This is a genomic window from Streptomyces sp. 2A115 (assembly GCF_052245575.1).
Taxonomy (GTDB): Bacteria; Actinomycetota; Actinomycetes; order Streptomycetales; family Streptomycetaceae; genus Streptomyces.
This window is the reverse complement of the sequence record NZ_JBQQCG010000039.1, coordinates 53,700-106,228: the sequence shown is the minus strand read 5'-3', so window position 1 is coordinate 106,228 and position 52,529 is coordinate 53,700. Positions and strand designations below refer to the sequence as shown.

At 68.2% G+C, this 52,529-nt stretch carries 41 protein-coding genes (1 of these 41 only partly in view); 20 read left to right on the top strand and 21 right to left on the bottom strand.

The annotated features are described in order from the left end of the window. Window positions 1-322 precede the first annotated feature (322 nt). On the bottom strand, window positions 323-1,318 hold the full coding sequence (locus ACTWQR_RS30010; RefSeq protein ID WP_443230327.1) for an NAD-dependent epimerase/dehydratase family protein: 996 nt from the start codon (window positions 1,316-1,318) through the stop codon (window positions 323-325). A 128-nt stretch (window positions 1,319-1,446) separates the two neighbouring features. Then, a complete protein-coding gene (locus ACTWQR_RS30005) occupies window positions 1,447-1,785 on the bottom strand; it encodes a helix-turn-helix domain-containing protein (RefSeq protein ID WP_443230326.1) in 339 nt (112 codons plus the stop codon). Between the two features lie 695 nt (window positions 1,786-2,480). Between ACTWQR_RS30005 and ACTWQR_RS30000 the strand changes: the two genes are divergently transcribed. Further along, complete coding sequence (locus tag ACTWQR_RS30000) at window positions 2,481-2,855, top strand: hypothetical protein (protein ID WP_443230325.1); 375 nt, start codon at window positions 2,481-2,483, stop codon at window positions 2,853-2,855. Between the two features lie 171 nt (window positions 2,856-3,026). Here the strand turns inward: ACTWQR_RS30000 and ACTWQR_RS29995 are convergent, their stop codons facing one another. The 3 genes from ACTWQR_RS29995 to ACTWQR_RS29985 form a co-directional block, all read right to left on the bottom strand. Further along, entirely contained in the window at window positions 3,027-3,353 is a 327-nt protein-coding gene (locus ACTWQR_RS29995) for an SCO5918 family protein (RefSeq protein WP_443230324.1), read from the bottom strand. Between the two features lie 92 nt (window positions 3,354-3,445). Beyond that, a complete protein-coding gene (locus ACTWQR_RS29990) occupies window positions 3,446-4,966 on the bottom strand; it encodes a DEAD/DEAH box helicase (RefSeq protein ID WP_443230323.1) in 1,521 nt (506 codons plus the stop codon). 406 nt (window positions 4,967-5,372) lie between these two features. Continuing rightward, window positions 5,373-5,576, bottom strand: a complete 204-nt coding sequence (locus ACTWQR_RS29985; RefSeq protein ID WP_030872951.1) for a cold-shock protein — start codon at window positions 5,574-5,576, stop codon at window positions 5,373-5,375. A gap of 602 nt (window positions 5,577-6,178) precedes the next feature. On the opposite strand from ACTWQR_RS29985, the gene ACTWQR_RS29980 reads away from it, so the two are divergent. Then, entirely contained in the window at window positions 6,179-7,840 is a 1,662-nt protein-coding gene (locus ACTWQR_RS29980) for a lysyl oxidase family protein (RefSeq protein ID WP_443230322.1), read from the top strand. 104 nt (window positions 7,841-7,944) lie between these two features. Here ACTWQR_RS29980 and ACTWQR_RS29975 read toward each other — a convergent pair whose 3' ends face one another. Genes ACTWQR_RS29975 through rutA form a run of 3 tightly spaced genes read right to left on the bottom strand, consistent with a single transcriptional unit; the run spans window position 7,945 to window position 11,305 of the window. Next, window positions 7,945-8,583 (bottom strand): isochorismatase family protein, encoded by a 639-nt coding sequence (locus ACTWQR_RS29975; protein ID WP_443230321.1) that lies wholly within the window; start codon window positions 8,581-8,583, stop codon window positions 7,945-7,947. Then, entirely contained in the window at window positions 8,580-10,169 is a 1,590-nt protein-coding gene (locus ACTWQR_RS29970; RefSeq protein ID WP_443230320.1) for an MFS transporter, read from the bottom strand. Before ACTWQR_RS29970 ends, ACTWQR_RS29975 begins: the two co-directional genes overlap by 4 nt. A gap of 53 nt (window positions 10,170-10,222) precedes the next feature. Then, window positions 10,223-11,305, bottom strand: a complete 1,083-nt coding sequence (gene rutA / locus ACTWQR_RS29965; RefSeq protein WP_443230319.1) for a pyrimidine utilization protein A — start codon at window positions 11,303-11,305, stop codon at window positions 10,223-10,225. Between the two features lie 517 nt (window positions 11,306-11,822). Here rutA and ACTWQR_RS29960 point away from each other — a divergent pair. The 3 genes from ACTWQR_RS29960 to ACTWQR_RS29950 all read left to right on the top strand — a co-directional run bounded on the left by ACTWQR_RS29960 (window position 11,823) and on the right by ACTWQR_RS29950 (window position 15,483). Next, window positions 11,823-14,834 (top strand): SpoIIE family protein phosphatase, encoded by a 3,012-nt coding sequence (locus ACTWQR_RS29960; protein WP_443230318.1) that lies wholly within the window; start codon window positions 11,823-11,825, stop codon window positions 14,832-14,834. An 84-nt stretch (window positions 14,835-14,918) separates the two neighbouring features. Then, entirely contained in the window at window positions 14,919-15,188 is a 270-nt protein-coding gene (locus ACTWQR_RS29955) for a type II toxin-antitoxin system Phd/YefM family antitoxin (RefSeq protein WP_443230332.1), read from the top strand. 4 nt (window positions 15,189-15,192) lie between these two features. Next, window positions 15,193-15,483, top strand: coding sequence for a type II toxin-antitoxin system RelE family toxin (locus ACTWQR_RS29950; protein ID WP_443230317.1), 291 nt, complete (start codon window positions 15,193-15,195; stop codon window positions 15,481-15,483). Between the two features lie 198 nt (window positions 15,484-15,681). Here the strand turns inward: ACTWQR_RS29950 and ACTWQR_RS29945 are convergent, their stop codons facing one another. Beyond that, window positions 15,682-16,080, bottom strand: a complete 399-nt coding sequence (locus ACTWQR_RS29945) for a nuclear transport factor 2 family protein (RefSeq protein ID WP_443230316.1) — start codon at window positions 16,078-16,080, stop codon at window positions 15,682-15,684. Between the two features lie 102 nt (window positions 16,081-16,182). Here ACTWQR_RS29945 and ACTWQR_RS29940 point away from each other — a divergent pair, with 102 nt between their 5' ends. Then, complete coding sequence (locus ACTWQR_RS29940) at window positions 16,183-16,551, top strand: winged helix-turn-helix transcriptional regulator (protein WP_443230315.1); 369 nt, start codon at window positions 16,183-16,185, stop codon at window positions 16,549-16,551. 648 nt (window positions 16,552-17,199) lie between these two features. On the opposite strand, the gene ACTWQR_RS29935 is transcribed toward ACTWQR_RS29940, so the two are convergent. Together ACTWQR_RS29935 and ACTWQR_RS29930 are read right to left on the bottom strand one after the other, a co-directional pair. Beyond that, complete coding sequence (locus ACTWQR_RS29935) at window positions 17,200-17,466, bottom strand: hypothetical protein (RefSeq protein WP_443230314.1); 267 nt, start codon at window positions 17,464-17,466, stop codon at window positions 17,200-17,202. Further along, on the bottom strand, window positions 17,394-17,882 hold the full coding sequence (locus tag ACTWQR_RS29930; protein WP_443230313.1) for a hypothetical protein: 489 nt from the start codon (window positions 17,880-17,882) through the stop codon (window positions 17,394-17,396). Before ACTWQR_RS29930 ends, ACTWQR_RS29935 begins: the two co-directional genes overlap by 73 nt. A 259-nt stretch (window positions 17,883-18,141) precedes the next feature. Between ACTWQR_RS29930 and ACTWQR_RS29925 the strand changes: the two genes are divergently transcribed. Then, window positions 18,142-18,615 carry a carboxymuconolactone decarboxylase family protein gene (locus ACTWQR_RS29925; protein WP_443230312.1) on the top strand — a complete coding sequence of 158 codons (474 nt, stop codon included), beginning with the start codon at window positions 18,142-18,144 and terminating at the stop codon, window positions 18,613-18,615. A gap of 124 nt (window positions 18,616-18,739) precedes the next feature. Here the strand turns inward: ACTWQR_RS29925 and ACTWQR_RS29920 are convergent, their stop codons facing one another. Next, window positions 18,740-20,314 carry a carbohydrate-binding protein gene (locus ACTWQR_RS29920; protein ID WP_443230311.1) on the bottom strand — a complete coding sequence of 525 codons (1,575 nt, stop codon included), beginning with the start codon at window positions 20,312-20,314 and terminating at the stop codon, window positions 18,740-18,742. Between the two features lie 663 nt (window positions 20,315-20,977). On the opposite strand from ACTWQR_RS29920, the gene ACTWQR_RS29915 reads away from it, so the two are divergent. Further along, window positions 20,978-23,446, top strand: a complete 2,469-nt coding sequence (locus ACTWQR_RS29915) for a SpoIIE family protein phosphatase (protein WP_443230310.1) — start codon at window positions 20,978-20,980, stop codon at window positions 23,444-23,446. A 156-nt stretch (window positions 23,447-23,602) separates the two neighbouring features. Then, the gene (locus tag ACTWQR_RS29910; RefSeq protein WP_443230309.1) at window positions 23,603-25,273 is read left to right on the top strand and encodes a PH domain-containing protein; all 1,671 of its coding nucleotides are present in this window, start codon (window positions 23,603-23,605) and stop codon (window positions 25,271-25,273) included. Window positions 25,274-25,286: 13 nt separating this feature from the next. Here the strand turns inward: ACTWQR_RS29910 and ACTWQR_RS29905 are convergent, their stop codons facing one another. From ACTWQR_RS29905 to ACTWQR_RS29895, 3 genes are all read right to left on the bottom strand, one after another. Then, entirely contained in the window at window positions 25,287-25,973 is a 687-nt protein-coding gene (locus ACTWQR_RS29905) for a DUF2637 domain-containing protein (protein WP_443230308.1), read from the bottom strand. A 506-nt stretch (window positions 25,974-26,479) separates the two neighbouring features. Beyond that, window positions 26,480-27,052: an AMIN-like domain-containing (lipo)protein gene (locus ACTWQR_RS29900; protein WP_443230307.1), complete on the bottom strand. Its 573-nt coding sequence runs from the start codon at window positions 27,050-27,052 to the stop codon at window positions 26,480-26,482. Between the two features lie 198 nt (window positions 27,053-27,250). Then, window positions 27,251-28,819 (bottom strand): alpha/beta hydrolase, encoded by a 1,569-nt coding sequence (locus ACTWQR_RS29895; protein WP_443230331.1) that lies wholly within the window; start codon window positions 28,817-28,819, stop codon window positions 27,251-27,253. Window positions 28,820-29,337: 518 nt separating this feature from the next. Between ACTWQR_RS29895 and ACTWQR_RS29890 the strand changes: the two genes are divergently transcribed. From ACTWQR_RS29890 to ACTWQR_RS29875, 4 genes are all read left to right on the top strand, one after another. Next, a complete protein-coding gene (locus tag ACTWQR_RS29890; RefSeq protein WP_443230306.1) occupies window positions 29,338-30,144 on the top strand; it encodes an Fpg/Nei family DNA glycosylase in 807 nt (268 codons plus the stop codon). Window positions 30,145-30,736: 592 nt separating this feature from the next. Next, window positions 30,737-31,807, top strand: a complete 1,071-nt coding sequence (locus tag ACTWQR_RS29885; RefSeq protein ID WP_443230305.1) for an effector-associated domain 2-containing protein — start codon at window positions 30,737-30,739, stop codon at window positions 31,805-31,807. A 145-nt stretch (window positions 31,808-31,952) separates the two neighbouring features. Next, window positions 31,953-32,117, top strand: coding sequence for a hypothetical protein (locus ACTWQR_RS29880; protein WP_443230304.1), 165 nt, complete (start codon window positions 31,953-31,955; stop codon window positions 32,115-32,117). 38 nt (window positions 32,118-32,155) lie between these two features. Continuing rightward, on the top strand, window positions 32,156-34,024 hold the full coding sequence (locus tag ACTWQR_RS29875; RefSeq protein ID WP_443230303.1) for an HEXXH motif domain-containing protein: 1,869 nt from the start codon (window positions 32,156-32,158) through the stop codon (window positions 34,022-34,024). 110 nt (window positions 34,025-34,134) lie between these two features. On the opposite strand, the gene fxsT is transcribed toward ACTWQR_RS29875, so the two are convergent. The 3 genes from fxsT to ACTWQR_RS29860 all read right to left on the bottom strand — a co-directional run bounded on the left by fxsT (window position 34,135) and on the right by ACTWQR_RS29860 (window position 40,315). After that, entirely contained in the window at window positions 34,135-38,070 is a 3,936-nt protein-coding gene (gene fxsT, locus ACTWQR_RS29870) for an FxSxx-COOH system tetratricopeptide repeat protein (protein ID WP_443230302.1), read from the bottom strand. A 329-nt stretch (window positions 38,071-38,399) separates the two neighbouring features. Next, on the bottom strand, window positions 38,400-39,908 hold the full coding sequence (locus ACTWQR_RS29865) for a VMAP-C domain-containing protein (RefSeq protein ID WP_443230301.1): 1,509 nt from the start codon (window positions 39,906-39,908) through the stop codon (window positions 38,400-38,402). 98 nt (window positions 39,909-40,006) lie between these two features. After that, window positions 40,007-40,315, bottom strand: a complete 309-nt coding sequence (locus tag ACTWQR_RS29860; RefSeq protein ID WP_443230300.1) for a trypco2 family protein — start codon at window positions 40,313-40,315, stop codon at window positions 40,007-40,009. Window positions 40,316-40,926: 611 nt separating this feature from the next. Between ACTWQR_RS29860 and ACTWQR_RS29855 the strand changes: the two genes are divergently transcribed. Then, the gene (locus ACTWQR_RS29855; protein WP_443230299.1) at window positions 40,927-42,885 is read left to right on the top strand and encodes a glycoside hydrolase family 5 protein; all 1,959 of its coding nucleotides are present in this window, start codon (window positions 40,927-40,929) and stop codon (window positions 42,883-42,885) included. A 57-nt stretch (window positions 42,886-42,942) separates the two neighbouring features. Here ACTWQR_RS29855 and ACTWQR_RS29850 read toward each other — a convergent pair whose 3' ends face one another. Next, window positions 42,943-43,917: an iron-containing alcohol dehydrogenase gene (locus tag ACTWQR_RS29850; RefSeq protein ID WP_443230298.1), complete on the bottom strand. Its 975-nt coding sequence runs from the start codon at window positions 43,915-43,917 to the stop codon at window positions 42,943-42,945. 1,117 nt (window positions 43,918-45,034) lie between these two features. Between ACTWQR_RS29850 and ACTWQR_RS29845 the strand changes: the two genes are divergently transcribed. The 3 genes from ACTWQR_RS29845 (at window position 45,035) to ACTWQR_RS29835 (ending at window position 48,497) form a co-directional block, all read left to right on the top strand. Then, on the top strand, window positions 45,035-46,330 hold the full coding sequence (locus ACTWQR_RS29845) for a hypothetical protein (protein WP_443230297.1): 1,296 nt from the start codon (window positions 45,035-45,037) through the stop codon (window positions 46,328-46,330). 461 nt (window positions 46,331-46,791) lie between these two features. Beyond that, a complete protein-coding gene (locus ACTWQR_RS29840; protein WP_443230296.1) occupies window positions 46,792-47,388 on the top strand; it encodes a hypothetical protein in 597 nt (198 codons plus the stop codon). Window positions 47,389-47,393: 5 nt separating this feature from the next. Then, window positions 47,394-48,497, top strand: a complete 1,104-nt coding sequence (locus tag ACTWQR_RS29835) for an ImmA/IrrE family metallo-endopeptidase (RefSeq protein WP_443230295.1) — start codon at window positions 47,394-47,396, stop codon at window positions 48,495-48,497. 92 nt (window positions 48,498-48,589) lie between these two features. On the opposite strand, the gene ACTWQR_RS29830 is transcribed toward ACTWQR_RS29835, so the two are convergent. Further along, window positions 48,590-49,012 (bottom strand): hypothetical protein, encoded by a 423-nt coding sequence (locus ACTWQR_RS29830; RefSeq protein ID WP_443230294.1) that lies wholly within the window; start codon window positions 49,010-49,012, stop codon window positions 48,590-48,592. Between the two features lie 596 nt (window positions 49,013-49,608). On the opposite strand from ACTWQR_RS29830, the gene ACTWQR_RS29825 reads away from it, so the two are divergent. Next, window positions 49,609-50,250, top strand: coding sequence for a pYEATS domain-containing protein (locus ACTWQR_RS29825; protein ID WP_443230293.1), 642 nt, complete (start codon window positions 49,609-49,611; stop codon window positions 50,248-50,250). Between the two features lie 21 nt (window positions 50,251-50,271). Here ACTWQR_RS29825 and ACTWQR_RS29820 read toward each other — a convergent pair whose 3' ends face one another. Next, a complete protein-coding gene (locus ACTWQR_RS29820; RefSeq protein WP_443230292.1) occupies window positions 50,272-51,375 on the bottom strand; it encodes a DUF1152 domain-containing protein in 1,104 nt (367 codons plus the stop codon). An 80-nt stretch (window positions 51,376-51,455) separates the two neighbouring features. On the opposite strand from ACTWQR_RS29820, the gene ACTWQR_RS29815 reads away from it, so the two are divergent. Together ACTWQR_RS29815 and ACTWQR_RS29810 are read left to right on the top strand one after the other, a co-directional pair. Beyond that, window positions 51,456-52,196, top strand: a complete 741-nt coding sequence (locus tag ACTWQR_RS29815) for a GntR family transcriptional regulator (protein ID WP_443230291.1) — start codon at window positions 51,456-51,458, stop codon at window positions 52,194-52,196. 278 nt (window positions 52,197-52,474) lie between these two features. After that, a protein-coding gene (locus ACTWQR_RS29810) for an ATP-binding protein (RefSeq protein WP_443230290.1) crosses the window boundary here: on the top strand, window positions 52,475-52,529 show its 5' portion. 410 nt of this gene lie beyond the right edge of the window; 55 of the gene's 465 nt are visible here — the first part of the coding sequence; its start codon is at window positions 52,475-52,477; its stop codon lies beyond the right edge, outside the window.

Sequence of the window (52,529 nt, the reverse complement as noted above, 5' to 3'; positions counted from 1 at the left end):
GCGCCACTCTGAGGTAGTCGGGTCGGCCGGGAAGCGCGGCGCTCGGACATCCCGGCACGTCCACTCACGCCGAGGGCCGGGTGCGGACGGGTGGGGGCTGAGGCCCCTTCAGGGGCGCGGGGAACTGCGCGCTCAGCCCACGAGGTCCGGCAGTGTAGGAACTGACCTGAGCCACCCCGTCTTTTAAGGGGCGCGGGGAACTGCGCGACCAGCCACTGACGGCCCGCACTGTACGAACCGGCCTGAGGCGCTTTTAGGGGCGCGGGGAACTGCGCGACAAGCCCCCACCACCCCGCACCCGACAACCCACCCGCAAGTACCCCTACCCCTCCCGCAACCCCGCCGCCGCGAACTCCCGCATCCCCTCCGCGAAACCGACCTCGGCCTTCCAGCCCAGTTCGGCCCGCAGCCGGGACGAGTCCGCCGTGATGTGGCGGACATCCCCCAGGCGGTACTCCCCGGTCACGACGGGCTCGGGCCCGCCGTACGCGGCGGCCAGGACCCGTGCCATCTCCCCGACGGTGTGCGGCTCACCGCTGCCGGTGTTGTACGAAGTGAGCACCCCCGAACCCGAACCCGTCTCCAGCGCCACGACGTTGGCCGCCGCGACATCCCGTACGTGAACGAAGTCCCGTCGCTGTGCCCCGTCCTCGTAGACACGCGGGGCCTCGCCCCGGGCGAGCGCGGAGCGGAAGAAGGAGGCGACGCCCGCATAGGGGGTGTCGCGCGGCATGCCGGGGCCGTACACGTTGTGGTAGCGCAGCGACACCGCGCTGCCGCCCGTCGACCGTGCCCACGCCGCCGCCAGGTGCTCCTGGGCCAGCTTGGTCGTCGCGTACACGTTCCGGGGGTCGACCGGAGCGTCCTCGCCGACCAGCCCGGGGGTCAGCTCCTCACCGCACGAGGGGCACATGGGCTCGAACCGACCGGTGTCCAGATCGGCCACGGCCCGGGGACCCGGCCGCACCACTCCGTGCCACTCGCACGCGTACCGCCCCTCCCCGTACACCACCATCGACCCGGCGAGCACCAGCCGCCGCACGCCCGCGTCGGCCATCGCGGCGAGCAGAACCGCCGTACCGAGGTCGTTGCGCGACACGTACTCGACGGCGTCCGCGAAGCCCGTGCCCAGCCCGACCATCGCCGCCTGATGGGACACGGCGTCCACGCCGGGCAGCGCGGCCGCGACCGCCTCGGCATCGCGCACGTCCAGGCCGTCACGCAGGTCGAAGACGACCGCCTCGTGCCCCCGCGCGGTCAGCGCCTCGACGACATGGGATCCGATGAACCCGGCTCCGCCGGTGACCAGTACTCGCATGGGCCACACGCTAGGACCGCGGGCACACCACACAGCACAGCGGCGCCCGGCACGTCACAGGTCCGTAAGACCTCGTACCGGCTGCGCCACACGCGCGCGTGCGGGCCCACAGGCCCGCGCCCAGGCACTCAGCCGGAACCGTCGGACGCTTCGTCCCTGGCGCGGCGGTACTCGGCGTTGATGCGCTGTGCTTCCTCGAGCTGGTCCTCAAGGATGACGATGCGGCAGGCAGCCTCGACCGGGGTTCCGTTGTCGACGAGCTCGCGGGCGCGGGCGGCGATCCGCAGTTGGTAGCGGGAGTACCTCCGGTGCCCGCCCTCGGAGCGGAGCGGGGTGATCAGACGAGCCTCACCGATGGCGCGGAGGAAGCCAGGGGTGGTGCCGAGCATTTCGGCGGCCCGGCCCATCGTGTACGCGGGGTAGTCGTCGTCGTCCAGACGACCGCTGAGCGGAGTATCTGCTGTCATTTCACCTCGTTGTACGACGCGTCGAGGGGCCCTGGTGCCGTATGGCACCAGGGCCCCGAAGGAAATTGAACACCATCTGTCGGCACTACTGCTGTGCCGGCCTTCTGTTTCCGCTACCCGGCCCGGGAGAGGGTCGGGAGTGCGGGGATCGCGGATGCGTGACCGGGGACCACCTTCCATTCCGGGGTCTTGCGGTACCCGGCCGAATCTTTCTCGGGCCGGGCGATCCTGATGGCGTCTGCTCCTCCGTCCTTCCTCTGAATCAACCACTTGCCGTACCGGCGGCTGCGGTACTGCACCAGTGCAGCGCCGGTGATGTGAACTGCTGGTGTCGCTGTCGGCGGCCCCTCAGCCTGCGAGCCACCCAGTGCGACTGCCAGTCCCGTCACCGTCGTCCTGCGAACACTTTGGCTTCGGAACTCCACAGTCGCCCTGACCTGCGAACTTCATGTACTGCTACCCGCCAGTTCGTGTCTGCCGGGTCTTGTTGACCTTGTTTACGAGAAAAACCCTACCCACATCACCAGCCAATGTCTACTGCGGCCAGCATAGATTTCAGCCCTCTGGAGGCGTAAGTATTCTGTGACTCGCGGTCACCGGTGCCCCGGGCAGCCGGGCGTGCTGCCGTCGGGTGGCAGCGCGGGCACGGTGGACCGGGGGCTCCGGAGACGGACCGCTGGATAGAATCCGCTCTCATGTCGAAACCTGACGAGCTGCTCGTGGACATCTCCGCCATGGTGGAGTCCGCGCAGAGCAATCAGATGTCGCTGACCGTGGTTGTCGGCGGAGCTGTCATCACCGGCCGACTGGCTCCCGAAGCCGTGTGGCGGGAGCGCGTGTCGGAGGTCCTGAAGGACTCGGACCGCCTCGGCCCGTTCTCCGGTGTCTTCGCCGCCGACCGGGCAGAGGCCCGGCCCGAGGGCGGCGAGGCACCCACGTATCTGCATTTCCATCTCGCGCGGATCCTGCAGGGCAGCATCGGGATCCCCGAGACGGGCGGCATGTATCGCGTGGCGATCAGGGATGTGAGCGCCTGGACCGTGGGTGACGTCAGCTACTCCGACCACTGAGCCGCCGACCGGACGATGACACGCGATGAGGGCCCTGCCGACGCACGTCGGCAGGGCCCTCATCGTTGTTCTGGTCGTTCTGGCCGTTCTGGCTGTTCTGATCGTCCTTGTGTCGGCTTCCGCCCGCTCCTCATGCCTTTCGGAGGGCGGGCGTGCCGGTCCTCATGGTTTTCAGGGAGCGGGGCTGCCGAGCAGGTCCGACGCGGTCTGCAACGGCGTAAGCGCGGGCGCGGCGGGCGCGGCAGGTGCGGCGGGTGCGGCCTCGTCGCCGTTGCGGCAGGTAAAGCCGAGGCGGCTCATGGCGCGGGTGACCTCACCGCTTGTGAAGTCGCGGCGGTCCTGTCGGGTGATGATTTCGCCCACTTGCTTGACGGGGTACTGGCGACGGCCGATGACTACGGACTCACCCTTGAGGGGCTCGGGCGTGACGCCCTTCATGGAGTCCAGCACTCCGCTTTTGGTGAGATCGAACGGGAACCGGGCGATGACGCAGCGCATGATGCCTCACAGGGAAGGAAGGGGAGCGAGTACGGGGCTGATCGGGTGAGGTGGATCAGCGGGGAACGGTGAGCCCTTGGGCCACGAAGGGGCTAGGCCGCCGTGTTGGAGGCGGACGACCGCGGTCCCGAGCGGCGTGCCGCCTCGCCGGTGGACCGGCCCTGGGCGGTGCGGCCGCGGCGGCCCCGGGACGAGGGGGAGTTGCCGCGCCGGGGGCGCTCCACGACGGGCGCGGTGATGGTGACCGGGATGCCCGAGGGGGCCTGGGCGCCGGTGATGCGGCTCAACTCCGCTTCGCCCGAGGAGACTTGGGTGGTCTGTGGAGTGATGCCGGCGGCGGCCATCAGCCGGCTCATGTCGCGGCGCTGGTTGGGGGTCACCAGGGTGACGACGCTGCCGGACTCGCCGGCGCGTGCCGTGCGGCCGCCGCGGTGCAGATAGTCCTTGTGGTCGCTGGGCGGATCGACGTTCACGACCAGGTCGAGGTTGTCGACGTGGATGCCGCGCGCCGCGACGTTGGTCGCCACCAGTACCGTCACGTGCCCGGTCTTGAACTGGGCCAGGGTCCGGGTGCGCTGAGGCTGGGACTTGCCGCCGTGCAGGGCGCCGGCGCGGACGCCGCTGTTGAGCAGGTGCTCGGTCAGGCGGTCCACCGCGTGCTTGGTGTCCAGGAACATGATCACCCGGCCCTCGCGTGCCGCGATCTCGGTGGTCGTCCGATGCTTGTCCGCGCCGTGCACGTGGAGTACGTGGTGCTCCATCGTGGTGACCGCGCCCGCGGACGGGTCGACGGAGTGGACCACCGGGTCGTGGAGATAGCGACGAACCAGAAGGTCGACGTTGCGGTCCAGGGTGGCCGAGAAGAGCATCCGCTGCCCCTCGGGACGTACCTGGTCGAGCAGCGCGGTGACCTGCGGCATGAAGCCCATGTCGGTCATCTGGTCGGCCTCGTCGAGGACGGTGATGGCGACACGGTCGAGTCGGCAGTCGCCGCGGTCGATGAGGTCCTTGAGCCGGCCCGGCGTCGCGACGACGACCTCGGCGCCGGAGCGCAGCGCACCGGCCTGCTTGCTGATCGACATTCCGCCGACCACGGTGGTCAGCCGCAGCTTCACGGAGCGGGCGTACGGGGTGAGCGCGTCGGTGACCTGCTGGGCGAGCTCGCGGGTGGGCACCAGGACGAGGGCCAGCGGCTGCCGGGGCTCGGCGCGCTGATCGGTCGTACGGGCCAGCAGTGCGAGGCCGAAGGCGAGGGTCTTGCCCGAACCGGTGCGGCCGCGGCCGAGTACGTCACGACCCGCGAGGGAGTTCGGCAGGGTCGCCGCCTGGATCGGGAACGGTACGGTCACGCCTTCGCGGCCGAGCGCGGCCAGCAGCGGCGCCGGCATGGCGAGATCGGCGAACGCCTCGACGGCAGGGATGGCGGGGGTGATCGTCTTCGGCAGTGCGAACTCGCCCTGCGGCGCGGCCTGTCGGCGTCCGTGGCCTTCGGAGCGGCGCGGAGCACCGGAGTGGCCGGAGACCGAGGACCCGAAGCGGCCGCCGCCCCTCTGGGAGCCGGAACCTCCGGTGCGAGTGCGGGAGAAGCGATCGTTTGTGCGCGTGCGGTTCATGCAGAACCTTCCTTGATGTGGCACGTATCAAGGAATTCCCGCAGCAAACGAGCAGCGCAGAGAATCGCAAGAACGAGCCGAAGACAATGCGAGATCGAAAGGGATCCGCAGGGAGTTCTTTGAGTTCTTACCCGCGGGGATGTGTAATCGCGGGGATCCGTACCCGCGGGATGCGACCCGCGGAATTTGTACCCCAGGGAATGCGTACGGGATACGAAAGGGATACGTCGCTCAAGAGAATTGCGCGATCCCGGTGGTAGGGCTCGGGGGAGGCCAGGCATTCCATGGGGAGGCTCCGGCGGATTTTCGTCCGGAGCGGCCTGGTGGAGAGTCCGTGCCTGAAAAGCGATCAGCTGGGGCCCGCACCCCAAGGTGCGGGCCCCAGCTGCGAAGTTACGTGCCAGCGTCAGGCGGGAACGATGTTCTCGGCCGTCGGGCCCTTCTGGCCCTGCGCGATGTCGAAGGTCACCTTCTGGCCCTCCGACAGCTCACGGAAGCCCTGAGCGGCGATGTTGGAGTAGTGGGCGAAGACGTCGGCGCCGCCGCCGTCCTGCTCGATGAAGCCGAAGCCCTTTTCCGCGTTGAACCACTTCACGGTACCTGCAGCCATGTCAAATCTCCTTTGGGACGGTGCTCGGAGTTCACGCTGTGTGGACTCCGCGTCGCCGTGATGATCACCCCGCCGGAAAATGAACCGGAGATATAAAAGAGCTCCACCGTTATGCGAAACCGGTGAGGGCACTCCCAAAGTGTTCGGGAACCACAACTGCAACTTGAATCAACAGTAGCACGGTGCGATCGATCGTGTGCGGAGGATAACTCTGCTCTGCCGGTCGGGTAAGGAACCTTCATCGCGCGTGGCATCCATTTCTCACTTCGTGGCCATAGATATTGGCTCGCCCGGACCGCAGCGTTTCTGCCGACGAGCGGTCTCGGTCTCCCTGAGGTCAGGTCGGGTCAGCGCGTCGAGGGCGGCGAGGAGGCCCGTCCGGAGTCGGGGTCCTGCCGGTTGCCGAGGGCGGCGAAGCGCGGGCCCTGGCCGCACCATTAGTTGTTTTCTTCCTCAACAGGCAACCTGGGCACCACTTTCACCGGTCTCACAGGTTGCTCACAGACCGGCCCTCGGGCGCGGGGGTGCGTCCGAGTCAGCGGTCGGTCGTGGGCTGTCCAGTCCGATGCCACTTGACCATGGCACTCGCAGACGAGGAACCGATGACCAGTCAGTTACACCGCAGTCGCCTGAAGCGTTCGGCGTTCGCCGCAGGAGCCGCGCTCACCGTCGTCGTCGCAGGGGCCGGGGCCGCTCCCGGTGCCGGGGCGGCCCCGGCGGAGACGGCCGGGAAGCCGAAGCTCAAGCTGATAGCCGCGTCGAACTCCGTGACGCTCGACCGGTGGGAGGGGGAGTCCGGGGTCTATCTGGACCTGGGGACGTACGTCACGGTCGACAACGCGCCGCTGGAGTTCAAGGTGACGCGGAAGTCGTACAAGGACCCTGTCGTCGCCAAGCAGATCCTCCGCAACGGAACGAGCACGCAGACCAAGACACTGCCCGCCGGGCTGGTGAAGGACTTCTCCGGTCTGCCCGGGTTCCTCGATGTGTCGATCAAGAACGCGGCCGGGGAGGAGGTGTCGACGAGCAAGGGGACCTTCTGCCCCAACAACGCCTCCGGACGGCTCCGCCCGGACGCTCCGTCGACCTCGCACTATCCGGAGAGCTGCTCCACCAACCCGTTCACGCTGGGTTCGGTGTGGGGCGTCGAGAAGGGCTGGGCGTCCAACTCCAGCACCGTCGACTACGACCAGCCGGTGGACCTGCCGGCGGGCGAGTACACGGCCAAGGTGTCGGTGGCCAAGAAGTACCGCGACCTGTTCGGCATTCCCGACGACCAGCCGACCATCAAGGTGACGGTGCGGGACATGGACTGGGACGAAGAGGGAGCGGCCTCCTCGCGGTCCTCCGCCCAGCACGGCGGCGGGCACGACGCGCCCGCCGCCTCCCACTACGGTCCCCGTGGCGCCGACGAGCCCACGCCGCCCGCCCTGTCGCACGCGCTCGAAGACCGCGGCACGGCACACCACCTGGGTGACGGAAGCGGGCACACCGACGGCTCGCGCATCGCGCCCGCGCTGAAGCCGGCCGCCAAGCGGCCCACCGGCCGTGCCGGTGCCCCGGCGAACGTGCCCAAGCCCGACCTGCGTTCGCTGCCGGCCTGGGACATCGCCGTCACCGACGGCGAGGACGGGGACGTACCGGGCAAGGACTACCTCGCCTTCAGCGCGAACGTCTGGAACGCGGGCCCCGCGCCCCTCGTCGTGGACGGCTTCCGCAGCCCCGGCCAGGACCTGATGGACGCGTACCAGTACTTCTATGACGCGGACGGCAAGCAGGTCGGGTACGCGCCCACCGGCACCATGGAGTGGGACGCGCGCAGCGGCCACGAGCACTGGCACTTCACGGACTTCGCGAGCTACCGGCTGCTGAGCGAGGACCAGACCAAGGAGGTGCGCAGCGGCAAGGAGGCGTTCTGCCTGGCCAACACCGACGCCATCGACTACACGGTGAAGAACGCCAACTGGAAGCCGTACAACACCGATCTGTCGACCGCCTGCGGTGAGCAGAACTCGATCTCCGTCCGCGAGGTCCTCGATGTCGGCTCCGGCGACACGTACACCCAGTACCGTCCCGGCCAGTCCTTCGACATCACCGACCTGCCGAACGGCACGTACTACATCCAGGTGATCGCCAACCCGGAGAAGCGACTCCAGGAGACGAACACCGACAACAACGTCGCGCTGCGCAAGGTCGTCCTGAGCGGTGAGCCGGGCGCCCGCACCGTGAAGGTGCCGCCGCACGACCTGATCGACGCCCCGTAGGAGTCCGCGGTGCAGTGGCCCCTGGGACCCGCGCTCCGGCGCGGGCTCCAGGGGTTACGCGCACCCTCCCCGGACCAGTGCGAATGGCACGACCACCGCCGCTTTCAACGCCGTTCACCTGTCCGAGCGAGATATCCCTCGACGCGCCCGATCGGCCAGACCTCGCCGATCTTGTGCTTGATGTCGAAGAGGTTTGCCGCATGGATGGCCGGGTCCCGGTCGCCCACCGCTTCCTCGACGACGACGGGAATGAATCCGTGCTGCATGGCGTCCAGGGCGGTGGCGCGGACGCAGCCGCTCGTGGACAGGCCGCCGATGAGCAGGGTGTCGATTCTGTTCGTGGTGAGAAAGGCGGCCAGGGCGGTACCGAAGAAGGCGCTCGGATACTGCTTCGTCACCGTCAGTTCGTCAGCCGCCGGAGCCAGTCCGTCGATGAACTCACCGAAGGGGTTGCCCTCGGTGAACGCCCGCAGCGTGGGCACCTTGCGGAAGAAGACGCCGCCGTCGCTGCCGTCGGCCCGCAACCGCACCCGCGTGATGATCACCGGAATCCCGGCCCGGCGCGCGTCGGCCAGAAGGGATTTCATCGCCTCGACCGCCGACTCGACCCCGGCGTAGAGAGGGCAGTCCCGGTCGACGTAGGCGCGGGCGGGATCCACCAGGATCAGGGCCGGGGAGGTGCCGGGGGCGAGCTGCCCGCCGAATCCGGCACGTTCGTAATCTTCCTGCTGGGAACCGGTCATGGCAGGGCCCTTCGGCTTCGGCTGGCGGCGGGTTCATGGTCGTTGTGGTCGTGGTTGTGGGTGTCGCTGGGCGTGGACGGATCGGTGGCCGGAGCAGGGTCGGCGACCGCGTCCCGGGGCGGCGGTCGCAACGACGTGGGAAACGCCAGGCAGATCACCGTCCCCGCCACGGCGATGCCCGTGAGGACGAACCCCGTGACGCGGATGTTGGCGACGAACCGGTGCAGCTCGCCCGACGCGAGCACGTTGAGTGTGCCTTCGTACGCGGCCTGCTGGGCCGGAGCGCTCAGCCCGGCCGTCGTGACCGCCAGCGCGAGCGCCGTGCTGAGCAGATAGCCCACGTTCTGCAGGGTCGAGCGCAGGCCGTTGGCCATACCGCGCCGGCCTGCGGGCACGCCGAGCATCAGCGCGCTCGTACTGGGCGTCATGAACAGTCCGGTGCCGGCTCCGACGAGGAAGAGAAAGGGGGCTGTCGTCTGCGGCGGCGCGGGTGTCGCGGACAGCGTCAGGGAGAAGCCCAGCAGCCCACAGGCCGTCACCGCCATGCCGACGGAGGTCAGCGCACGCGGGGTGAAGCGACCGAACAGCGAACCGGCGGCCGCCGAGGTGATCAGCGTGCCGACCGCCACCGGCGTCACCAGCACCCCCGCCTCCAGGGGAGTGGCCCCGCCGACCGCCTGCTCGTGCAGCGACGCCAGCAGGACGACGGCGTAGCCGCTGACCGCGTTGGCCAGCACGGCCGCGAACACCAGGGAGATCGCGGGCGTACGCAGCAGCGCCACGTCGACCAGGGGGTGCGACCGCCGTGTCTGGACGAGGACGAACACCGCGAACAGCGCCGCGGCGGCGATGCCACAGACCCACGGCAGCCACCCGGCGGCCGTGGTCGTGGTCGTGCCCGTGGTTGTGGTCGTGGTTGTGGCGCCGGGTGTCATCGCGAGGACGAGGGCGGTCAGGATCGCGACCGACAGCGCTGCGCCCGGGAGGTCGAACGGTTCACGGACCCCGCCGGTCGGCCGGGTCGGCGGTACGACCAGCGCCGACGCGACGATCGCGATCAGCCCGATGGGCACGCAGACGACGAACAGGCCTTGCCGGCCCAGCAGTTCGGTCGCGGCGCCGCCGACCACCGGACCGGCGATCTGGGCCACCGCGGCCACCGTCACGTTCCAGCCGAGGGCTCGGCCGAGGGTCTTCGGGGGGAACGTGTCGGTCAACAGGGCGGTGTTGTTGGTGATCACGGCGGCGGCGCCGATCGCCTGCACGACCCGTGCCACGATCAGGAACTCCGCCGACGGGGACAGCGCCGCGAGGCCCGTCGCGGCGGTGAAGACGACGAGCCCGGCCAGATACAGCCTGCGGCGGCCGACGATGTCGGCGATCCGGCCGAAGACCAGGATCAGTGACGTGGTGACCAGCATGTAGCCGAGGAGGATCCAGTCGGCCTGCCCGGGGCTCGCCCCCAGTTCCCGGGTGATCGTGGGCAGCGCGACGGTGAGACCGCTCATGTTGAGGAACACGGCGACGACTCCCACCGCCGTGGCGGCGAACACCCGCCATGGGCCGCGGACGGAGAGCTCGCCCATCAGGGCCGCACGCCCACGGCCATCGACACCTGTGACACTGCTTGGCCCGGAACTCAGGCCGCGGCCGATCCGCCCGACCGGGACTTCATCAGCGGCTGGACGCGCGTACCGAAGTTCTCGATGCCTTCGAGAAAGTCGTCGAAGACCAGCATGATCCCTTTGGTGCCGGCCACCTCGGCCACCTCGTCGAGCATCTTCGCGACGGTCTCGTACGAGCCGACGAGCGTGCCCATATTGAAGTTCACGGCGCCCTCGGGCAGCGAGATGGTCCTGGCGGTCGAGGAGTCGTCGGAGGTCGTGTCCGTGGCCGTTTCCCCGGCCATGTACGCCAGCGCCGCGAGATCGGCGTTGTCGTGGTAGTCCTTCCACTTCGCCTGGGCGGCCTCGTCGGTCTCGTCCGCGATGACCATGAACAGGGAGAGCGCTCCGACATCACGGCCGGTCTTCCGCGCCTCGTCCACGAGCGTGGCCGTGCTGTCCGAGAGCGCGAGCGGGGTGTTGACGCCGCTGCCCAGGATGAAGTTGTACTCGGCGTGCTCGGCGGCGAATTTCATGCCCGTGTTGCTCTGGCCCGCGGCAACGATGTCTATGTGCCCGTTCGCCGGCCGGGGAGACAGCACGCAGTCGTCCATCTCGTAGAACTCGCCCTTGAAGTTGCTGACTCCCTCGCTCCACAGCTCCTTCATCACCGTGACGTACTCGACGGCACGGGCGTAGCGGTTGCCGAAGTGATCGTCCCCGGGCCACAGGCCCATCTGGGAGTACTCGCCGGGCGCCCAGCCGGTGACGATGTTGACGCCGAACCGGCCGGGGGCGATCGAGTCGACCGTCACGGCCATGCGCGCCACGATCGCCGGCGGCAGCGCGAGGATCGGCGTGGAGGCGTACAGCTTGATCCGGTCGGTCACGGCGGCCAGGCCCGCCATCAGCGTGAACGACTCGAGGTTGTGATCCCAGAACTCGGTCTCGCCGCCGAACCCCTTGAGTTTGATCATCGACAGAGCGAAGTCGAGCCCGTGCTCCTCGGCCTTCCGCACGATGGCCTTGTTCAGCTCGAAGCTCGGCATGTACTGCGGAGAGCTCTTCGATATGAGCCAGCCGTTGTTGCCGATGGGGATGAAGACGCCGATGTCCATGCCGCTCCTCAGCGGGTCGGGGGAGTCTCGCGGGGTGCCGACGAGAGCTGGGCGATCCGAGCCTGCCGGGCGATGACTTCGATGTCGAATGCATTCGTCTGAGTACGTCTGTGTTAGCCGTCGAATTTATTCACCGGCCGTTACCGCCTCCCGCCCGCCCTGTGAACGGAGGATTGCCCGTGGTGGTGGGGCATTACACGGGGACGGGCGCGTTGCACAGGGGCTGTGGTGCCATGCCGTACGACGTCGGTCGGCACGTTCAGGCCGCCCCGCAGGGCCCCTGACGCCTGGTCCGTCCCGGATTCCAGCGTTATCGTCGCCTGAGGCAAGCGCGCAGAAACCCCATGTAGGACAAGGGTGTGGAAACTCCATGAAAAACCGAAGTAACCCGGGGTAACAGGAGGTAACGCGGCATGGTTTCCGCGCCGTCGATGCCCGCGGGGCGCGGCCCGGAGCCGAGCGTGAGAATCCTGCGAATCATCGCTTCGAATGAGGCGGGAACGGTTAAATACGCCGTATGAACGCACGGCTGGCTTTGCTCAGCACGGTGGACCCTGGTGTCGCGGAAAGCGAGGTCTTCCGGCTGGCGCTCCAGCATGCGGTGGGAGAGCTGGGCGCCTTGGGGGGAACGATTCATCTCCGCGGCCCCATGTCCGCCCTGCGCCTGGTGTCGGCGACCGGTCTCCCACCCGTCCTGACGCGCTCCTGGGAGATCCTCGACCAGGAGGGTCCGCTGGCCCCGGCCCGCGCCCTGCACCAGGGCAGCGGCGTATGGGTGCCGCTGAAATCCGCCGGGCACGCCGACCCGGCCGGGCCTTCGGCGGATGCGGCGGAGCTGACGGAAACGCCGGAGACGAGGGCGACAGCGGACATCACCTGGCCCGGCACCACCTGGCCCGGCACCGGCCTCGCCGCCGTACCGGTGTTCAGCGGGGACCGCAGCATCGGTGCGCTCACCGTCCTGACGGGCGACCAGGGCGAGCCCACCCCCCGGCAGTGGGACTTCCTCCGGGCCCTCATCGCCTGGACCGAGGAGCGCATGGCCCAGGCACCGCCGCCGTACGGGCCCTCGCAGGCGGAGCTGAACGGTGACCGTGACCGGCTGCGGCAGGCTCTGAAGCAGGTCAGCGTCGGTTCGTGGGACTGGGACATCCGCAGCGGCGAGCTGCTCTGGGACGAGGCGGCCCTGGAGCTGTACGGCACCAGGCCGGAGGACTACACCGCCAAGGTCGAGAACTGGATGAGGATCGTCCACCCCGACGATCTGGCACCGACGCTGGCCGCGGTGCAGCGGGCGATACGCGAGCACGGCGTGTTCGAGGCCGAGTACCGGGTGCGGCGCCTGGACGGCACGTACGGCTGGACCCAGGCCCGCGGCCGGGCGACGTACGACGAAGAGGGCGAACCCCTCCGGCTGATCGGTGTGGGCTGGGAGAGCAACGAGTCCCGTTCCGCCCGGGACGCGCTCAGCCGGGCCCTGCGGCACATGAGCGACGGCTTCCTGGCGGTGGACGACGACTGGCGGATCACCTTCGCCAACCTGGAAGCGGAACGCACGCTGGGCTTCTCCGAGGAGGAGCTGTTCGGGCGTGTCCTGTGGGACCTGCCCTACGCGGGCCTGGTCCCCGGCCTGGAGTACCGCTGCCGGATCGCCGCTGCCGAGGAGAAGCCCGTCGGTTTCGACGTGCACATGCCGGACACCGGGCGCCGCTATCACCTGCGGCTGGTCCCGGGTCCCGACGGCCGCACCCTCTACTTCACCGACGTCACCGAGAAGCGGCGTCTGGAGGAGGAGCGCCACGCGGCCGAGCGTGCCGCGTCCGAGCGGGCGACACGGGTCGCGGAGCTGACCGCCGCGCTCGCCAAGGCGACGACCTCACAGGACGTGGTGGACGCGGTCGCCCGACGGGTGCTGCCGCCGTTCGCCGCCACCGGACTCGTGGTGCAGGTAGTCGAGGACGACCGTCTGCACACCGTCGGATCCATGGGTTACCCGAGCGACGTCCTGGACGTGCTCGACGACTGCCCGCGGACGCCGGGCGACCCTCTCTGGGACGCGATCGTGGCGGGCACACCTACGTTCCTGTCCTCCGTGGAGGAGTTCATCTCGCGCTACCCCGAGCGGGCCGAGCTGCCCGGCCGCGCCGGCAAGCAGGCGTGGGCGTTCCTGCCGCTGACCGCGTCCGGGCACACGTTCGGGGTCTGCGCGGTGACCTTCGACCGGCCGCGCCGCCTCACCGACGAGGAACGTACCCTGCTGACCACGATCAGCGCCCTGGTCGCACAGGCCCTGGAACGGGCCCGGCTCTACGACGCCGAGCACACCCGCTCCCGCGAACTCCAGCGCAGCCTGCTCCCCCGAGGCCTGCCCGACCTGCCCGAGTGCACGGCCGCCGCCCGCTACCTCCCTGCCGGACAGGGCATGGACGTGGGCGGCGACTGGTACGACATCATCCCGCTCTCCGGCGGCCAGGTCGCCCTCGTCGTCGGCGACGTCATGGGCCACGGCCTGCCCGAGGCGGCCACCATGGGCCGCCTGCGCACAGCCGTCCACACCCTGGCCGATCTCGAACTGCCCCCCGACGAGATCATGAGCCACCTCAACGACATCGTCGGCGGCATGGGCGAGGAGTCGTACGTCACCTGCCTGTACGCGCTCTACGACTCGACCACCCAGATCTGCTCCGTAGCGCGAGCCGGGCACCCGCCGCCGGCCCTGGTCCATCCCGACGGCACGGTTCACTTCCCGGAGCTCGCCGCGGACCCACCCCTGGGCGCGGCGGAACCGCCGTTCGAGACGGTCGAGCTGCACGTCCCCGAGGGAAGCCTGCTGGTGCTCTACACCGACGGCCTGGTCGAGTCGGCGAAGCGCGAGATCGACGAGGGCATGGCGGACCTGGCCCGGCTCCTGGGCACGGCCCACGAGGACGGCACGGCCGCGGACCTGGAACACCTCTGCGACACGCTCACCGCCGGCCTGCTCCCCGCCGAGCACCAGGCGGCCGACGACACGGCGTTCCTCGTCGCCCGCCTGCACGCCCTGACCGGCGACAGGATGGCCTCCTGGCCGCTCCCCGAGGACCCGAGAGCGGCGGGCCAGGCCCGCCGCCACGTCCGCGAGCAACTCTCCACCTGGGGCCTGGACGACCTGACACCCACCACGGAACTCCTGGCCAGCGAACTGGTGGGCAACGTCGTACGCCACGCCAAGGGCCCGGTCAGCCTGCGCCTTCTCCACGGCGCCGAACTGATCTGCGAGGTCTTCGACGGCAGCCTGACGATGCCCCGCATCCGCCGCGCCACCGAAACCGACGAGGGCGGCCGCGGCCTGCAACTGGTCACGGCTCTCTCGCAGCGCTGGGGCACGCGCTACACGGCGACCGGAAAATGCATCTGGACCGAGCAGGCACTGCTCGACCCGGACGGTCGGAAGGAGCGGTCGTCCGACGCCCTGGATCTGATGTTCCTGAACAGCGGGGAGTTCGACGGGGACTTGGACGGGCTTCCGTTTGGGGACGGGGACTTGTAGGGGCGGCGCGGGGCGGGACACTTGACGCTGCCGGACCGGGGCACCTTCATGTACATCTGCTACATTCATGACATGAGTGATCCGGTGGTCGAATCCATGGCCGATGTCCGCAGCCACCTCGCTGACGTCATCGATCGCGCTCGTCGGGAGGAAACCCCGACGATCATCACTCGGCGCGGCAAGCAGGAAGCCGTCGTGATCGACATCCAGGAGTACCAGCGCCTGCGTGAGATCGCTGAGAACGCCGAAGAGGCGTGGCTCAACCAACTGGCCGACGAAGCCGAGTCCGAGGGCCTGGAGGGGTCGGTCTCACTGGAAGAGATGGCCGCCTTGCTGCGCGCTCATCAGGGCTGACCCCGTGGGGTACGTCACGCGCTTCACGCCGCACGCCCAGCGGGGCATGCTCAAGATCCCGCGCCCGGACGCCCTGCGCATCCTGTACCGCCTCACGGAACTCCAGAAGGCCATGGATGTGGGGGACACCGCGGACACCACGTCGTTCGACATCAAAGCCCTTCAAGGGCACAGCACCCGCTGGCGGCTCAGGGTTGGCGATTACCGCGTCGTCTACACCGTTGAGGACGGTCAGTTGATCGTGTGGGTCCTGGCCGTCGGCAATCGCCGCGACATCTACCGCCAAGTTCCGTAGACCCCCGCAGCGCAGGTCGATGCCGACTGGCCGCCGGGAGCCGCGGGGGCGTGCGCCTGCCTGCTTGTCGCGATGCCCGTGTTCGGAGCCGCTGATGCTGGGCGGTGTGTCACCTGTCGGGCTTCGGCCTCCGCACAGCACCAGCCGCTCCGCTGCGTTGGGCGGCTGCTCCAACGGCTCCGTCGGGGCGGGTCCAGTTCAGCCGGCGCCCCAGAAGGCGTCCTCGGCCCGCTGGTCGGCGGAGAAGAGCCACACTTCCGCGATCTTGTCACCCTCGACCCTCAGCACGTCGACCCCGTCCATCGACATCTCATTGCCGGCGCGCTTGGCCGAGAAGTGGATGGGGATCGCGACCAGCGCGTCGTTGACCATGGGGTCCCCGGTCAGCTGGAGTTCGAAGGTTCCCTCGGTGGCGGTCATCTGGGTGGCCAGCATCTCGCCCACCGCGGCCCCGCCGCTGTGGGTACCGGAGACCGCGTTGTCGCCGGGCTGGTGCCACACGATGTCGTCCGCGAACAACCCCGCGACAGCGGCGAAGTCCTTGGCGGACACCGCGTCGAGGTAGCGGCGGGCGACGGCGAGCGTATTGGACCCCATGGTGATTCTCTCCTTCATCCTCATCGGATACTTGCTGCTGGAGCCCTATACTCACCATCGGTAACCAGTCACCTCAACGTAACCAATGGACCGGTGTGACGCATGCCACAGCACCCGGATTTCAACGTGATGACCGCGACCTGCCCCTCCCGCACGTCGCTGGCCCGCATCGCCAACAAGTGGACCGCCATGGTCGTCATCGCACTCAGCAGCGGCAGGATGCGCTTCCGCGACCTGCGCACCACCGTCGACGGCATCAGCGCCAAGGTCCTCACCGACACCCTGCGCGACCTCGAACGCGACGGCCTCATCACCCGCCACGTCTACGCCGAGGTGCCGCCCCGCGTCGAGTACGAGCTGACCCGACTGGGACGCACACTGCACATGCCCTTGGAGGCACTGGGCCGCTGGGCCGAGGAGAACATCGAGGACGTGCTCGCGGCGCGGGAGGAGTACGATGCCCGGCGCTGATCTCTCAAGAAGAGGGCCGGAAAGGGAGGTTGGTCGCCAGGTAGGCCGGCCCTCGGGTAGGCCGGTAGCCGTTGATGGCTGGCGGTCTCGGCTTGGGAGGCTGCGATCACTTGCGGCCGGGATGGGTTGGGCGCTGACTTGGGCGTACGGCCGGGCTGCGGCGTCGTCGGCGGCACCCGCGTTCGCGGTGATTCCCCGCCATCCCCCGCCATCCCTCGCCATTCCGCGCTCGAACTGGTGCGGTTGTGGTGCGGGGCTGACTGGCTACAACTAACGCTCGATCACTGGCAAGTCCGTTGTCAGTGCCCGCGGCTATGGTCTCAAACGCGCGGTCGGCTTCCGGGGGTTCCAGCTCTGTAGGGAATGGTTGCATCCCCGGCCTGTCTGGGGGCGGCCCAGAGACTCGTCCGGGACCTAACCGACGGTCGGGCTTTGTCGATGGCCAGCGGATGACCTGCCAGCGCCGGCCGCGCACCACTTGTCGCGCGGGCCGAGATCAGGCGCACGCTTTCCAACTGTGTGGTGGGGTGTTGGGGGGCGTGCAGGGGCGTTCACCCGGGTTCATGGGCGGCCAACAGGTTCTGGTCCCGTCCGAACGACCGTGAACGGTGCTGAACGAGACTGAAACTGAGACGGTGGCTCGCGGTCTTAGGCCGCCTCCCACTTGAAGCGGCCCTCTAGGCGGTCGGCGCTGAGGTAGGCGAATCCGGCGCCGTACGCGAAGTTCAGGAAGTACGGTCCGTCGTCCTCCATGCCACCGAGGCAGAAGAAAAAGCGCCATGGTGCCTCGACCCCGGCCCAGTCCGGATAGGCGGGCTTGCCTCCGAGGTAGTCATGGATGTCTACGGTGCCGTGCTCCTCCAGGTCGCGCTCGACTGTCTCCGGTACGGCTGTCGTGCCGATCCGGAACTGCACGGGCACTTGCTCCTCGTCGGGTCCGAACCGCCAGAGGTACGCCCCTTCGTTCCGGCCGGGCCGATGGTGGCGAACGCGGGTATGCGCCCGCCGGGCTGGACGAGCAGGACGGCTTCGCCGTCTTCGGGGTCCATCCCGCCGGTCTCGTAGTCGTTGTAGGACAGGAAGAGATACCCCATATGCCGTTCCTCGCCGGGGTCCTCGGGGACGGGGAACTGCCCGATGAAGTCCAGTGGCTCCCCGGTGCTGGGGTGCACTGGCCAGCAGGGCTCGCCCAGCCATACGGGATCACCGCCCAGTTTGGCGATGGGCTCGGTGATGGGCTCCTCAACAGCGTGGAACGCCATCTCCAACCGGGGGAGGTACCCGGCGTCGTATGGACCTTGGGCCTCCTCGACAGGGCGTGGCAGCGGCATGCTCGGACTGTAGCCGTCGGATGCGACAAACCAGGCTGCCGGTCGGATCCGCGACATCTAGGCCGAGGAGGCCATCAGCTTGGGGAGCTCAGGTGATTGAGGATCCGTTGCTGTGTTCGCGTCCCCCACGTGCAGCCCGGAAGAGGCGACCGTCGTCGGTCGTGTGACAGCAAGTGGCACTCTTCCTCATGTCACATCCTGCCGGGGCTGTTCCGTCAGAGAGGTATGGCCACCAACAACGGCAAGGAGTGAGTGCACCATGGAAGCTCGCCTGAACATGTTCACCAACCCGGTCGCGACCAAGTTCGCGAAGCACATCGTCTCGGCGAACAAGGTGCTCGCGGAGTCGACGCTGCCGGTCGCGACGCAGGAACTGGTGAAGCTCCGCGCCAGTCAGATCAACGGCTGCGGTTTCTGCACCGACATGCACAGCAAGGACGCCGCGCACGCCGGGGAGACCGCGCAGCGACTCCACCTGGTCGCGGCCTGGCGTGAGGCCACGGTGTTCACCGAGGCCGAGCGTGCCGCGCTGGAGCTGGCGGAGCAGGGCACGCGCATCGCCGACGCGGCGGGCGGTGTCACGGACGAGGCCTGGGCGGATGCGGCCAAGCACTACGACGAGGAGCAGCTCGCGGCCCTGGTGTGCACCATCGCCCTCATCAACGCCTTCAACCGCGGGAACGTCATCGTCCAGCAGCCCGCCGGCGACTACCAGCCCGGTCAGTTCGCATGACCAGCTCCCATGACCAGCTCCCATAACTAGGAGCGCCGGCGCATCCGGACGAACCGGATGCGCCGGCCGCGGCCATCGCCGCCCACGGCCACCGCCGCTGGCGACGAGTTCGGTTACGGGTCGGTTACGGCGTTGCCAGATTGCCGCCGAAGGTCACCGCGAGGCGGCCGTCCGTGGCGTAGGACCAGTTCAGGGCGCCGGAGTACGAGGAGCACCGGGACCCGTTCGAACCGGACCAGAACTGGTTGGAGCTGTCGGTGTTGCCGACGATCTTGTCGTTCGTGCCGCTGCCGCTGCGGCACGAGGTGTTGTCGCGGAACACCGAGGTGCCGCCGTCGAACGAGTAGTTGCGCTCGTTGTTGTCGATGCTGACGTTGCCCGAGACCGACATCGAGCCGAGGTTCCTGTTGTAGGTGAACCCGTGCTTGCCGTTGTCGTAGGCGATGTTGCGCCGGATGACGTGGTTGACCCCGATGTCCTCGCCACCGAGCTTGTAGCCGTTGCGGTCACCGTTGCCGGCCTGTGAGCCGTCGCTGAGGGTGCCGTTCTCGTAGGCGAGGGAGTCCTCGATGGTCACCGCGCCGATGGGTCCCGTATCGGTCTTGGTGTAGAGGTCCCAGCCGTCGTCGATGTTGTTGTGGGCCACGGCGTAGCGGAAGACGTTCCCGGGACCGGAGGTGAGCTTCGCGGCGAAGCCGTCGGCGTCCTCTCCGTCGGAGTCTGCGTTGTCGTGCGACTCAGCGCTCAGGATGAGGTTGTTGGACGGCCACTGACTGCTGGGGGTGCTGGAGAGCATCCGCGAGAGCTGCAGCCCGGTGTCACGGTTGAAGCGCGTCACCGTGCGCTCGAAGACGTTGTTGCTGCCGCCGACGAAGATGCCGTTGTCCCCGGCACGCTCGACGACCAGGCCCTTGACGTGCCAGTACGTCCCGTTCACGGCGAGTCCGCGGTTCGCCGGGTCCTCGCTCTGGGCCGAGAAGTTCAGTACGGGGGTCTCGCCCGGGTAGGCGGTCAGTTCGGTGCGGTCGCCGGAGGTGCCGTTGTTGCCCGCCGGGATGGTGACCGTCTGCGAGTAGCGGTAGGTTCCGCCGCGCATGTAGATGGTCCCGCCGGGAGTGATGCGGCTGATCGCCGAGGTGAGCGTCGTCGGGGCCGTCTCCGTTCCGGCCGCGCTGTCGGTGCCGCTCGGTGACACGTACAGCGCGGGGCCCGTCGGCGCCGGGGTGTCGCCGCCCGTCTCGACGTCGAGGTAGTCGATGTTGGGCAGGCCCGCGGCGGTGGTGGGGCTGAGCCGGATGGTGTTGCTGCCGGAGTTCACCGGGACCGTGAGCGTCTTCGTCGTCCACGTCCCCCATGTGCCGGTGCCCTCGAACGACACCGTGGTGGCCGTCGAGCCGTTCACGGTGAGGCTCGCGGACCGTGCGGTGGTGGTTCCGTTGGCGAAGCGGACCTCCAGTGTCGCCGTGCCCGATGCGGGTGCGGTCACGGTGAACTGTGCGTGGGCGCCGGTCGCGTTGGTGCCGTTGCAGAATCCGCTGCCGGAGTAACCGGCCCAGTCGGAGTCGATGGTGCCGGTACAGACCGCCGGGGAGCTCTCGGCCTCATAACGGGTGGACGCGGCCTGTGCCGTGGTGCCGGACAGCGCGACGAGCGCGCCGGCCAGCAGGCCGACGCACGCGATGACTGGTCTCAGTTGCATCGTTCGTCTCCAGGTTGGCTCGTCTGACCATGGGTTCGGTGGAGTGGAAGGGGCGGTCGGGCGGTCGGGGAACCGCGCGGCGCGGTGGGCGCCGCGTCCGACCGCTCCTGCTGCCCGTTCCTCCCGGCGGTGAAAGCGCGGGAGTGCTCGGGCCGGAGAGACGCATGGGGCCGACCCCTTCTCTGTGACGGTTCCGGGTGCGACGATGCGGCCGGTTCGAGAGCATGAACTGGCCGGAGGGCCGAGCTGCCGCATCCGATGGGGAAAGCGCTTTCTTCGGACGCTAAGGGCTTGCTATGGACGCGTCAATAGACATGTACTTGATCATTATTCACACACATGAACCCATGGCGTGGGTAAATCCTGCCGGTCACCCGCCGTACGGAGGCCGCGGGGTTGGTGCTCACTGGTGCTCGCTGGTTCTCGTCGGCGCTCGGCTTCGTATTCGGCTTCGTATTCGGCTTCGTGCTCGGCGCGGGATAACACCGACTGCGGAATAATGGGAAAATGGCATAGATAGCGGGACGTGATCTATGGCAACCATGTGGTGTGCGTCCAAGCGTCGAGCGACGCGTGGCGTCGAGGCGACGGGTGTCCTGAGCGCTCCTCAGCGGTGACGACCTCAACACTGTGGAGAGCTCAACGAGAGCGAGATGAGCGGCCATGGAGCGGCGTATCGTCGACGTCCGGGGAGCGAGTTCCGTCCGGGACGTCGTCGGCGAGGAGCTGACCGCGCGCGCCACCGTAGACGAACACGGCACCGTGACCGGGTGGAGCGACGGTGCCGAACGCCTGCTCGGGTACTCGTCGGCGCAGACCCTGGGTCGGCCGGCGGCGTCCCTGCTCGCCGAGGGACCCACGGTGCGGGACCTCCCACCCCTCACCCGGCTGCCGAGGTGGCACGGCACGCTCGCCCTCCGGCACCGGGACGGCCACCGCCTCGAGATCCGGGTGCTGGCACACCACAGGAAGCCGGAGCACGGAAGCGCCCACTGGCTGCTGGTCTCCGCCGTGGCCGGGCAGGAGCCCAAGCCGGCCGACGAGACCCTGGTGAGCTGCGGCTTCACCCAGTCTCCGTGCTGCGCGCTCGCGCTGTACGACACGAGGCTCCGGCTGCGACGGGCCAACGAGGACATGGAGCGGTCCGTGGCCCTCAGCGAGGCCGACATGCGCGGGCTGCGGGTGACCGAGATCGTGGACAACGAGGCGGGTGTGCGGGCGGAACAGAGCATGCTGCGGGTGCTGGAGACCGGTGAGCCGCAGTACGACGAGAACTACCTGCGCGCCCCGGGTGAGCCCCGCGAGCACGCCTGGTCGGTCTTCATGGCGCCGCTGCGGGACCCGGAGGGCCGTATCCAGGGAGTGACTCTCTCCGCGCACGACATGACGGAGCAGCACTGGGCCCGCAAGCGCCTCCAGCTGATCGCCGAGGCCAGCAAACGCATCGGCAGCACCCTCGACGTGACGCGGACGGGGCAGGAACTGGCGGACGTGGCGGTCCCCGAACTCGCCGACTTCATCAGCGTGGACCTGCTGGCCTCCCTCGACGACCCGCGCGAGTGGCCCTCGGCGGCGTCGGCCGCGAGCAACCCTCTCGCCCTGCGGCGCATCGCCCACCAGTCCGTGTACCCGGGGATCCCCGAGGCGGTCGTCGCTCCGGGCGAGGTGGGCGAGTATCCGGAGGGATCCCCGCCGGTGGAGTGTCTGCGGTCGGGACGCGCCGTGCTGCACCGGATGACCGACCCCGGGATCGCCGACTGGGTCGCCCGTGACCCGCTCCGGTCCTCCCGGGTCCGCGCTTTCGGCTTCCACTCGGTGATGACCGTGCCCTTGTCGGCACGCGGAATCACCCTCGGCGTCGCCGTCTTCGTCCGTCACCAGCACCCCGACCCGTTCCAGCAGGACGACCTCGTGCTGGCCGAGGAACTGGCGGCCCGGGCGGCGGTCTGCATCGACAACGCCCGCCGCTACACACGCGAACGCGGCACGGCGGTCACCCTGCAGCGCAGCCTGCTCCCGCAGCGAATGCCCGAGCAGGCCGCGGTGGAGGTCGCCTCCCGCTACCTGCCGGCCGGCGCTCAGGCCGGGGTCGGCGGCGACTGGTTCGACGTGATCCCGCTGTCCGGAGCCAGGGTGGCGCTGGTCGTCGGCGATGTCGTGGGCCACGGCCTCCACGCCTCGGCGACCATGGGACGGCTGCGTACCGCCGTACGTACCCTCGCCGACATCGATCTGCCCCCCGACGAACTGCTCACCCACCTCGACGACATGGTGGCCCGCCTGGCCACTGAGGGGGACGACCCGGAGTGGACGACGGGCAGCAACGAGGACATCGCGGGAGACGTCGGAGCGACGTGTCTGTACGCCGTGTACGACCCTGTCTCCCGCCGTTGCACGCTCGCCCGTGCCGGGCATCCGCTACCGGCCGTGGTGAGCCCGGACGGCATGGTGGAGCTGCTCGACCTTCCGGCGGGACCCCCGCTGGGCCTGGGCGGGCTGCCCTTCGAGGCGATGGAGACCGAACTGCCGGAAGGCAGTCTGCTCGCCCTCTACACCAACGGCCTGGTCGAAGCCCGTGACAACGACATCGACGACGGCATCTCCCGGCTGCGCCAGGCCCTCACCAGTCCCGCGGCCTCCCTGGACGTGCTGTGCGACACGGTTCTCGGAGCCGTGCTCCCCCAGCGGCCCACCGACGACGTGGCCCTGCTCATCGCCCGCACCCGGGCGCTCAACGCCGACCGGGTCGCCGCCTGGGAAGTGGCGCCCAATCCCGCCGCCGTCGCCGAGACCCGCAAGAACGCCATCGGCCAGCTGGAGGCCTGGGGTCTGACCGATGCGGCCTTCGTCACCGAACTGATCGTCAGCGAACTGGTCACCAACGCCATCCGGCACGCCGAACCGCCCATCCAGCTGCGCCTCATCCACGACAGAAGCCTCATCTGCGAGGTCTCGGACGCCAGCAGCACGGCACCTCACATGCGCCGCGCCCGCACCTACGACGAGGGCGGCCGCGGACTCCTCCTCGTCGCTCACCTGACCCAACGCTGGGGCACCCGCCCCACCGCCAAGGGCAAGACGATCTGGGCGGAACAGAACATCGACGCTGTCCGGCCGTTCTCTGTGCCCTAGTTCACGGCTATGTCTTCCAGGTCTTCAGGTCTTCCAGGTCTTCTAGTTCGCTTCTAGTTCGGGTTTCACCTCGTATGCGGTCGGCAGCGTTGACGACCAGAAAGCTGCCGCACACTGCACAAGTACTCGCGGCGCGGACGAGGCAGAGTTCCGCGCATGACCGATGTCCGGGAAGTGACCTGCCGTCCCCTCGGTGAACGCACCCTGTGGTTCTTCGTCGGACTCGGGGCGGCCGGGGCGACCCTGGCCGCGGTGCGCACGGCGTACTGGGGCCCGGACGTGGGGCTGGGCGTCGGCCTGCTTCTCGCGCTGGTGGGCATCGCGTCGCTCCACAAGGTCACCGCCCGGGTGAGCGCCGACGCCTACGGCCTGCACTCCCGGACGCTGCTGCGCCGCCGGAGCGTGCCGTGGCACGACGTCGCCGACCTGCGCGTACGTCTGAGGTACGCGAACACCTCCCGGGCGCAGGACGCCCGTCGCGTCATCCTGGTGCTGCGCGACGGACGCAAGCGGCTCCTGCCCCTGCCGCACAGCTGGTCCCCCGACGACCCGGACTTCGACGCGAAGCTGGACGGCTTCCGCGCGCTGCACCGCCGCTACGGATCACCGGAGTCGAGCCACCTCCCCGTCGTCTCGTACCGCACCGCCGGGCGGGGCTGGGCCGGGTCGCTGGTTCTGTGCGCGCTGCTGCTCGCGTGTGCGGGCTCGGCCGCGTGGTTCGTGCCGAACGCGGCGTCGGACGAGCGGGCGTGGAAGTCGGCAACTCCGTGCGGCGCCGAGAGCGGGGGAGAAGCCGAGACTGAGGGAGAAGCCCAGACTGCAGGAGAAGCCGAGACTGAGGGAGAAGCCCAGACTGCAGGAGAAGCCCAGACTGCAGGAGAAGCCGAGACTGCAGGAGAGTGCCTGACGACCCGGTCGGCCGTGATCGCACGGACCGAGGCCAATCGGCCCAAGAAGCCCAGCTGGCTGTACTTCGCCGACCGTCGGCCGCTGGAGCGACTCGCGGTCTCGCGAGAGGACGCCGCGGCCTTCCGGCCCGGCGACAGCGTCGAACTGACCGTCTGGCGCGGCCAGGTGAGGGAGGTCGTCGGGAAGCACCACGTGTGGCGCGAGCAGATGTCCGCCCCCGGGGATCTGGCCGGCATCGCGGCCGCGTCCACCCTCGCCGCGGGCTACCCCGGCGCGCGGGCGCTACTGCGCCTGCGCGGGCGCCGACTGCCCGACGACGAGGTTCTCCCGTCGGCCCTTCCGTTCGCGGGCGCGCTCGTCGCTACGGCGCTGTGGCTGCTGCCGCTCTGCTACCTCCACCCCACGACCGTGCTCGACTCTCCGGTGGCGATCACATGGGCGGCCGCGGGCTCGACGGCCACGCTGGTCCTCTTCACCTTGGCCTGGCGTGCCACCCGGATCCGTACGCCCACCGGGTCCGGAGTGACCGAAATATCCACAGAGAGGGAAGAGGAGGGGGAGGGGGAAGAGGTGTTCCTGGCCGCGCGCTTCCTGGAGCACACCGACTACAACCCGTACGGCTTCGGCACCCACATCGTCCTCGGGGGCGGTCCGCCCGCGGTGACACCGCACCCCGGCCCGGGCCGATTCGCGGCGAAACCGATCCCGGTGGAGCGGCTCACCGTCAAGGACTTGCGGCGCGCGCGGGGCAGCGACGGCGACACCGTTCCCGGAAGCTGGCACATAGCCGAACTCGACGATGCGGGGAAGCCGGTCCGCCTCGCGGCCGCCCCGGCCGACCTGACCCGCGTCATCCGCGGGCTGGCCCAGGCGAAGACCCCCGCGGACACGGAGAACACAGCGGACACCGAGCCATGACCGTCTCGACTGCCTACGGCCTTGTTTGCTTGGGCCCGTTCGAGGTGTCAGCGGCATGTCGAGGGCCGGGCTGAGACGAGAACTGGCCGACGAGTTCCCGGAAACAGACCAGGGCGGTAATCGGTGGAATTCCGACGATTACCATCGAGAGAAGAGAGTGCGGTGAATTGCTGATACATAGGGCTACCGCCACTCCGGAGGAGATCAGCATTACAGCCCAGGACCGCCGGGCGGTTCGATGCTGAACGGCAGCTCGCAGAATTGATAAACTCGCCACGAACCAGGGCCCGTACACCGTCAGTGGCCACCACTGTGCCAACTTTGCCGACACTGCCAGCAGTGCGATGGTGCGCAGTTGGCCGTAGGAATAAGAGATGGACCAGCCCAGCATCGTCACTGCGCAGATGGTGATTATTGCGATCAGGATCGCAACAGTGATGATTTTCGGGTTTCCGGCAAGGGTGTTAACGCCTGGCCGGGGTCGCCGTCGACTGACCGGGCGGCGCGGGCGGCTGTCGCTGTCCAGCAGGGGAGGAGCGGGATCCACGCTGTGCGTCGTATTCAGCATCCGGGCCAGCTCTTCATTCGGATCCCATCCATCCGGCGAGATCGCCGGATCGGGGACGTCCCAGAAGTGCTGCACCTCAAGTGGCTGAGTGCTTTCAGGGTGTTGGTTTACCGCGTCATAGTCGGTTCGCATCCTGAATCCTGTCCATCCTTAACTCGTTCGCACTCCGGCTTGGGATGGTTCGTCCAGTCCCTCTGTCGCCGCCCGAAGGTATTCACTCTCCATCCGGCTGATGGTTTTGAGGAATCCTTCAAGCAGGTCCGAGCAGTGTTGGAGAGTGTCTCTCCCGCTGGCCAAATCGAGCCAGACGCTGCTGCTTTCCGTAGCGATCTGATCAGCTGGAGATGAGATCCGCTGTTCCGCTTCTCCGGAACCTCCCTGGTGTGAGAGGAGTGGATGAGCCCCGCCCGCATTCCTTTTCTTCCAAGTCACGACCACCTAACGAGCGTCACGCGGTGCGAGGTATCCGGCATTTGGGGGAGCGTGAGTCAGTAGAGATTATCTTGAGTATCGGATGACGGTACATGCGTGATGAAATTCCGAAGATGTACCGCGGTTCCCTGGTGGACGGGATGGTCCCCGACGCTGTCGTTCGCCCGCGTGAAGGCACCGCGGGCGAACGGCGAGCGGGCCCGAGGTCAGCGGCTCGTCCAGCTGTGGGCGACGTCGACCACCAGGCGGTCGGGCAGTTGGGTGACCCGGAACGGCAGCCGGGCGCGGACGCCGAGGCCGATCTGCGTCTCGCCCTCGAAGCTGCCGGCGAACCGGGTGTCCCTGAAGGTGTTGTATCCGCCGATGTCCACGCCGGGCAGGGGGCGGGCCACCCGTCCCGGGTACGTGGGGGCGCCGCTCTCCGGCGCGTAGCTCGGCGCGGCGACACGGACTTCGAGTACGGCTCCGCCGCCGACCGGGATGTGGTTGCCGGAGCCTGCCTGGTGGAGCCGGTCGACGTACCTGACGTAGTAGCCGATGGCGCCGCCGCCGGGGACGGCGAAGACCAGGCGGTCGAAGCAGGTGTGCCGGCCGGTCCTGATGTTCTCCAGCGGTACGGCGCCGGCGGCGACGGCGCCCTTGGTGCCGCTGCCCCAGCCCGTCGGGCAGACCGTGACACGCGAGGCGGTCTCCGGGGCGGCGGCCGCGGTGGTCGACCCCGCTCCCAGTACGGCGCCCGCGAGGGCGAGCGCCGCCAATGCCGCTCCTGTTCGTCTCATGATGTCCCTATTTGGAGAGTAAAGCCGATATGAGGTGAGACGGTCGGGTATGGCGGAAGGTTGCATGCCGGTGCGGGGAGAGAGCTGGTACGTCCTGGTCGTCGGGTGCGCCGAAGAAGCGGAAGACGGCGAGGCGCCGGGCCGTGAAGGGCCCGGCGCCTCGGATGGTGGGCGGGATGGTGGGTGGTGTGGGGTGGGTCAGCGCAGGGCGGGGCCGATGCGGTCGACACGCTCGTTGACGCCGTTGCGGAGTTCGCCGAGCGTCGTGCCGGGCGGGGCCACCCTGGGCGTGGCGGAAGGCGGCTGGGTCTCGTCCGTGCAGGTCGTGCCGGAGGCCGGGACCTTCCCGTCCACCAGATAGCCCGTGACCGCGTCCGTCGCGCAGGCGCTCCTGCCGAAGGCGGTGTGCCCCTCGGCCCTGAACGTGAGCAGCGAGGCGTTGTCGAGCTGCCGGGACAGGGCCACCGCGTCCTGGTAGGGGGTGTCCGGGTCGCCGGTGGTGCCGAGGACGAGGATCGGCGCGGAGCCCTTGGCGCGGTAGGAGCCGTCGTAGCGGCTGACGCGCTCGCCGGGCCACTGGGTGCAGGCGGTGGCGTGCTGGTGGTCGTAGGTCGGCGGTCCGTACGCCATGGCCGGGCCGAGCAGTGGTGCCGCCTTGGCATTGGCGGTGACGTTCCGCTTCAGCCGGCCGAGGTCACGCGGGTAGGCCCGGTCGACGCACTCGACCACGACGTTCGGGACCAGGAAGTCGAAGCTGCCCGGGGACGGCGGCCGGAGCAGGAAGGAGGTGTTGTCGCGCTGCTGGGCCTTGCGCAGTGCCTCGCCGAGCGAGGGCCAGATGACCTTGCCCTCGTTGATGTTGAACATCAGACGGTAGACGAGGGTGTAGCCGTTCGCCTGCCCTCCGTTCGCGGTCGGTACCGGGTTGGCGTCCAGGTCGCCCTTGAGCTTCTCGAACGCCGCCCGGGGGTCGCCGTCGCCGAACCCGCAGGTGGCCTGGTCGGCGGCGCACCAGTCGAGGAAGCGGCTCATCGCGCCGTCAAGGGCCAGGTACTGGGGCCGGTCGTAGGCGTACGGCTGATTGGCGTAGTGCACCGGGTCGTACGCGCCGTCGAGGGCCAGGGCCCGCACCCGCTTCGGGAACAGAGCGGCGTAGACGGTGCCGATGTAGCTGCCGAACGACCGCCCGTAGTACGTGAGTTGGTCCTCGCCCAGCGCCTGGCGCAGCAGGTCGATGTCACGGGCGACGTACTCCGTGCCCACGTACGGCAGCAGCTCGGCCGAGTTGTCCACGCACGCCTGGTTGAACGCGGCGGCCTCGGTCAGGGCCGGGCCGAAGGCGCCGGGGGCGGGGACGCCCTTGGCCTGGGTGACGGCCTGGGTGTACCGCTGGTCGTCCCAGCACTGGAGCGCCGAACTGCGCGCGACGCCGCGTACGTCGTATCCGAAGACGTCGAACGAGTCGCGGAGGGCGGCCGGCAGGCTCGCGTGGTTGTTCCGGACGAAGTCCACTCCGGAGTTGCCGGGCCCGCCGGGCTGCATGAAGAGGGTGCCCTTGCGCTTCGCCGGGTCCGCGGCCTTCTTGCGGGTCACCGCGAGGGTGATGGTGCGGCCCTGCGGTTCGCGGTAGTCCAGCGGCACGTCGGCGCTCGCGCACTCGAAGCCGCCCTGGCAGTCGGACCAGGCCAGGGAAGGCACCGGCGGCGCCTCCCGCGAGGCCGTCGGGGGCGCCGGCGTTGTGGGGGCCGAGGTCGTCTGAGCGGCCATCGCCTGGGCTCCCGTCCCGGCGATGATGAGGGCGGCCGTGGCGGCGCCGACGATCCTCAGGCGCGGGAAGCCCTTCCGCGCCCTGGTACCGGACCGGCGTACGAGCCGGCGTCCGAACGGACGCGTCAAACGGCTGCCCCGGCCGGGCGAGACGTGATCTTGCGTGGTCACCGCGTGGTTCTCCTCGGGCTGATGTGTTGTCAAGGACCCACCGATGAAGGTGAGTTGGGCTAGTACGAAGAATGTCTAGCTCAACCGGAGGGGAAATTGTGACAGGAGTGACCGTGTGTTCGTCCTTCTATGAGATCTCTTCACTGCCCGGCGGCAGTTACCGGGTTCGTCGCGTCGTGTCGGGTCTCCTGATGCGTGTGGTGCTGCGCCGTGGCTCGGCCGGGAGCACCATGTCTTGAGAGGGCTTCCTTGAGTGGGCTTCCAGAGGGCTCCGGGGACGCCGTTGAGGGTGGCTACGGCCCGCTCGCCGCGCGCGGATCTCCGCGTGAGATGGAGAGGACGCCCCCATGCCTGAGTTGCCGGACGTCGAGGGGTACCGGAAGGTGCTCGATTCCTGTGCGAAGGGCAGAGTCATCCAACGCGTCGACGTGCGCGACGCGGGCGTACTGCACGGGGTGAGCGCGCGGCGGCTGCGCGACGCGCTGGAAGGCCGGCGGTTCACCGAGCCGGAGCGGCACGGGAAGTGGCTTCTCGCCCGCACCGGCGACGGCTCCACCGGCGACGGCCCGACCCTGATGCTGCACTTCGGCATGACCGGTCGACTGGTCTGCGGCCGTCCCGACGATGCGCCCGAGGCTCACGATCGCGTGCTGTTCACCGTGGGCGGCGGCCGTCAGCTCCGTTACCGCGATCAGCGCAAGCTCCAGGGTCTCTGGCTGGCGTACGACGACTCCGACGTCGTACGGCTGCTGGACCAGCAGGGGCCCGACGCGATGGCGGTGGACCGTGGGGAGTTCGAGGCCGCGCTCTCCGCACGCCGCGGCCGCGTCAAGACCGTCCTCACCGACCAGTCCGTCCTGGCCGGGCTCGGCAATCTGCTCGCCGACGAGATCCTGTGGCGTGCCGGGCTGCGCCCCACCGGCCGGGCGAGCGATCTCACCGAAGCCGAACGCCGCCGCCTGTACACACACATGCGGCGCACCCTGCGTTCCGCGGTCACCGCCGGGTGCGTCCCGCCGCGCGACTCCTGGCTCACCGGCCACCGCGACGACCCCGTCCCGACCTGCCCGCGCTGCGGCGGCCCGCTGCGTCGCTTCCGTATGGCAGGCCGCACCACGGTGTCGTGCCCGCGGTGCCAGCCGGACGAGCCCTGAACCCGCACGCCGCCGTGACGACGGTCGCGACCAGCGGAGACACCAGCACCAGCGGTGCGGACACATCGACCGGCAGCTTTCCGATCCCGCGGAACCGGGGGACCGAGACGCGCTCTTCGCGGCGGTGTCGGGCGGGCCACTGCAGGCAGTGAGCAGCAGGGCGGCGGTGAGTGCCGCGGTCGCTGTGGTCGTGCGGGTGTTCGTCGTTCCCCCAGGGTGCCGTTGGACGCATCTCCCTCCTGCCGTGGTCGAGGGGACCCGGACCGCGGCACGCACGGCGCGACCGAGGCGCTGCCGTGCGTGTCGTGGTTCTTTCACGCTGTGCGGGCAGGACGTACCGCGTGGTGACTCGCGAGTGGGAGGAAGGTTGCAGGGCACGCCCGATGAGTGAAGGGGCCCCGGGCGATCGCGACACTGCTGTTCGAATCGGGCCTTGTTGCCTCGCCCCGTCGACACTCGGTCGACGCGCTCCACCCCCACCCTCGACGTACATCAAGGTGTCCTCCTGGATCTGCTGCGGCGGAAGCTCTCGGGAGCCGGCACAACTGACGCTTCGGCGTAAGGAGTTCAGGCCTCGGGTACAGGGCCTCGTATGGGGGAGTTCGCACGAGGGCTGGAGTCCGCACGGGTCGCCGAGGTGCTGGTGGGGCGGACGGGTTCGCTGCCCGGACGGCGCGGCTCCGGCTACCGGGTGGCAGACGCGTACGTACTGACGGCGGCCCATGTCGTCGCCGCCCCAGCCGCCTCGGTACGGGTGCGGTTCGATGTCGACCAGCCGGGGGAGTGGAGCTCGCCCGCCCGCACCGTGCTGCTCGCGGAGCCCGCCGACGTGGCGCTCCTGGAGCTGACGGACGTTCCCGACACCCATCGCCCCGCTCTCCCGCCCCGGTACGCCACCGTCCCCGACACCCCCGTCACGCTCTCCTTCACGGCGGTCGGCTTCCCCCGCTTCAAGCTCCGCAAGGATGCCTCGCACGCTCTCGATGACGGCTCCCCGAGCCAGTACCGCGACACCTGCCATGTCTCCGGCACCGTCTCCGTCCTCTCCAACCGCCGCGAAGGCACCCTCGAACTCGCCGTTCTCCCCCCGTCCTCCGCACCGGAACCGGGCCGCTCCCCCTGGGAGGGCATGTCGGGTGCCGCCGTGTGGAGCGACGGAGCGTTGATCGGGATGGTGAGCGCCCACCACCTGGCGGACGGACTGGGGAGGCTGGCGGCGGGGAGGGTGGAGCGGTGGTACGCGGCGCTCTCCGCGGCCGAGCTGGCCCTGTTCGCCCGGCACGCGGGCCTGCCGCCCCTCGACGCACCGAGCCCGACCCACGGCCACGTCGGCCCCGTCCCCACCCCGCTGCTGTCCCGCCTGCCTTCCGACGTACCGCTGCGCGACCTGGCGGAACTCGTCGACGCGCTCACCGAACTGCCCACCCTGCGCAGCCCCGGAGGCATGGCCCTGGTCCTGGAGAGCATCAGCTCGCAGATCGCCGCGAACAGCCCCCGCGACCCCCGACTGCGGATGGACGTCTTCGGCATCGTCCGCACCTGCCTCCGTTACCCGGGCACCCTCGACCAACTGCTGGAGGCGGTGCGACTGCTCGAGGGGCCGTCGAGCGCACGGGAGCGCGTGGACCGCGCGGCGGAGAGACTGGCCGGGGACCACTACTGACCACCAGGCGGTAAGGCTGACTCGATCTCGTGTCACGGCCGGCATGCGGGGTTTCCCCCATTGGCCCGTTGGGTCATGATGGTTGAAGGACTGGGAGCGCCGACTCATGGGCATGGAAGGGGACTTGGCAGCCGTGGAGGAACCGATGCCTGCCGTCGAGTCCGGTCTCGTCGATCTCTCGGGAGTCTCTCTTGAGGCGCTGCGCTCCATGGACGACACGGCCGTCGCCGAGTCGCTGGGCGACCTGCTGCACCACATCGACGGCCCACAGGCCATCACGGTGTCGTACAACCCGTCCCGCTTCGACTGACTCGATCGAGGGGACCGGCAGGGTGCGGTGGAGGACCCGTGGCCGCTGACGCCACGACATCAGGGAACCGTCTGCCCTTCCACCGGCTCTCGGCCGTCGTAGCCCTGGCACTCGCGCGTGGCGAGGGCGACGCCGCGGCGGTCGGCGAACTGCTCGGCGCGGAGCGCAGCCGCCGCCTCCTGCTGCTGCGGGCGCTGGACGACGGACTCGCCCGCGACCTTCCGGACGAAGACGTGACCATGCCGTATGCCGAGGCGTGGGCACTGCTGGAACGCGTCCAGCGGCAGGCACCCGAGGTGTTCGAGAGCGTTCTGATGGCTCCGACCACCGGCATGTGGGTGTCCCTCGCCCTGCGCCGGATCAGAGGCCGCTCCTACGAGGACGCCCCGCTGTGGGTGGTCGCCGGACATCTGACGGCGCTCGCCGCGGCCGCGGGGATACGGGCCGGCCTGGACTTCGACATCACCGTTCCGGTGCGGCGCGGCCTGGTGCCGCTGCCGACGCTCGGGTGCGCCCGGCTCCCGGCGTCGGAGACCTGGAGCACGGCACGGGTCGTGGCCGGCGCGGGCCGGGTGCGCATCGCGGGCGCGGCCGGCGAGGCCGAGGTCGATCCGGTACGGGACGGGCGCGGGCCGACGTGGCTCCCGGTGCGTCGGCTGAGGCTCGGAGTCGGCGCGACCGCGAAGGAACTCGTGCTGGACGAACTCGATCCCTACCGCACCTTCCCCCGGCCGAGCGAACCCCGGCTGCTGTCCGCGGCGGAGGCGGCGGAGTGGGAGTCGCTGCTCGCCGGTGCCTGGGAGATGCTGTTGCGCGACGAGCCGGTGAGCGCCGAGGCGATGCGGCTGGGGCTGATGTCGGTCGCACCGACCCCGACCAGAGAAAGGTTTCGGCCGTATAGCGGGACGGCCGGTGACGCCTTCGGTGGAATCACCGCGTCCCTGCCGGACGACCCCGCGCAGCTCGCCGCCACTCTGGTGCACGAGTTCCAGCACACGAAGCTGGGCGGACTGATGCATCTGGGGGCACTGAGCGAACCGGCCACCGACGGCCGGCTGTTCTACGCCCCCTGGCGTGACGACCCCCGCCCGCTGGGCGGACTGATGCAGGGCATCTACGCCTTCCACGGCGTGACCCGTTTCTGGCGCACGCACCGGCATGCAGCCGACACCGCCCACTCCCCACTGGCCCACTTCGAGTTCGCGCTGTGGCGCACCCAGGTGTGGGCCACGCTGAGCGAGGTGCGCGACTGCGACCGGCTGACCCCCCTCGGCCGGCGTGTCCTGGAACAACTGGGCGAGTGCCTGGAGGGATGGCTGGCCGACGAGGTGCCGGCGGCCGAGCTGCGACTGGCCGAGGAAGCCGCCGCCGACCACCGGGCTCGCTGGCGCGCCCACCATCTGCGGCCGCCCGCCCACGCGGTGCAGCAGGCCGTACGGGCCTGGCAACGGGGCGACAACCGGCCTCCGGCCGCGCTTCAGGACGCACCCTCCGTCGTCCCCGACACCGAGGTACGGCTCCTGGACGGCGCGGCCGTCCTGACCAGACACGTCCTCACCGATCCGGACGGCGACTGGCGGCACTTGGCCGGCGCGGGCGGGGTGGAGGGCGCCGACGAGGCCGACGTCCTGCTCGCCCGCGGCGACCGCGCCGCGGCCTACGCCGCCTTCACCGCCCACCTGTCCGCCAAGGGCGCCCCGGTCGCCGCGTGGGTGGGCCTGGGCCGCTCCCTGCCGCCGGACCAGGCTCCGGCCGCCCGGCTCCTGCTCCGTTTCCCGGAGCGGGCCCGCGCCGTCCAGGACGCCCTGGAAGCGATGACGGGCCGCGGAGCCGACCCGGTGCGGCTGGCGGCCTGGCTCGCTGAGGGGCTCGCCGAGGGAGAGGGGACCCGGCGCCGCTCAGGGTGACCGGCGGGGCTCCTCGACCGACGGGACGCGGGATTCCTCGACCGACGGGACGGCCCCGTGCACCGGACCGAGCGAGAGCCGGTCGCGGAGCCCTCGTGTGCGCCGCTTGCTCACAGCGGCAGTGGGTCGATGTCGCAGTTGGCCCGCTCACCCCCCCTGAACTGCACGGTGGCCGGGTGCGGAGTGCCCGAGGCGCGCAGCAGACGAGGGTCGTCGAGAACGCGTTCCATACGTTCCAGGGTGTCCTCGCGCAGCAAGTGGCCCTGTTCCTCGGCACCGGCCGCGATGAGGTCGAGGGCCAGGTTCCCCGCACAGGCCAGCGTGGTGGGGTGGTCCTCGCCGAAGGTGATCCGGCACAGTTCCAGCGTGGCTTCGCCGCCGCGCCGAGCCTCCTCGTGCCTGCCGAGCGCGGCCCGGTCGCTGGCCAGGTTGATGGCGCAGACCAGGGCCAGTGGATGGCCCTCGCCGAGCCGGTCGGTCAGGGCGACCAGCGCCGCCTCGTCCAGGCGGTGCGCCTCCTCGGCCATACCGAGCAGCCGCAGTGTGACGGCGAGGTCGACGTCAGCGGACAGGACGTGCGGGTGGCGCGGATCGTAGACCTGCCGGTACCCGTCGCAGGCCTTGAGGCCGCGGGTCCGGGCCGCCTCCAGGTCGCCGTTCTGACGCAGCGCGACCGAGAGGGTCAGCGCGGCGGCCAGCGAACGGGGATGCGCCTCGGGGTAGCGGCGCCCGAACTGGGCGTGTGCGTCGGTTGCCAGCTCGAGCGAGCGCACATGGTCGCCCTCCTTGCGGCAGGACTCGCTCAGCTGGCGCACCGCCTCGATCGTGGAGGGGTTTTCGAGCCCGAACGCCTCCCGGTACGCCTCCTGCACGGACTCGTGCAGCTCGCGCGCGCCGACGTAGTCGCCCGTCTCGCGCACATCGACGGCCAGGTTGTACTCGGTGATCAGGATCCGTCGGTCGTCCTCGCTGAACAGACGGCGTTTCAGGTCCAGAGTGCGGCGGTCGAGTTCCAGGGCCTCGCGGAACTCACCTGTGAGGCGCAGGCTCACCGCGACGTTGTGGGCGATGTTGAGCGTGGTCGGGTCATCCTCGCCGAAGGCCCTGCGCGCCCGCTCGTAGGCGATCCGGTCCAGTTCGGCGCCGGCCGCGAACCTGCCCTCGGCGCGGCGTACGGCGGCCTCGAACTGAAGCGCGTCGAGCGCGTCCTCACGGGTGTCGTCACCGTCGGCGGGAGCGGTGCGCTCGTAGACCCGCTTGAGATCGGCCGCCAGCCGGGCGGCTTCGTCGAACCTGCCCACCGCCCAGGTCACGAAGCCCAGCCACTGCCCCATCAGAAGCGTCTGCTGGTCTTCCTCGCCGAAGATGTCGCTCCACACCTTCCAGGCCTGCTCGGAGAACTCGAGCGAGAGCTCGTGGTCCCCCCAGTAGTAGAGGTACTCGGCGATGTTCCGCACCAGCTGGCGTACCCAGGGCTGGTCGGACTTGACGGCCTCGGAGGCGATGACATGGCTGTACAGCTCCGAGTACCGGGACCAGCTCGTCGGGTCGGCGGGAGCCTTCGGGTCGGAGGCGGCCATCAGGGTATGGGCGCCTTGGCGCATACGGAAGCGCTCCTCTGGGGACATGCGGTTCTGCAGGACCAGCTGCACCAGGCGGTGCATCTCGAGGGAGTTCGTGCGGTGGTCTATGCGCGCGAGCGAGTAACGGTTCACTTCCCTTATCGCGCGCGACAGCCTCATCGGGTCGTTCAGCGCCGCGTCGAGTGCCGGAGAGATGCGGCTGTTGCCCAGGCCGGAGAAGATCGACCGGGAAATGGGGTCCGGCGCGAAGTAGGAGCACATCTGGAGCAGTTGCAGCGCTGCCGGGCTGCGGGTCTCCAGGTGGTCCAGGGAGACGTTCCACGCGGCTGCGACGGGCAACTGGTAGTCCGGCGGCGGCGCGACTTCGAGCAGTTCCACCCGCTTGCTCTCGAACAGGCGCAGGTACTCGGAGGCGGGCATACCGGTCTCCAACCGCCAGGCGGCGGCCTGCTCCAGGGCCAGGGGCAGGTCGCCCAGCGCCTCGGCGAGCGCGTCGGCCTCGCCGTCCTCCAGCGGCGGACCGGAGCGGCGCAGGAGTTCCTTGCTCTCCTCGCGGGAGAACACGTCCACTTCGAGCGAGCGGCCGACCTGACCCCAGCGGCGGTTGCGGGAGGTGACGAGGATGGTGCCCTCTCCGCCTGGAGGAAAGTAGTGGCGGACCTGCTCCGGACTGTCGGCGTTGTCGAAGATCAGCAGCCAGCGGTCGTACGGCCGTCCCTCGCGCAGCGCCTCCCGGACCGCGGGGATCGCGATGTTGGCCTCGGTCGAGGTGACCAGCCCGAGCCGCTGGGCCAGTTCCACCAGGGCCTGGGCGATCTGGCCGGGCCGCTCCGCGGGGATCCACCAGACGACGTCGTACTCGCTCTGATGACGGTATGCGTACTCGATGGCCAGCTGGGTCTTCCCGACGCCGCCCATACCGTGCAGCGCCTCGGGCAGCACAGCCGTCGTGCCCTCCCGCAGACGTTGGTCGAGCAGCTCCAACAGGCCACCCCGGCCGGTGAAGTTGAAGTTACGCGGCGGTAGATTTCCCCAGACGCGTGGCTGTGCGGTGCGGTCCCCCTCCACGCGCTGGGATGTTGTCGACATACGGGACGCTCCTTCGGATGCGGTCGGGGGAGAGGACGCGGTATCGCGCCCGGTCTCGGCCGGGGGTATGACGGACGGTGCGCTCGCGGTCCGTTTTTTTATGTCTGTGTCCAGATTGGCGGCACGGCGTCGATCGTGCTTGCTCAGCGCCTCCTCAAGCAGGGCGGCGCGGTGTGTGTACCTGCCCGACAAGGCACGCAGAGCGGTCAGCTCCACGCGCAGGAAGGCGACGTTGCGGTGGGTGACGCTTGGCTTCTCCCTGCTGTCCAGGGGGGTTGCCGGGGACGGCAGAAGATCGCTGGTCGCCGGGTCCCCTGCGAACAACGCGCGAATCTCGCGCAGGATGCGGGTGGTGTCGCTGCGTCGGCCCAGCGCGAGCAGCTCCTCGCGGATGCCGGAGGCGAAGGTGCAGATCAGGTCCGCCGGGCCCTCGCCGTCCGTTCGGGTGAGTCGGACCAGGCCACTCATCAGCAGCTCGGAGACATGGACCGGGCCCGCGTCCGGGGTGGCGGCGACGACCGCGCGGATGGCGGGCAGGCTCGAGGGGGCCGCCGCCAGGCGTGTCGCCAGTGCGAATGCGGTGGGGCTGGCGGCGGCGCGGAAATCGGAGACGCGTGCCGTGGGCGGCATCGTGCCGCGCGGGTCGGGTGTGCCCTCGGCCCAGGGCAGCGCGCGTGCCGCGTCCGGCCGACGCTTCCACTCCCGCGCCTGGACCGCGGACAGATCCAGCCACTCGGGTTGGGGTCCTGCGACCAGACGGAGCAGTGCCTTGGCCCAGCGATCGGTGAAGGCGAGCACCGGTACGAGCACCGGGGCGGCCCCGGACTCGTCGGGCTCCTCCGAGGCGGCCCGGGCGTCCCGCTCCAGCCATGTCCAGTCCTTGTTGGGCGCCCACGCGTGGGGAGCGCGGATCCGGACACGGGAGACGTCGAGGCCAGTGCGGTACCAGAGATGCTGGGGGAGCAGATGCACCAGGGCAACCGGGCACGAACGGCCCCAGTCGCGCAGCAGCGGCTCCAGGGTCCCGAGCCGCCAGCCGGCCGCCAGCCCGTCGGTGAGGACCAGCACCATCCGGCGTGCGTGCGAGGGGACGGTCCTGAGCGGATCCCTGTTGGTCACCCGTGCCGGGTCCGTCTCGTCGGTTCCCCGCAAGGGCACCACACTCACCCGGACGAAATCGCCGGCCCGCCGTAACTCCTCCACCAGGTCGTCGACGACCTGGGTCCACACCTTCATGGAGGAGTAGGTGTCGACGACGAGGACCGCCTCGGCGGGCTCCGATCCGTCCGGCTGCCCCAGACGGCTCAGGACATGGGCTGCCTCACGCCGTGCCCGCGCTGCCTGTGCCGGTCGCTGACCGTCGTCATCGTGCATGGGGACTCTCAAGGCGTCGGTGTGACGGCGTGAGGGGAGCGGAGTCGCGCAGACCCCGGGTATGCGTGACATCCACGAGCAAAGCCTTGCAGTCCATCAGTTTCCTGAACAAGCACGGCGAGTGCGCGGATGGGTTCATGCGACACGCGTGCAAGAGCACCCTAGTGGCGGGGGGACCGAGGTGGAACCGGTTCGGGTCGATGGACGCGCACTGGTTCATGCCGACGGCGCGCGGGTTCGTCCCGGGGGCATGCAGGCACACTCCGGATGCACGAGGACTCATCTTTCGTCGCACCCCCTGTCGCCGGTGACCTCCGTGCGCGCCGGGCTCACTGCTGCACCGATGCGTGGTCGGGCCCCGGAGGCCCCGGCCTCCGCTCCGGATCGTCGAACAGGATCGCCAGATGGCGTCCCACGTGATTGCCCCACCCCTCCGGCCCCTTGGCCAGAGCCTCGCTGCGCCATCTTTCGAACCACTCCTCCAGGCCCCCCAGGGCCCGTTCCTGGAGGATCTCGGAGACCGCTTCCTTGAAGGCGGGGTCGGAACAGTCACCGCGGTGCCAGATCATCGCGGGTATACCGGCTCGTAAGCCGGCCATGAACTCCTGTCGGCTGGTGGTGGAATCACCGCCCGGCGGTTCACTGAGCACCAGACAGACCGTGCTCTTGTCCGCCTTCAGCAGCCGCTCCAGATGGAACTGCGAGTCACCCCGCTGGCCCTGGTACACCTTGCTTTCCGCGGGCTTCTCGGTCAGCTGGTCCCACTTGTTGTGCCACGGCCGGTGCCAGGCCGCCCGGCGCAGACGCTCGAAGCTCCGTAGGACCACCTTGTAGTCCATGACCAGCGGCGTGGGGGAGTCCGATCGGGATTCCTTCTGCCACCACTCGACCGGCTCGCCGAGCAGCTCCCACGGCAGGATGAACTCGAGGACGATCGACTGTCGCAGGTCCGACCAGCGTTCCTCGGTCTGCTCGATGAGGTTCTCGACCTCCGAAGGCAGTTCGTCGCGGCGCAGATGCAGCGTCTCACCCGGGACGGGATGCCAGCCCTCCGTGTCCGACTGCCACCAGTGGGAGAGGTAGTACGCGCCGGGGTCGACGCCGTCCGGCTCCAGCTGGATCATGAGATACGCGTCCGACACCACCGAGAGCGGCTCCCTGACCTGCCACTCGGCCATCAGGTCTTCCGTCTTCGACGTGCGGGCCAGCACGCGGATCCAGCGGCGTACGTGCTCGGCGACCTCCGGCTTGCCCTCGTCCATGAGCCGGCGTGCTGCCAGGGCCAGGAACGCCAGGCTCACCGGTGGCTCATTGGTCGCCGAGTTGTTGCCCGCCAGATGCAGGAACACCGCCCAGCCGGTGTCGCACCATGGAGGCAGTTTCTGAATGCGCGAGCTGCTGGCCTGGCGGGCGAGCCCCGCCATGTCGGACGACGACCGCATCACCTGCAGGATGGGCCGTAAGGGATAGAGATCGGCCCATTCGAAGAAGTTCGCGGCCTCCCACTCGTCCACCAGACGGCCCAGGGAGTTGACCGAGGTGGTCCTCTGCTCCAAGTACTGCAGACAGCGCAGCAGACAGGGCATGCCGTCCGGGAACTCGGCGCAGAAGTTGACGAGTTTGAGCAGCCAGGGGCGGAGGACCTCGCCTCGCGTGAAGTCCACCGGCGAACCGAGTTCCTGACCGAGCATGGTCACGAGCAGGTCGATGCTGGTCGGATGCCGCATGGAGTCCGACTCCTGCAGCACGGTGACGACATCGGCCTTCAACTCGTTCTTGACCCGCGCTGCGTTGCGCCCCTCCACCCCCGTGACCTCCCGATCGTCGCCTGTTGTCATCGAGCTCGACCTGATGGTGCCGACCCAGGGTACGGCGCCGCGGACAGTCACGTCAGGATGCCGATGAGCCGGATACGGCACCCTTGGCGAACCCGTCCTCAGCGCTCGCCCTCCGCTTCGTCCGCCACGATGCGCACACTCTGCTGACTGCCGTCCGGAGCGATCAGCTTGGGGTGCAGCGTGAGATGGACGCGATGGGTCTGCGAGGTTTCCCGCTGCCCGTCGACCCCGGCTTCGACGACCCAGAACCGAACCTTCCCGCCTGCCCCGCCGCGGCGACCGACGGCGACGGTCGCCTCGATCTCCACGGGACCGAGCTCGAACCGCACTGGCCCCGGCGCTCCGTCCGCCAGCGCGGCGTTGAGCTCCGCACGCAACTCCCTTACCAACTCAGCGAGTTCAATCACATCGCCCTCCCGATAGGAGAAACTACCCGGCACCGAGGACAAGCATCCGGGGTGAGAACCTGCCGCGGACGCGTGGAGAACTCCTACTCCGCTGTTGCCCGTGATGGGCACGGCACACCGCGGCTGGGGCGAAGACGTGCAGATCCAGCAGCCCGGCACCGGATGGAGGTCACACCCCGTCGAGCAGGCGGCCGCGGCCGCGGCGCTGGGTGCACCGACGGTGCTTCTCGCCACCGGATGCCCCTTCAGCATGGGCGACTTCAGCATGGGCGACGCGGAGACGAAGAGACACGGAAGAACACGGAGGCCTCATGACGTCTGCCACGCCGACGGCCGCCCGTCGGCCCACGCGCGGGGGCAACCCGGGCAAGGACAACCAGGGCGAGGACAACCAGGGCGGGGACAACCCGGTGTCGGGCGGGCCGTCGCCATCAACCGGTGGGTGGCGCCCCGTCAGCTCTGCACCGGCACGCACACCCGCCCGGGTCGGCCGTCCGACTCCGGAGGTCTTCGCGCGGGTCGAGTGCGGGGACGGGTGCGGTACGTGCAGGACTGGACCTTTGTCGCACAGTCCGCCATGATGACGCCGCCATGACAACACTGTCTCCGGGATGGTGACCGTGCGCGAATCCTTCGTCAGAGCCACGCTGGCCGCCGTGTTCCTCCTGGTGTCCCTGACGCCTCTCCCCGCGGCCGCACAGGATCCCGCCCCCGAGACCGTCACTCCATCCGAAAAGGCCGTGTCCGCCGTGTCCGCCGTGTCCGCCGCGGCGGACTGGACGGCACCGCTCAGCACGCGAGGCCGCTGGATCGTCGACGCGGACGGAGACCGCTTCAAGCTGCGGTCCGGCAACTGGCATGGAGCCAGCGGCACTTGGAGCGGCTCGGGAAGCGCGGACGAGGACGCCAACCACCACGCGGGCGAGAACTCCGGCCGGATCCCGCTCGGCCTGGACCGCGCCCCCATGGCCGAGATCATCGCCGGTTTCCGGGAGATCGGGATCAACAGCATCCGGCTGCCCTTCTCCAACGAGATGATCCACGACAGCGTCCCCGTCACGGACGACGCCGTCGCCGCCAACCCCTCCCTGCGCGGCAGGACCCCACTCCAGGTGTACGACGCCGTCGTCCGCGAACTCACCGCCGCGGGCCTCGCCGTGATCCTCAACAACCACACCAACACCACCCGCTGGTGCTGCGGAGTCGACGGCAACGAACGCTGGAACGCGAGCCGGTCCACCGGGACCTGGGAGAACGACTGGCTCTTCATGGCCCGCCGCTACAAGGCCAACAAGCGCGTCGTCGGCGCCGACCTCTACAACGAGGTGCGCCGCGACATCTTGGACGACCCCAACTGGGGCCTCGGTGACGACCACGACTGGTTCACCGCCTCGCAGCGCGTGGGCGACCGCATCCTGACGGAGGCCAACCCCGATCTGCTGATCATCGTCGAGGGCATCAACTGGACCGGCATCCCCGTCGACGGCTTCGCACACGAACGGCCCACCCTGGAACCCGTACGCCGCCTCTCGCACACGCTCGTCGACTCCGGCAAGCTCGTGTACTCCGCCCACTTCTACGACTACACCGGCCCCAACCACAGCGGCGCCACCGGAACGGGCGAGACCACCGACCCCCGCTACCGCGACCTGACCCCCACCGAACTGATCGACGTACTGAACCGCCAGGCGTTCTTCGTCACCGCCGAACAGGACCGGCACTTCACCGCCCCTGTCTGGATCAGCGAGTTCGGTATCGGGGGCCGCGAGGAGACCGGCGCCCGGCAGCGCGCCTGGTTCGAGAACTTCGTCGACCACCTGATCCGCACCGACGCCGACTTCGCGTACTGGCCGCTCGTCGGCTGGCACGAGAACCGCACCGGCAACGGCTGGGCCCTGCTGCACTGGGACGCGGCGGGCAACCGTATGGGCCTGTACGACGGTGACGACTGGCGTGCCACCGCCTGGACCAGGCTCGTCGGGGCCCAGGGCCGCACCGGTCGCATCGCCCCGGTGACGGACTGGTCGATGCTCAGCCCCGACCACGGCGACTTCGTCCAGTCGCGACGGATGCGTGCCCTGCCCGACTGGGACTCCGGAGCCCGCAAGGCCGTCTGCCCCGACGGCCAGCGCCTCGTCGGTCTCAGCCACACCGGCAACCGCGGCCTGTGCTCGGACGTGTCCGCCGGCCCCGTGTGGGACCCGGCCGCCGGACACAAGGTGGTCGTCGACGAGCGATACGTCGCACCGGGCCGGGACTGGGCGACCGGATACACCAAACTCCAGTGCCCCGACGGCCACTTCCTGACCGGCTACAGCGTCCGCGGCGCCGCCGTCTCCGCCGCCCTGTGCGCAGCCGCCACCCCCGGCTCGATCGTCGGCACGAGCGGCCGCACCATCTGGTTCGACCGCGGCGACAACAGGGGCTCGGCCCCCAAGGGCGGCGACTTCGCGGGCGGCCACTACAAGGGCCAGTGCGCGGACGACGAGTACGCGGCCGGGATCGCCCTCACGGGCCGGGTGGGCTCGTCGCGCACCCCCGACGCGCTGTACTGCCGACAGCGGAGCTGATCCGCCGCGCACCTCACCTCACCACCCGTCGGCAGGCAGGTGGCCGTTTCGTCCGCCTCAGACCATCAGCCGGGACACATCGGCTTCGGTGAGCGCACAGGGGTTGTTCCAGGCCCGTCCGGTGGTGAGAGCCGCGGTCATGGGTTCCCGCCATTGAGTGGCGGGCAGTGCCAGCTCCCTGATCCTGGTTGGCTGGCGGCCGAGGACCAGTAGCCGTTCCACCAGCTTCCTCACGCTGCCGCCGGTAGCGGACCGAGCCAGGTCCTCGATGTCTGCCACTGAACGCCTCACCGCTGCGGCGCCTTCCGGGTGGCGGCAGTCCGCCTCGGTCAGCGCGGAATGGCGCTCGATCAGCCAGGGCATGTGCAGTGCCACCGCAGTGCCGTGTGCCAGACCGAGCCGCGCGGTCAGGTGATAGGACAGGGCGTGTGCCGCAGTGGTGCGGGTGATGTCGATGGCCGAACCGGCCACCGAAGCGCCGTACGCCATGTCGCTACGTATCCCGGGGTCGGCGAACGAACCAGTGTCGGCAGCCCGCGCCAGCGCGGGCAGCAGCTTCTCCAGCGCGAACCGGGCAAGTTCCCGTGACTGTGCCGTCGCTGCCACCGCCCAGTACGACTCGATGCTCTGGCTCAAAGCGTCCAGGCCACTCACCGCCGAGTCCCGCAACGGCAGTGAGGTGGTCAGGTCTTGGTCGACGATGACCATGTCGGCCCTGGCCTGGTCGGTGTCCAGGGAGTACTTGAGCCCTTCGACGTAGACAGTGGCGAAGCGCGTCATCTCGCTGCCGGAGCCGGCGGTGGTGGGTAGCAGAACCAGCGCGCACTGCCGGACTCCGGTCACCAGTTCTGGGTTGCGCAGGCACTCCGCGGGGTCGCTGGGCTGCGCGGCCATTACCGAGATCGTCTTCGCCACGTCGAGGCTGCTGCCGCCGATGCCGACGACAGCGTGCGGTCGGAACCGGCGCACGGCGGCGACGCCGGTCCGTATCTGCTCCACATCGGGAGCGGATTCGACTGGTCGTCGCAACACCTCGATCTTGGAGGTTCCGCCGGGCCTGCCGCCGGCTGGGCGTTTTTCAGCCCATGGGCCGGGTCGGGTCTTGTTTCGACTGTGAGGATGATCGGGTGCCGTTCCGTGCGTTCCAGGCGAGCGGTGCCTTGGGGACGTCAGAAGGGCGAGTCGCTCAAAGTGGCGCCCGAGCGCCCCTGGGGAGGCCGCCAGACCTCGACTTAGGGCACGCAGAGGGCACGCCACCCTCAAATTGGACTAGACAACAAACAAACCCCAGGCCATCCACCTGGGGTTTCAATATGGAGCGGGTGACGAGAATCGAACTCGCACTCTCAGCTTGGGAAGCTGAGGTGATCTGGGGACCGTTGGCTTGCTGACCTGGGGCGGAGCGGCGTCGGCACCTGGTGGGCGGGCGACTGGTTCACCGGTGTTCCCCGTGGTTCCCCGCACGATCTGGCACGAGTCTGGCACGGACCTCTTCGTCCCGAACTCTCGGCCGGGAGTCGTCCGGGTCAAGTGCGCTGGTCGGTCGGCCATTGATGGCTGTTGGCGGTCGGCTGCGGTGGTCCACTGCTGTACCCATTGAACCGGACCCTGATGCACCGGGATTGAATTCATGGAAGGCCGAGTTGAGGAGCACGTCCGCCGTCTATCCTTCCAGTTGAGCATGCGGCCTCGTGTGAACACCAGGGAGAAAAGTGAAAAGAAGAAGATGCAGGCAGGAGAGAGTGGAATCGGATGGAATTATGTTCACTACGTGTACAGACGGCTCATATAAGTCACTCACGTATCACCGCAGCGCAAGTGGAACAAAGAACAGAAAGGCGTGCTGGGTAATTCCCGTAGGGGACGAATGTCATTGTTTCTGTGAGTCGGAGATATCCGGCTGGGTTGACGTGAGTAGAAACCATTGGTTCATTTCGAAAGATGCAGTCAAGGTGCTAGGGGACCGAGAGGAGCGAGTCGCATTCTTTCCTGTGACACGGAATGAAACAGATCCTCGACACGGGTATCCTGTAACGGGGAGGGCGGGTGCCAGGAAGTACAGGCCTCCCAGGAAACTTCTCGATCTGTGGCTGAATTCAGGCAGGATTAATAATGTGACATATGAGCGCCTCATGACGGGGAGGATCTAGTGTCCGTGGCGGGTGTTTTTCGCCTAAGAGTGCCGGGAGAGTGGCGTGACGCCTGGCTTTACAAGGAGCATGTTCTCCTCTGGGGGAGAGACGGTTCCCTGTACATTCTGGAGATGGAAAGGCTCTCTAAGGCGGTGCTCAAGAAATTTGGGCGATCGCGATCTGGACTCCTGGACTATCTCATTCTGAGGAATGACTGGAAGGTGAGTTCGGCGTTCCGCCGGATTATGGGTATGCCTGAAGTGGCAACGGCTTTCCTGAGAGACTTTCGACTCGAAGGAAATGAGCTAGATCTGTCTCTAGATCTTGAGCCAACGAGAATTGGTGGTGCGACCACGCCTGGGTACTTGTTTGACTCTGCGATCTACGCGAATCGCCTTTATCAGGCGACGAGTGAAGGCCTGTTCGAGTCCTATTTCAATCCAGGCCGCCCCATCGAAGAAATGCCACTTACTCAGTTCCTAGAACATGAGACGAGATGCGTTGCCGCGCAATATATGGCAGTCAACGCGTCGGCGGAAGATCGCGGCTTGTGGTTTTCTCCCATCCAGCTTTACGGTGATGGCGATTATGGAGATGGTGACGGCGACCATGGGGATCCCTTCGCTGACGACGCGTACACTTCCCCCTCCATTCGGCGTTCAGGAAACAGAATGGAGCAGGTAGCGGATTACTCCGTAGCTTGTTCGACTGCGTCCAGGCATCTCTTGAACTACACGGATTCACCTATGCCAGGCTTCCTTAAGGCGCATGATGTTAGGGGTAGGTCTCACGAAAACACTCAGTTCGATGAGTGGATGGTCACGGGATATGACGCGGAGATTAGCATTGAAGAGCTGACGTATCGCGCTGTGGAGAGTAAAGGAGTATCTAGCAGTAGAGATCGGAGCGCTTTGAAGGCACGTGAGGAGGAAATTGAAGTCTTGGGAAACTCTAACTATCGACTACTCGTTAAGGAAGGGGACACCCTAGAGGTTGTAAATATTTCGGCATTTGAGGACCGCGACGTCACAGTTAAGAAGAATGTCGAATTCAAGCACCTCCCCCTCAGGAGTGTTGGTGGGTCTGAAATTCTCTCCACGAGCGACCTAGCTTCGGGGTTTGCAGTTGAGTTCTTCGATAGCGTTGCGGTAATGACGTCTTCCGGCGTCTTTAACGTGTACAACGAGCCTGCCGCGCGGATCCGCACGTTCAGACAGTCGAAGCGTTACAAGGATGTTCTGGCAATCGTGGGAGAAAAGGACCTCACGCTCGTCGGATTCATTGAGTTTGGTGAATCCGAACCAGGCTTCTAGCGGACACGCGTTGAGACCTAACGTTGGCGGAGTCTCAATGGGCGGGGCAACCCACGAGTGATCTCGAAAATCGTCGTCGCAACGATGTGACCGTGGATTCAAATTCCACACCCACAGCGAACGAACCCTGACCAGGTCAATCGGTCGGGGACCGTTCTCTTGCGCGCTGTCCCTCAACCGCCATCGTTCCCCGTCAGTTACCGGTCGATCGGGCACGGCAGGGGCGCGGGCACAGGGAGCAAGCGTGCTGCCGACCGAGTGTGCAGGGTTGTCGTCACCCGCGCCCGTCCGGTGCTGTTCGTCAGCGTTGTCACGCAGTTACTCACGCCCCGTGGCTCGCGTACGCCTACCTCGTCATCTAGGCACCCCCTGGTGCGTCGAACGTAAGTTCCCATAGTCTCGTCTGTGATCAACGCCAGGAACAGGGGGCGGGGTGTGAACTTGCGTGGCATATTATGCACATGGCAACGTATGCAGAGTCGGTGCGGCAGCTTCAGTCTGTCATCCCGCCGGTTTTCAGCGCCCTTGAGACGGGTCTCAAGGCCGCTAACGAGCATCACACCAACAACGAGCTGCGCCGGTCGGACGACCCGTGGCACTACGCTCACACGGCTCGTAGGATCGCCCTCGAACAGCTGCGGGATGCGGGGCTTCAGGCCGAGACCGACGAGGGGCGCCCCCTGTACGCCATGTCGGGCCTGCTGCTCTTCTACCGGAGCATGGCCGTGCGCATCCTGCGGCCAAGCGACGATGTTCGGACCGGTGGGATAACTATCCCCCTGCCCGGGCGCTCGAAGAGGCGGCAAGCGTTCTGGGGTCAGGAGTCTGAATCCGCGATCCCCGGTCTGGAGACGGATAACCTGCTGCTCCTGTGGAAGGACGACGCAGGTAAGTTGACTGATCCGATGACGCTCGTGCGGCCTCTCGGGGGCGGCCATCGGCGGAACAGTCTGCGTGTCGATTGGGTTGGCAAGCTCTCTCGGAGCATGGCTAGGCTCCGGGCGGCCGACCTGGATGAACTTGAACCGGACCAGCAGTACAGGCAACTAGGAGACTAGGCGACATGATCCACGGCGAGCGCGTCAAGCAGGTGCGAGAGATGCACCAGATGACGCAGAGTGAGCTCGCCCGTGTCGTACCCGGGGTGTCGCAGTATCAACTGTCGCGGATCGAGAAGGGGAGCGCGCAGCCAGATGAGGAAACAGAGGCTCTTCTGGCTGCGACGTTCGGCGTCTCCGTTGAGTTTTTCAGGCGCCCGCCAATCGTAAATCTCGAAGCCCTGTCTCCTCAACTCCGGGCGCGTAGTCGGCTTACGCAACGGGCCAAGACCGCCGCGATGCAGTGGGCCAGGCTCGTCTACGAGGAATATCGCAACCTAAGTTCTAGTGCTCGGTCAATTCCCTGTCGTATTCCCATAACGCGTGGGGCGAACCCTGCGGAGGCGGCGGCGAAAACTAGAGAGGTCCTGGGCTTTACGCCCAATGAGCCGCTTCCTTATCTAATCCTCGCGGTTGAGCGAGCCGGGGTTACCGTTTTGGGGCTGCCATTTCAAGCAGAGAACCTAGATGGTTTCTGTGCATGGCAGGGAGATGAGCCAATTATCGCAGTGCTTTCCGATGTTCCCGGAGACAGAGTGCGATTCACGGTGGCCCACGAGTTGGGTCATCTTGTGCTGCACGAACCTGGCCAGACTGGGAGCATGGTCGAGGCGGAGGCGGACGCCTTTGCTGCTGAGCTGTTGACGCCGCGTGCAGCGCTGGCACAGGTGATGCCCGCTAGGCCAACGTTGAGCTCACTCGCCATGCTCAAGACGCAATGGGGAGTCTCAATCAAGAGCTTGGTTCGCGGAGCCAGGGAGATTGGCGTAGTCGATCAGGAGCGAGCAATCAGCTTGTATAAGCAGATCAGTGCTCGCGGCTGGAATCGCCAAGAGCCCGGACATGTGCCGCAGGAGAAGCCGCGGGCGTTCCGAAAGCTCATGGAAATTCACTATGGTGCTGGCCTGAGCACTGCTGCTGCGGCGCGTGGCGCCGACTGGTCGGAAGAACTCGCCATGAAGGTCTTGGAGCAGCATGCGACCGCGGATGAGTTGCCGCATGCGCCTATCCGTTCTGTTTCCGATCAGGGAAGTAATGTGATTCAGCTGCGCAGCCGTATTGCACTCTGATGCACGCTGTCATCCATGGTTGTCCATCCAACGAGTCCTGCAGGCTATTGCCTAGGTCACCGAGTCAAGTCGGACCGCCGCCCCCTGTGTCGTCACTGGCTGGCGTCGTCGTCCGATGTTCCCGAGCGGTGATCCTCAATCTCGATCTGTTCAGCGCTGCGGATCTTCACAGTGATCAAGGGTTCATTGTCCGGGCCATAGATCGTGATCGACTGCGGCCGGTTGGTCTCGCCCCTCCGAAGTCGATCTTTGGCCCAGTTGATCACGCGTCCCAGTGTCTGCTCCGCGAGCGCGTCAAAAACGTAGCCCGTCAGGCTTTCGAGCGCCTTGGTGCCCAAGTAGATATACAGAACTTCGAACCAGGTGACCCCGCGTCGCCCTGGGTCAGGTGGCCTGTAGTTAAGGGGGCATTCCACGCCGAACGACTGGAGATCATCAGCCAGACGCGCGAGCGCACGCTTACGGTCTTCATGCAGGATCTCGGTGCCGCTGATGCGGAAGGTCGCTGTAGGCATACCAACCTCTCTGTGCCTATTGGCGCATCTGTCCAGTCTTCACCCCAGAGGAGTCCGCTGACGACTCTTTGCCCCAACCCGCCACTCTCCCCAGCTTCCATCCCGTCTGCCGTCGGCCCACACACCGTGGAGCGGGCGTGGTTCAGGGCGTCAAGGTGGAGCGCGCCACTGTACGAACGACCTTGACGCCCTGGGCCGCGTCTGCTCGGCTCTGCCTGGGTCGATGGCGGACGGGATGGGAGCTCCCCACGCACGCCACGCCTGGCCGGCACTCGCGAACGGCGCCCCGTCCATCCTGGAGTCTGAGCGCCCCCGCCGGAGGCATGATCTCTGAGGCTCACCGCGTGCTCGCTCAATGCGCGGCACGGACACCGGCCGGGCTGGAGCGGGGCGGAGACAGGAGCGCAGGCCCGGCCGGGGGCCGGGCCGCGCGCGGGGAGCGGAGCGAGCCGCCTTGAACCCGTAGAGAAAGTTGTAACTCAGTCAGCAGCGTCGTATTTTGCCCGACTTGGGTGGATGCTTGACGCTGTGCCAGGCGCTCCGTGCATAGGTGCGAGCGGACACACTTGGCCTGTCAGATTGTCGCGGAGGCGATCATGGACGCGTATGTGCCCCTCATGCAGACCCTCGTCTGGGTGTTGCTCATCGTCGGAGTCCTCGTTGTTTTCCGGACGCAGCTTGCAGCCCTGGCTCCCATCCTCCGGACACGCATTGAGCGAGGCGGGGCGTTCTCGGTTGGGCTAGGCAGCCTGTCTCTGCAGTTTGGGGACCTCCCTACCTTCCCTCCTCAGGCTGCGAGTGAGCAGGGCACTGAAACCCCGTCCGCTGACGGGGCTGCGGCGGGCCGTTTGCCGGATCCTGATGAACCGGGGGCGCCAGCCGCGTGGGGCCAGTACCGCATGGATCGTAAGGGCGAAACGCGGAACATCCACCTTGCCCATGTCATCAGTCCGTCGAGGACACCCGGGCAGCGTTTTGACATCTTTACGTACCTAGTGGAAGGCCCCAGTGGTCGCCTCGACGACGTCGAGCGGGCGCAGTTCTTCCTTGGTCGCTACTGGGGCAACCGGATCTTTGATGTACCGAACAGAGGTGACGGCAAGCACATCGGCTTCGCTACCTCGGCATATGGGCCGGCTCTGTGCATTTGCCGAGTGATCTTCAAAGACGGGAGCGAGGCTGTCGTCGAAAGGTTCCTCGACTTTGAGACGGCAGCTGCTTTCGAGACGTCAGCATGACAAGTCGACTGAGGACCATGGTCAGTGCCCTTGCTCGGGCGGAGGGACGCTCCAGAGCGGAGCTGTGTACTGTTCCGGGCGGCTGCTGATGAGGAGCTGGCGCAGGTCCTCGCGCTGGGAGCCGTTGAGGTTCAGGGCCTCGGTGAGGTGACGGAACGTCGTGTGGGTGACTCCGCGGCGCCGGGCTTCGCCCTCGAACTGGTCGAGTTGGGCCAGCACGGTCTGTGGGACCAGGTCCGCGGGCGGCTGGTCTTTGAGCCATGCGGCCTTGTTGCGTTCGTAGTCGATTTCCGAGTAGCCGCAGATCTCGCGGCTGTGGGCCTCGACCTCGTCGAGCGTTTCGGTCGCCAGGATGGCGCGAGCCAGCTGGTTGCGGCTGACTGCCTCGTCCAGGTCTATCTCGTGGACGGTCGGGCCTTCATCCGTGAGCCCGACGGGTAGACCGGCGTCCCTGACCTCGCAGGTGCCGCGTACACCCTGGGCTGTGGCGGCCAGCATGCCAGTGGCCTCGGACGGGTGCCACTCCAGCACCGAGCTGACCGGCTCCACGTCCTCCGCCATGAAGGTGTGGACGAGGGGGCCAAGCACGCCGCGCAAGTCGTCGAGGGGTAGTTCGCCGTCCAGGCCAGGGCCTGCGACCAACAGCCGGATCGAAGCGTTCACCTGGCAGCACGCGGCAAGCGTGAGGGCATCGGCCAGTGGACTCTTCAGCGTCGGCTCATCGCCCCGCGCGAGGATGTCGCCCCCCACGTCGAGCAGGTCGATCGACTCCGGCGACAAGTGGTTGATGAGTTCTTCGAGTTGGCGTGTGATGCCCTCGGCGCCGTGGTGCGGGTCGATCAGGGCGAAGGTGTGCGGGAGCTCTGCTGCGAGCCGGGGGAGTGTGGAGCCTGCCGGAGCGATCGGGCGGGCGTCCGCCGGCACTGTCCAGACTGCCGGGGTGAGCTGTTCGAGGCCGGTGAAGTTGTCCGGTCCTCGGGGTCCCGGTACCGGGTCGATGAGGAGGCGGTCCCACGCGTACGTGAGGATCACCGCCTGGTCCTCGTCGCCGTAGAGGGCGGCGTGAAGCATTGCGGCGGCGACAGCGTCGCCCCCTCCTCCTGCTGCGACGATCAACCGCTTCATGCGGTCAGCGTACGGGGTGGAGGGTTGACCACTCACTCTATAGTGGCTAGAGGCCATAGCCACTTGGACGAGGAGGGCGAATGCCTCAGATCGAGGAGGCTCAGCCGAAGTATCTCCAGATCGCGCACTTCATCCGCGATCAGATCCTTCGGGGAGACCTTAGGCCGGGGGACGAGGTGCCCTCGGAGCGCCAGTTGGCGGCGGACTGGAAGGTGTCCCGGCCCACGGCTGCACGGTCGTTGGAAGCGCTGAGCCATCAGGGGCTCGTCGAGAAGCGCCAGGGATCGGGCACGTATGTGCGCAGCCTGGAGGTCAACCGGCGGGCGCGTGAGCTGTACGGCCGGGCCCGGCAGACCGGGAAGATCTACACGCCCGGTGAGTACGCGGTGATCACGTCGGCTGGTTGGCTGGATGCGCCGGATCACGTGGCCGAAGCCTTGGGGCTGGTCAAGGATCGTCGGGCCGTGCACCGGCGACGGGTGACCAACAACCATGACGGGCCGATCACCCTGTCTACCTCGTGGTTTGCTCCTGACGTCGGCCAGCGTGCGCCGAAGCTCCTGGAGCCTGAGCGGATCCAGGAGGGGACGCTCATGTACGTCGAGAACATGACGGGCCGCCAGGGCAGCTACGCCGAGGACCGTATGTGCGCTCGGAGCGCCACCGACGAGGAGGCATCGGACCTTCAACTGGACGTCGGTTCAGCGGTTCTGATTGTTCATCACGTCGTCTTCGACCTTCAGGACCGGCCGTTGGAGTTCGCCGAAGCCACCTATCCCCCGCACCGCTGGGCCTTCGAACAGGGCTACCCCCTCACCTGACAGCCCGGCAGTTGCGCCGAACCACTTGCACACTCCAAGTGGCTAATGCCACTATCCACAAAGTGGCTAAGGCCACTTGGACTGGAAGGGGGCACGGCGTGACGAGTCAGCGGCCGGACAAGGGTGCGCGGTTAGCTTGCCGGGGATGCCGGGGGCGCGGTTGGAAACGCGTCGGCTCCCGTACGGCTCTGGCGCTCTCCACGGCCAACGACCGCGTTCGTGCCACATCGAAGCGGCGCTGTCTCGACTGCGATGGCAGCGGCAAGGAGTGAGCGCGGATGGATGACACCACCAATGGCCGCGACGGTTTCGGTACCGCACGACTCGGGGCGA

What these genes read in the sequence shown, in the direction of transcription:
- ACTWQR_RS29995 (WP_443230324.1), bottom strand. Translation starts at nt 3,353, where the DNA reads ATGCGCTGCGTCATCGCCCGGTTCCCGTTCGATCTCACCAAAAGCGGA.
- ACTWQR_RS30010 (WP_443230327.1), bottom strand. Translation starts at nt 1,318, where the DNA reads ATGCGAGTACTGGTCACCGGCGGAGCCGGGTTCATCGGATCCCATGTC.
- ACTWQR_RS29895 (WP_443230331.1), bottom strand. Translation starts at nt 28,819, where the DNA reads ATGGCCGCTCAGACGACCTCGGCCCCCACAACGCCGGCGCCCCCGACG.
- ACTWQR_RS29840 (WP_443230296.1), top strand. Translation starts at nt 46,792, where the DNA reads ATGGCAACGTATGCAGAGTCGGTGCGGCAGCTTCAGTCTGTCATCCCG.
- ACTWQR_RS29825 (WP_443230293.1), top strand. Translation starts at nt 49,609, where the DNA reads ATGGACGCGTATGTGCCCCTCATGCAGACCCTCGTCTGGGTGTTGCTC.
- ACTWQR_RS29925 (WP_443230312.1), top strand. Translation starts at nt 18,142, where the DNA reads ATGGAAGCTCGCCTGAACATGTTCACCAACCCGGTCGCGACCAAGTTC.
- ACTWQR_RS30000 (WP_443230325.1), top strand. Translation starts at nt 2,481, where the DNA reads ATGTCGAAACCTGACGAGCTGCTCGTGGACATCTCCGCCATGGTGGAG.
- fxsT (WP_443230302.1), bottom strand. Translation starts at nt 38,070, where the DNA reads ATGCACGATGACGACGGTCAGCGACCGGCACAGGCAGCGCGGGCACGG.
- ACTWQR_RS29815 (WP_443230291.1), top strand. Translation starts at nt 51,456, where the DNA reads ATGCCTCAGATCGAGGAGGCTCAGCCGAAGTATCTCCAGATCGCGCAC.
- ACTWQR_RS29865 (WP_443230301.1), bottom strand. Translation starts at nt 39,908, where the DNA reads ATGACAACAGGCGACGATCGGGAGGTCACGGGGGTGGAGGGGCGCAAC.
- ACTWQR_RS29900 (WP_443230307.1), bottom strand. Translation starts at nt 27,052, where the DNA reads ATGAGACGAACAGGAGCGGCATTGGCGGCGCTCGCCCTCGCGGGCGCC.
- ACTWQR_RS29835 (WP_443230295.1), top strand. Translation starts at nt 47,394, where the DNA reads ATGATCCACGGCGAGCGCGTCAAGCAGGTGCGAGAGATGCACCAGATG.
- rutA (WP_443230319.1), bottom strand. Translation starts at nt 11,305, where the DNA reads ATGGACATCGGCGTCTTCATCCCCATCGGCAACAACGGCTGGCTCATA.
- ACTWQR_RS29945 (WP_443230316.1), bottom strand. Translation starts at nt 16,080, where the DNA reads ATGGGGTCCAATACGCTCGCCGTCGCCCGCCGCTACCTCGACGCGGTG.
- ACTWQR_RS29905 (WP_443230308.1), bottom strand. Translation starts at nt 25,973, where the DNA reads ATGCGAACCGACTATGACGCGGTAAACCAACACCCTGAAAGCACTCAG.
- ACTWQR_RS29990 (WP_443230323.1), bottom strand. Translation starts at nt 4,966, where the DNA reads ATGAACCGCACGCGCACAAACGATCGCTTCTCCCGCACTCGCACCGGA.
- ACTWQR_RS29970 (WP_443230320.1), bottom strand. Translation starts at nt 10,169, where the DNA reads ATGGGCGAGCTCTCCGTCCGCGGCCCATGGCGGGTGTTCGCCGCCACG.
- ACTWQR_RS29940 (WP_443230315.1), top strand. Translation starts at nt 16,183, where the DNA reads ATGCCACAGCACCCGGATTTCAACGTGATGACCGCGACCTGCCCCTCC.
- ACTWQR_RS29985 (WP_030872951.1), bottom strand. Translation starts at nt 5,576, where the DNA reads ATGGCTGCAGGTACCGTGAAGTGGTTCAACGCGGAAAAGGGCTTCGGC.
- ACTWQR_RS29885 (WP_443230305.1), top strand. Translation starts at nt 30,737, where the DNA reads ATGGGGGAGTTCGCACGAGGGCTGGAGTCCGCACGGGTCGCCGAGGTG.
- ACTWQR_RS29855 (WP_443230299.1), top strand. Translation starts at nt 40,927, where the DNA reads ATGGTGACCGTGCGCGAATCCTTCGTCAGAGCCACGCTGGCCGCCGTG.
- ACTWQR_RS29920 (WP_443230311.1), bottom strand. Translation starts at nt 20,314, where the DNA reads ATGCAACTGAGACCAGTCATCGCGTGCGTCGGCCTGCTGGCCGGCGCG.
- ACTWQR_RS29930 (WP_443230313.1), bottom strand. Translation starts at nt 17,882, where the DNA reads ATGCCGCTGCCACGCCCTGTCGAGGAGGCCCAAGGTCCATACGACGCC.
- ACTWQR_RS29915 (WP_443230310.1), top strand. Translation starts at nt 20,978, where the DNA reads ATGGAGCGGCGTATCGTCGACGTCCGGGGAGCGAGTTCCGTCCGGGAC.
- ACTWQR_RS29890 (WP_443230306.1), top strand. Translation starts at nt 29,338, where the DNA reads ATGCCTGAGTTGCCGGACGTCGAGGGGTACCGGAAGGTGCTCGATTCC.
- ACTWQR_RS29820 (WP_443230292.1), bottom strand. Translation starts at nt 51,375, where the DNA reads ATGAAGCGGTTGATCGTCGCAGCAGGAGGAGGGGGCGACGCTGTCGCC.
- ACTWQR_RS29880 (WP_443230304.1), top strand. Translation starts at nt 31,953, where the DNA reads ATGCCTGCCGTCGAGTCCGGTCTCGTCGATCTCTCGGGAGTCTCTCTT.
- ACTWQR_RS29980 (WP_443230322.1), top strand. Translation starts at nt 6,179, where the DNA reads ATGACCAGTCAGTTACACCGCAGTCGCCTGAAGCGTTCGGCGTTCGCC.
- ACTWQR_RS30005 (WP_443230326.1), bottom strand. Translation starts at nt 1,785, where the DNA reads ATGACAGCAGATACTCCGCTCAGCGGTCGTCTGGACGACGACGACTAC.
- ACTWQR_RS29830 (WP_443230294.1), bottom strand. Translation starts at nt 49,012, where the DNA reads ATGCCTACAGCGACCTTCCGCATCAGCGGCACCGAGATCCTGCATGAA.
- ACTWQR_RS29975 (WP_443230321.1), bottom strand. Translation starts at nt 8,583, where the DNA reads ATGACCGGTTCCCAGCAGGAAGATTACGAACGTGCCGGATTCGGCGGG.
- ACTWQR_RS29960 (WP_443230318.1), top strand. Translation starts at nt 11,823, where the DNA reads ATGAACGCACGGCTGGCTTTGCTCAGCACGGTGGACCCTGGTGTCGCG.
- ACTWQR_RS29910 (WP_443230309.1), top strand. Translation starts at nt 23,603, where the DNA reads ATGACCGATGTCCGGGAAGTGACCTGCCGTCCCCTCGGTGAACGCACC.